This is a genomic window from Flavobacterium omnivorum, from assembly GCF_900099915.1.
GTDB lineage: Bacteria > Bacteroidota > Bacteroidia > Flavobacteriales > Flavobacteriaceae > Flavobacterium > Flavobacterium omnivorum.
The window spans coordinates 1-57,671 of sequence record NZ_FNDB01000017.1 but is presented as its reverse complement, the minus strand read 5'-3'; the positions used below and the strand labels follow the sequence as shown (position 1 = coordinate 57,671).

The window sequence follows — 57,671 nt, the reverse complement described above, 5'->3', positions numbered from 1 at the left end:
AACTTATGCGGAATTGCCCCATAAATTCGAAGCCGGAACACCAAATATTGCTGGGGGAATTGCCCTAGGAACTGCAATTGATTATATGAATGAAGTGGGTTTTGACAACATTCAACAGCAAGAAAAAGAATTACTACACTATGGTACCAAACGTTTGCTAGAAATTGAAGGGTTGAAAATTTTTGGCACTGCCAAAGAAAAAACTTCCGTAATTTCGTTTAACATTGAAGGAATCCATCCTTATGATATTGGTACAATAATTGACAAATTAGGAATAGCGGTACGCACAGGACATCATTGCGCGCAACCTATCATGACTTTCTTTAACATCCCTGGTACGATAAGAGCCTCATTTGCTTTTTATAATACCAAAGAAGAAATTGATCTCATGGTAGCGGCAGTTAAAAAAGCGCAGCTTATGTTGTCTTAAAAACCAAAATTAAAGTCACATGAAAATACTATCTATTTTATTCCTTACTATTTTCTTAAGCAACGGTTGCGATAGTGCTAAGGCTCAAGATATGCAAAACGCCGTAATTGAATACACCGCCAATACCAGAGGTTTTTATCAAAAAATCACCCTGAAAAATCAGACAATCACTGTTTCTAAAGACAGAGATGGAAATGATAAAGCGGCGCCCATAAAAATTAGTGATGCCGATTGGAAAGAAGTTGTGGCTTGTTTCAAAGCGTTAGAATTAGATCGGTTATCCGAACTGAAAGCACCAACTGAAAAGCGTTTTCATGATGGTGCAGCTATTGCCAACTTAACAATCAATTACAAAGACAAAATCTATGATACAACAGGTTTTGATCATGGCTTTCCGCCAAAGGAAATAAAGAAATTCGTTGTTAAGATAAATTCATTTGTTAAACAAGAGTAATACGGAAACAAAATCAGCTAATTATGAAAATTAAAGAGATACAAGAAGAAATTGTTGATGAGTTCTCCATGTTTGACGACTGGATGGAACGGTATGAATACATCATCGAATTAGGAAAAAAACTGCCGCTAATCAAAGAAGAATACAAAACCGAAAATAACATCATCAAAGGCTGCCAATCGAAAGTATGGTTGCAAGGGGAACAAACAGACGATAAAATTGTTTTCACCGCTGATAGTGATGCCATCTTGACCAAAGGAATCATTGCGATATTGATTCGGACTTTCTCCAATCAAAAAGCATCGGATATCCTAGAAGCCGACATGAATTTTATTGATGAAATAGGCTTGAAAGAACACCTATCGCCAACGCGAGCTAACGGATTGGTATCGATGATAAAAAATATTAAAATGTATGCTTTGGCGTTCAATGCACAGAATTGATTCCGAACTAATTCGTTTAACCATATAAGACATTTAAGGTCATATAAGTCAGAATAAAAACGAAAAATTTATGACCAAAACATATTTAAAAGATTTAATTTATCAGGTTAATGGTTGTGCTATAGAAGTCCATAAACATCTTGGTCCCGGTCTTTTAGAAAGTGTTTATCATACCTGTTTAAAAAAAGAATTGACAATTAGAGGTTTAGAATTCGAAACTGAACTTACAATACCTGTTTATTATAAAGGTTTAGAACTTGAAACAGGATTAAGATGTGACTTATTGGTTGAAAAAAGTTTAGTAGTTGAACTTAAAGCAGTCGAAAAAGTTTTACCAATACATGAAGCCCAAATTTTAACCTATATGAACCTTTTGGAAATTCCTATAGGATTAATGATAAATTTCAATGTAACACATATTTTTAAAGAAGGACAAAAAACATATGTCAACGAAAGATATAGATATCTGGAAGAATAAAAAATAAACATAGCATACTCTTGATACGATTTAATCAAGCTAAATAATAAAAAAGTACAAATATAATATTCAAAACAAAAACCTTAAATGACCTTCAATGTCTTATATGGTTAAAACATTCAAACAATGGAACAAGAGATAGACACCACAGAATTAGGAGAATCAATCGTAAAAATATTAAAGACTATTTACGATCCGGAGATTCCTGTAGATATATATGAATTAGGATTGATTTACGACGTGATGGTAAATACGGATTATGAAGTAAAAATCCTAATGACACTTACCTCTCCAAACTGCCCAGTTGCAGAAAGTTTACCACGAGAGGTCGAAGACAAAGTAAAGTCGATTGAGCATGTAAAAGATGCTGAAGTAGAAATCACTTTTGATCCGCCATGGAGCAAAGATTTAATGAGCGAGGAAGCAAAATTAGAATTGGGAATGCTTTAAAATGGCGCGGACTCAACCCAAATCTTTAAACGATCAAAAAATTGGATTAAAATCTTCTTTTGATTCGCTTTTTTTTATACCCCGCTTTTTCAAAGAAATTTGGCGTACTAACAAAACGCTATTCTTGACATCAGCTTTTTGCAGGCTAGTTGCAGCTTTGTTGCCGGTTGCAATTTTATGGGTTGGAAAACTCATTTTTGATGCCATCATCCAAATTACAACACATGGCGAAAAGGATTATTCTACGCTATGGCGTTCTGTAGCAATAGAGTTTATACTCGTCGTGTTATCTGATTTGGTAGGTCGGGCAATTTCACTTACCGATGGAATTCTTGGAGATCAGTACAATATCAATAGTTCGATTAAAATTATCAAAAAGACTAATGAAATCGATATTAGTCTGCTGGAAAATTCTGAATTTTACGACAAGCTAGATCGAGCAAGAACGCAAACGGCAGGTCGTGTCGATTTAATGTCGAATGTTTTAGGTCAAGCGCAAACTACTATTTCTATCTTTTCGCTTGTAATAGGATTGATTTATTTTGAACCTTATTTAATTGTCTTATTAATTTTAAGCATTTTTCCGTCTTTTATTAACGAAGTACGTTTCAGTCAACAACAATATTCGCTGGCTAGAAGCTGGACTTCCGAAAGAAGGGAATTGGATTACCTTAGATTCATTGGCGCTAATGATAAAACGGCAAAGGAAATTAAGCTTTTTGGATTAACTAGCTTTCTGGTCGAAAGATTTGAAACCCTTGCAACGCGCTATTTTAAATTAAATAAATCGCTCGTTGTAAAACGTTCCAGTTATGGGTTTTTATTTAATGTTTTAGGATCAATTAGTTATTATGCAGCATATGTTTTTATAATTTACAGAGTTCTTTCGGGCGGAATTACACTTGGTGAATTAACTTTTTTATCCGGGAGTTTCAATCGTTTAATGACTAGTCTGCGAGATTTTTTTTCGAAATTTACTCGAATATCCGAAAGCTCTTTATATCTGAAAGATTATTTTGATTTTCTTGACATTCCGTCCGAATATAAAAATGAAAAGGAGGTTCCGTTGCCAGAAAAAATCAAAACCGGATTTGAATTTAAAAACGTCTATTTTGCTTATCCGGAATCTGATAATCAAATAGTAAAAGACATTAGTTTTGTTATAAAAGCTGGAGAAAAAATGGCATTCGTTGGGCAGAATGGTGCTGGAAAAACAACACTTACTAAATTACTGCTTCGGTTTTACGAGCCAACATCAGGTGAAATTTTACTTGATGGCATCAATATAAATCGATATAACAAGGCCAATTACCAGGAATATTTTGGAGTCCTTTTTCAGGATTTTTTCAAGTATGAATTTTCAGTGAAAGAAAATATCGCCATCGGAAAAATTGATGAAATTAATGATTACGAACGAATACAAAAAGCGGCTGAATTGAGTTTGGCCAACGAAGTTGTCTCTGAATTAAAGTATGGCTACGAACAACAACTGGGAAAACGATTTGCCAAAGGTCAGGAACTATCCGGAGGACAATGGCAAAAAATCGCATTGGCACGGGCTTACATGAAAAACGCTGAGGTTATGATTCTGGACGAGCCCACATCGGCGCTGGACGCCAAGGCTGAAAGTGAAGTTTTTGAACGGTTTATAGGATTAATAAAAGATAAAACCAGTGTAATAATTTCTCATAGATTTAGCACTGTGAGACAGGCAGACCGCATTTTAGTCTTACAAGAAGGTAAGATCTTAGAATCCGGAACGCATAATGAGTTAATGGAAAACAATAAATTATATGCCCAACTGTTTACACTACAGGCTGAAGGCTATCAATAAAAAATGGTATGGAAGATGAAATTATAAATAAAGTTGCCAATAGTATTTTGGTGGTTTTTGATCTTGAAGATTATTATCCTATAGGTACTCGGACACAAATTGATATGGCGCAATGGCTTTTAGAAGGTTTTTTATTGAAAGAAAAAGACTTTAGAGAGGAATTGAAAAATCACGATTGGTCACAATATCAAGATCAATATGTCGCTATTCATTGCAGTACCAATGCAATTGTTCCAGCTTGGGCTTCTATTTTGGTTGCCATTCAACTAGCGCCATTTGCGAAGAAAATCATCAATGGAACTTTGGAAGATTTAGACGCTTCTCTTTATGAAGAGTTACTGTCTAAAATAGACTATTCGGTTTACGAAAACAAGCCAGTAATCATAAAAGGATGCTCCAGAAAACCGGTTCCAATGCGGGCTTATGTATTAGCAGCGCATTACTTGCAACCTTTTGCCCGAAGTATTATGTATGGTGAGGCCTGCTCAGCTGTGCCGTTGTACAAAGCTTCAAAGAAAGGTTAATTTATTGTAATTTTTTTTTACTTTTATTGTAGCACTAAAAATATAAAGTCATGAAAAAAATAGCTATTTCTTTCGTATTTATTTTCGCCACACTTTCTGTTACCGCCCAAGAAACAGCAACAGACACGATAAAGTATTGGACTAAAAAAGGAAATATCTCACTGCTTTTTAATCAATCGGCTTATAATAAGCAATGGCTCGGTGGCGGAACTTCCAATATTGCGGGGAATTTTGGACTGAATTATGACTTCAATTATAAAAAAGAAGATATCGTTTGGGATAACAAATTTATTTTAGCATACGGTTTAACCAAAATAAAAGGAGACGAAAAAACCGCAAAAACGGACGATCGTCTGGAACTGAATTCTCTTTGGGGAAAGAAAGCCAAAGGGCAATGGTACTATTCGATGTTTTTTAATTTCAAGACTCAAATGGACACTGGTTTAGACAAAAATGACGATAAAATATCCCATTTTTTCTCTCCGGCTTATTTCCAGTTGGGACCAGGAATGCTGTGGAAAAAGAGTGATAATTTAAGTGTCAATTTTTCTCCAGCGACTGCAAAACTGATTGTTGTTCATCCGCATTTTACTGAATTTGGACCTTCGTTTGGAGTATTGCAAGGTAACTCTACTCGATTTGAATTTGGAGCCAGTATTACAGCATACTATAAATTCAATATCATGACGAATGTGTCTGTAGAAAACCGACTGAATTTATATTCCAATTATTTAGATAATCCTCAAAACGTAGATGTTGATTACCAAATGAATGTCATCATGAAAATCAATAAATACTTGTCGGCTAACGTAGCTTTACAAGCTATTTATGATGACAATTCGATTCAAGCCGTTCAGGTTAGAGAAGTATTTGGATTAGGCGTTAATTATGGTTTTTAAGAAAATACATTTTTATAAAAACAGACCTTTAGAAAATTTCTAAAGGTCTGTTTTTTATACCGTTGCCACTCGTACTCTGGTGCTCGTTTGCAACGAGTACCTACTTACTTATGTAAACTAAATAAAGCGTTTGCAACGCGGCCAATCTAAACAGATTACCAAAAAGGATCCACATTTACATTACAAAAAACAGTATTGTCTTCTTCATAATTTCTATAACTACTGTTTACATAATCTCTTTCATTAAAAACAATTTCGGCTTCAACAGGATTATAATGTATGTAGTTTACACGCTGTTCTATTTTTTCTAAAGTATCCAATATAACGGGATGAAAACCATCTTGCCACACCTTATAATTTTTAGCCCTTCCTGATTTTTGAGCTTCAAAACTAAATTTCCGTAACAGCCATTCTCGCCTGCTCTCAGGATGTTCTTTTATGGCTTCTATCAGTTTTTTTGATGTGAATTTTTTGAAATCCCGAATAACATTTTGCAGCTCACCGTCAAATGCTGTTACAATTAAATGAATATGACTAGTCATGTATACATAAGCATGCACACTCAATCCTTTTTCCTTGATACAATAATTTAAGGATTCATCTAAAATAGTACAATAATTAGGTCGTACCAATAAATCTACCCAGTCTACAACTGTTATAGTAATAAAAGTTGGCACTGTACTATCGATAACTTTATATTTCTCAGACATGTTTTTTGAAAATATTGATTTTAAGAAACGCTACTATAAAACAGTCGTATAGTTATTTAAAGCTACTCCGCTTTTAGCGATCCGCGTTGCAAACGCTGTAATTTGTTTCATAATTTAAGTAGGTACTCGTTGCAAACGAGCACCAGAGAACGTGGACAAACGAGCGCTAGTGGGTTCATCTATAATAGTACAATAATTATGTCGTACAAATAAATCTACCCAGTCTACAACTGTTATAGTAATAAAAGTAGGCACTGTACTATCGATAACTTTGTAATTCTCAGACATTCTTTTCAAATATTGATTTTAAGAAACTCTACTATAAAACAGTCGTATAGTTATTTAAAGCTACTCCGGTTTTAGCGATCCGCGTTGCAAACGCTATAATTTGTTTCTTAATTTAAGTAGGTACTCGTCGCAGACGAGCACCAGAGAACGAGGACAAACGAGCGCTAGTGGGGTTACAATTATCGCTAACGTTATGCCACTTTGAGATGGCTGGAAGTTCGTAACCGCTCAGTTTTCGGATTAACGAAAACTTAATGCGAAACGATAATTCCACTAAATTACAGCTAGCTCAAAATGGCGGTTATCTGTAGTCATTCGTCAATTTTTCTTATTCCATTTCTGTAATGTTGTATAAATTTTTCTATATTTTTTTTATCCATGCAATAGTCATGAACATTATACACAAATTGATTGAGACTATCATTTTCAATTTCGTTTTGATAGTACTTAATTTTCTTCAGACCGTTTGGAATCGTAGTTGCTACTTGTGTAAAATCATTATTCTGATAAGACACGTTTTCTGGATTAAGTTCAGAAAGGGGAATTATCCATTTTTGTAAACTTTGGTTATAGTTTTCGCCAATATAGATTATTAATGATTTAGATTTTTCGTCAAAATAAGCTTTCTCATCAACTTCTATTTGATTAGAACCTTCTGAACAATTATTTATACTTTCTACAACGAAAGAAATACCACTTGAGCTTTTGCACGATACAATAAAAAACGTCAAAAAGATTACTAAATTTGATTTCATCGAGTTTTTATGATTACAGATAACTTATATATAGGCGCTACTACATAGCGTATTACTTTCAAATATACAGTTTAATAATTATCTTACAAATCATCAAATAGACTTTTTATTTGTAAATTATCGTCATCGCTAAACCACATGAAGGATGGCAGCGGAAATCCTCCCGATTTTTCTTCGGGAGATTATAGCGAACAGCCTGACGCAGCTGTAACGCAGAGGAAGCTGGGGCATGCCCAAAAAAAATCCCTTTTGAAAATATCAAAAGGGATTGTGTATTTTATGTTTACGAGAAAATTATTCGTTTTCTTCTTCGTCTTTGTCTTCTTTTTCCACCGCGTCTTTATAATCCGGATATAAAAACTTATTGTACGGAAAACGGGTGATGTGAATTTGTCTTACGGCTTCGTAAACGCGTTCTCTGAATTCCTCGAAATTTTCTTTCTCGGTAGCCGAAATGAACAACGCATTTTGCTCTCCTACTCGACTCATCCAAGTCGCTTTCCATTCTTCCAGCGTGTAATGTCTTGGCGTTTTTTCGGTCATTAAATCATCCTCATCAATAGTCAAATGCTTGTACGCATCGATTTTGTTGAATACCATAATAACGGGTTTGTCATTTGCCTTGATGTCCAATAACGTTTGGTTTACGGATGCAATATGATCTTCAAATTCCGGATGCGAAATATCAACTACGTGCAATAACAAATCCGCTTCGCGAACCTCATCCAGCGTACTTTTGAAAGAATCAACCAGTTGTGTTGGCAATTTTCTGATAAAACCTACGGTATCCGAAAGCAAGAAAGGCAGGTTTTTGATCACTACTTTTCGAACGGTGGTGTCCAAAGTTGCAAAAAGTTTGTTCTCTACAAAAACGTCACTTTTCCCAACGGCATTCATCAAAGTCGATTTCCCCACATTAGTATACCCAACTAAAGCCACACGAACCATAGAACCGCGATTGCCTCTTTGCGTTCCCATTTGTTTGTCGATTGCTTTGATTTTATCTTTCAATAAAGCGATTCTATCTCGTACAATACGTCTGTCGGTTTCAATCTCTGTCTCTCCAGGTCCACGCATTCCAATTCCCCCTTTTTGACGCTCCAAGTGTGTCCACAATCCCGATAATCGAGGCAACATATAGATACATTGTGCTAATTCTACCTGCGTTCTTGCATACGAAGTTTCGGCACGTTGCGCAAAAATATCAAGGATAAGGTGCGTTCTATCCAGAATTTTACATTCTGTAATGATTTTAGATATATTTTTTTGCTGTGAAGGCGATAATTCATCATCAAATACCAAAGTCGAGATATCATTTTCTTTTACAAAAAGATGAATCTCTTCAATTTTTCCAGTTCCTACAAAAGTCTTAGGATTAGGACGTTCCATTTTTTGCGAAAAACGTTTCACCACTTGGCCTCCTGCGGTAAAAGTCAAAAACTCCAATTCGTCAAGATATTCGCGTAGTTTCTCTTCACTTTGGTTTTGAGTTACAATACCAACTATAGCCGTTTTCTCGAAATTTATTACTTCTTTTTCTAACATGTCTTTGAATAAGTTACAAATTTAATGATTTGTAAGGGACTTATTGAGTTCTGGGTTTATAAAAAAATCATAACGTGTGAATAATGATAGTATTTTGGTCGAGCCAAAAATTAGACTGAAGAAATATTTTTCCACAATTTAATCTTTACTTTTAAAAAAATTAGTCAATATTCGGATAATTAGTGGCTAAAAGTTTATCGAAAAGAAATTAGCGAATTTGCGGTTATTTTAAAAACTCTTGCTTTTGCAAACCTTACTTTTGAAGTTCCATTGGATTTTTAATTATTTTTACAGCAATTTAATACCATTTGAATGAATCGCTTTTTGACAGTACTTATTGCATTTTTGTCTCCTATTTTTCTTTTTGCCCAAAAAAATTCTGAACAATTATTACAGGAATTGGATCAAACAGTTGCTGATTACCAATTGTATTCGGATAAAAAAGAGATTCAAATCAATAAATACAAAGAGCTACTGCCATCTGCTTTTACCGATATTCAAAAATATGATATCTATGGTAAATTATATGCGGAGTATAAATCGTATCAATCGGATTCCGCCTTGATTTATGCTCGAAAGAGTTTTCAAATAGCCGAAAAACTAAATGATAATGAAAAGCTAAATCATGCTCGATTAAATTTGGCTTCCATCATGGGAACATTAGGAATGTACAAGGAAGCAACGGATATTCTTAATCGAATCAACATCAATACTTCACCCGAAATAAAAGGCTATTATTTCACCGTAAATAGCGTCGTTTATGGTTATATGTCTGATTATGCGGCTTCACTTCCGGAAAAAAAGAACTATATTGTTTTAACAAAAAAGTACCGTGATTCTTCTTTAAATTATTACAAACCGCAATCAAGTGCTTACATTATGGCAAAGTCCAGTACGTTTCTTGATGCTGGAAAACACAAAGAAACATTGACTTTATTACTGAACTATTTCCCAAATATTGCTCACAACAGTGATGATCGAGCGGTTATTGCCTACATTATTTCGCAGGCCTATCGCCAAAAAAAAGACTTTAATCAGGAGAAAAAATGGTTGACTATTTCGGCCATTTCCGATTTGCAATTGGCCAAAAAAGAATACATTTCGTTGCGTTCGTTGGCTTTTCTAATGTATGAAAACGGAGATATTGATCGCGCTTACAAATACATAAAACGCTCTCTTGAAGATGCTCTTTTTTGTAATGCGCGCTTACGAACTTATGAAATATCGAAGATGCTGCCCATTATCAACGAGGCGTATCAAAAACAAAATGAAACCAATCGATTTCAGTTGGTACTGTTTTTAATAAGTGCGAGTATATTATCCGTGTTCCTGTTGGCGGTGCTTTTTTTACTTTTTAAGCAAATGAAAAAATTGTCCAAAGCAAAGCAGGATTTAAGTTTGGCCAACAGCAAGCTTTCGGAGTTGAATACTGAACTAAATATTTTCAATGAAAAATTGAATGAAACCAATTATACGCTGACCGAAGCCAATCTTTTGAAAGAAATATACATTGGTCGTTACATGGATCAGTGTTCAGACTACATCGGAAAATTAGACGAATACCGCCGAAAATTGAATGTAATGGCAACAACGGGAAAAATGAATGACCTGATTAGTGCCGTAAAATCGAAACAATTTGTCGAAAATGAATTTGCTGCATTTCTCACCAATTTCGACAAGACGTTCCTGCAACTCTTTCCTAATTTCATAGCAGAATTCAGCGCTTTGTTGATTGATGACGAAGCGATCCAATTGAAAGAAGGCGAATTACTGAATACGGAACTACGGATTTTTGCACTCATTCGTTTGGGCATCAAGGACAGTGCAAAAATTTCAATATTTCTTCGGTATTCAGTATCCACAATTTACAATTACCGTTCCCAACTCAAAAACAAAGCAGCAGGTCCACGAGAAGATTTTGAAGCTAACGTAATGCGGATTGGAACCAATCTAAAATAGAAAAATGCTGTTTTTCTAGCAGGTCTTTGGGATTAAAACAATCTTGGGAACCTTATTTTTACTATCAATCCACCACTTTTTTTAAATACCAAATTTACATAATAAACCGTTATTCAGTATCTTGCATTTAAAAAAGAGAAATACAATCTACTTTTTTATGATGACAAAAATATGTAGTGTGTAAAGCGTTTACTTTTACCTTTTCGAAATATGGAAAACTATGGATTTTTTAATAAATCGATCTCGTGAAAATCATGTTAATCACAATCTATTACTAAACCTGAAAAATTAATTTATCAAATTCTATTTAAAAAATGAAGCAATTTCTTTTCACAGCCCTAATGTGGCTCGCGTTTTTTAGCCCTGCACAATCGCAGCAGTTAAAATCACCAAATGGAAAATTTCTAATGGAATTCTCCTTACAAAATGACGGAACTCCAAGTTACAGTTTGAACTACAAAAATAAAGCAGTTGTAAAACCAAGTAAATTGGGTCTTGAGTTGAAAAATGACAAAAAATCGTTGCTAAATGACTTTACTGTTATTGACTCGAAGGCGTCAACTTTTGATGAAAACTGGAAACCAGTTTGGGGAGAAGTAGCCTCCATTCGCAATCATTATAACGAATTGGCAGTAACCTTAAATCAAAAAGAAACCGACAGACAAATTGTGATTCGTTTCCGTTTGTTTGACGATGGTCTAGGATTTCGTTATGAATTCCCTTCGCAAAAAAACCTTACGTATTTTGTAATCAAAGAAGAAAGAACACAGTTTGCCATGACAGCCGATCATACCGCGTTTTGGATTCCTGGTGATTATGATACCCAGGAATATGATTATACAACTTCAAAATTATCAGAAATTAGAGGATTGGCTGAAAAAGCAAAAACGGCTAATGTATCACAAACTTCTTTTTCTTTGACAGGAGTTCAAACTTCGCTAATGCTAAAAACGGCGGACGGTTTGTATATCAATTTACACGAAGCGGCATTAATTGATTATTCTTGTATGCATTTGAATCTGGATGATAAAACTATGGTTTTCGAATCTTGGTTGACACCAGATGCAAAAGGGGACAAAGGATATATGCAGGCGCCAAATCATTCGCCTTGGCGTACCATAATTGTTAGTGATGATTCCAGAGAAATTTTAGCTTCAAAAATGACGTTGAACTTGAACGACCCTAACAAAATTGAAGATACATCATGGATAAAACCCGTTAAATACGTAGGTGTTTGGTGGGAAATGATTACCGGAAAAAGTTCTTGGGCGTACACGGATGAATTTCCTACGGTACAACTTGGCGTTACTGATTTTTCAAAAGCAAAACCTAATGGAAAACATGGTGCCAATAACGCCAATGTGAAAAAATACATTGATTTTGCAGCGAAACATGGTTTTGATGCGGTTTTAGTCGAAGGCTGGAATGAAGGTTGGGAAGATTGGTTTGGACATTCCAAGGATTATGTTTTTGATTTTCTGACTCCATATCCGGATTTTGATGTTAAAGGATTGCATGAATATGCCAAATCAAAAGGTATTAAAATGATGATGCACCATGAAACTTCGGGTTCTGTGCGTAACTACGAGCGTCACATGGATAAGGCCTACCAGTTCATGAAAGACAATGGATATGATGCCGTAAAAAGTGGTTATGTAGGTTCTATCATTGAAAACGGTGGGAATCATTACAACCAATTTATGAATAACCACTATCAATTCGCAATAGAAAAAGCAGCTGATTATAAAATTATGGTGAATGCGCACGAGGCGGTTCGTCCAACAGGAATTGCAAGAACATACCCTAACTTAATAGGTAATGAAGCGGCAAGAGGAACAGAATATCAATCTTTTGGAGGTTCTAAACCAAATCACGTGACGGTTTTGCCATTTACACGTTTAGTGGGCGGACCGATGGATTATACGCCTGGAATTTTTGAAATGGATTTGAGTAAAATGAATAAGGACAACAATTCCCATGTAAATAGCACAATTGCAAATCAACTGGCATTGTATGTAACGATGTACAGCCCACTGCAAATGGCAGCTGATACTCCAGAAAATTATGACCGTTTTCCAGATGCTTTTCAGTTCATTAAAGATGTAGCAGTAGATTGGTCGGACAGTAAATACTTGGAAGCAGAACCTGGTCAATATGTTACCGTTGCACGTAAAGCAAAAGGGACGAACAATTGGTTCGTTGGTAATGTTAATGGAGAAACTTCTCGTACCTCAACAATCAAATTTGATTTCTTAGAAAAAGGAAAAAAATATGAGGCAACGATTTATGCTGATGCTAAAGACGCACATTATAAAACCAATCCGCAAGCGTATACGATTCGAAAAATGACGATAACCAACAAATCAAAACTAGCACAACTTAGTGCTCCAGGTGGCGGTTATGCGATTAGCATTATTGAAATCAAAAAGTAATAAATCACAAAAGGCTGTTCAAATTGAACAGCCTTTTGTGATTTTATAATAGCGTAGAACTAATTTACTTTAATCAGTTTTACATCAAAAACAAGAACAGATCCTCCTGGAATCGGTCCGCTTCCATTGCTTCCATACCCTAAATGAGAAGGAATCAAAAGAACTCCGTTTCCACCTTCTTTAAAATACGGAATACCTTCTGTCCATCCTTTTATCACTTGGTTTAAACCAAATGAAATTCCTGAAGCATTGCTTTGGTCAAAAGTATTTCCATTAGTAAAATACCCTTTGTACGCTACCGTTACATTAGATGAAGCTGTTGGTTGAGTTCCAGTTCCCGCTTCATTAATCACATAGTACAAACCTGAATCGGTTTTTATGGCGGTCAAATTATTTTTGGCAATGTAATCCACGATTTCTTTTTCGTTTTGAACCGTGTAATCAACAGGTTTAGATGGTTCGTTATCCGATAAACAAGAAACAAATAATAAAGAAACAAGTGCTAATAAAGTAGATTTCATGATGTGTGTTTTTTTAAGAAGGGCAAATATAGTGATTTCAACTCTTGTCTTTTATAAAAATTATTTATCCCCAAAAACCTGAACATCATCTAATTGGAAAGCACCATCCAAAGCCAAATTTTTCCCCGATCCAGTGTACCTAAAAGCGATATTAATTTTGCCTTTAAACGAAGATAAATCAATGGCGCCACTTCCTATAAATTGATACCAAGGTGTGGCCTGATTGGGTAATTTTATAACTAAAGGAGTCCATGTGGCAGAGGTCACATTCAACCCATCAAAATTAGTTGAAACGTAAACGTCTAACGCATTTAATGGAGAGTCTACATCTAAATGATGCTGAGCGGTTCTAAAAGTTAATTCTTCTTTCGTGTGAACGTCCATGTCTATTTTGGGCGAAATCAACCAAGCTACATTCGAAACAACTTTAGTTCCTGTGATGTTAAATTCGGCATAGCCGTTACCTGAATATACTGTTCCTTTCCAGAAAAGTGTTCCTTTTTGAACCAAATTAGCCCAAGCAGGTAAACTCAATTTCGATTTATCTATTACTGTCTCAAAATCTTCGGAGAAAAAAGGGACTGCTCGCTTTCCGGTCATCACCACATCTTTTTCGGATCTGGGAAGTAATTGATAGTCCGTTCCGTATTTAGTCAAAATTCCTCTTACTTTACCGCTGCCACCGGGCACTACTTTGGTGGCGAAATCAGAAAAACTGCTGGTTCTAAAATAAACTTGATTCCCTAATTTATCTAGCAAACCCCAATTGGTCGCACCGCCTACATTATTGGTTTCCTCAAAATACCTACGACCTATTGCAGCCGCTGAAAACTGAACGTCAGACAGCTCGACTAAAGTATTCAAATTGGAATCATTTAATGCTTCTGACATTGATAAGGACCGCACTAAAACTTCCTCTTTTACATTGGTACAAGACGCATTCAATACCTTTTTATAATCATTTTGCGAAAGTCGCCCCACGCCACCTTCATTGTAGGAATTTACAAAAATGCTTCCAATACGCATTCCACCAAAGGAAATATCGGTGTATTGGTCTTTCAACTTGATGTATACTTTATTGCCCAATCTATAATCAATATACAAGTTGGTTGCGTCCACGGGAACGCTAAATCCTACAGCCGGCTTTGTGGCTGTTGCCAAAGTTTGAAAGGAAATCGACTTAAAAAAATTCCCAGCTTCATCACTGGAAACTACATACGCCTCGATAATATCATCGTATTTGTGTTGTGTGACAATAGCATTTGCAGTGGCGTGAACTTCACCCACTGCTTTATTGGGCACTAAATCTGGTTGTGTACATAGGAGTTTGGGTGCTGGAATATCATCAGTCACACAATTGCTGAAGGTGAATGGCATTAGTAATACTATAAAGATGCTGTAAAATGTTGATTTCATATACTTTAATTTAAAGATTGATATACAGATTCACAAAATACGTTCGGCCGTATCCGTAGAAGTATTTGGGACCAAAAGAAGGCGTACCGCTAGAAACATCCTGGTTTCTTTCTCTGAAATTTGCATTTCGAGCTTGCTCGTAACCGCCTGTTTTATAAGTAACATCGAGCAGATTATTGATGCTGGCAAAAACTCCAACATTCTTCCCATAGATTCTCCACGATTTTCCGCCCACAACATTAAGCAACAAGGTGGGGTCAAATTTTTCTTGTTGAAGCAGTTGTGCTGCTCGTTCCTCTGTCGCCTCCGGAAAGTTAAAACCACTGGCAGGATTTTTATAAAATATTTCGGTTCTGGAAATGGGCGAAATATCGATGTAACTATTGGTCAGGTAATTGATGTTAGCGCTAATCCACCAATACTTAGGGTCTCGGTATTCCACTCCTACGGAATAGGCTCTTTGCGGCATTCCAGCTTGCTTGTACTTTTTGAGTGCCGCGGTTCCAAAATCAAAAACCGGACTCGTATTGTCCACTGAAGCTTGCGCATCATTAATCAACGTCACTTTTGGATTACTGTCATACGTATATTCGCCAAATGCAGCTGAAAAAGTGGTTTTAAACGTTTGACTTAGTTGGTATTCCAAACTGAATTCTGCTCCGATATTCTTTTTATTCAATTGCGTTAAAGTCTGACTTACAAAAGCATCGGTATTCAAATAACCTGCGCCATCATCAAAAATTCCTTCGGCGTAATAAAAGGAAATCTGAGTGGCATTTTTAAGTAAAGCATAATAGGCGGTTAATCGGGCTTTCAATTTTGGAGATCGGTACACATAACTAGCATCCAAACTACTATTATTTTCGCTTTCGAGCCCGTCAACAATTGAATTATTTACTCTTGAATTTGCAAAAGTATTGCGTAATGACGGTGCTTTCGTCAAATGAGCTGCATTGAAAGTTACCAATTGTTTACCCGAAATTTTTAGATTCAATCCGGCTTTGAAGCCAAAGTTTTCAAATGTCACTTTCTCACTTTTCCCGAAGGAATTGCTGGGATAGATACCGTTTTTATACAAACCTTCTCTTTGATAGCTACTCTTTGAAAAATTTTGAGCCAAATAAAAATCTACCTTACTGTAGGTAAACTTAAACTGGGTAAAAGCATCTAAAGTATTGGCATAAAAATTATACTTGTATCCATATGTATCACCAACCACTACTTGGCGGTCTGGATTATTTAAATCAGATTGAGACTGATTTCCGCCATAAAATGCATCAATATCTTCAAAATAAGAGCCGCCTAGCAAGTCTAAAAGCTGCTGAGAATGCTGTGATTGTACTTTTTTAAAAGACGCTCCTGCATTGAGAGCGATATGTTCCGATAAGTACACACTTAAATTTGTGGTGGCCACCGCCGTTTCATCTTCAACTTGATCTTCATACAAAACGTACTTGCTTTTTGTAGGTTCGTAGCCTGTAATTATGCCATTGGAATCAAAAACAGGATTTTGATTGGCCTCATACAATGCCTTCCAGTCAATTTGTGGATGGGCTAGAAATGCAGCTTTGCTTTTCTCTGCATTTTCATAATCCGGAGTAAATGCTCCCGAAAATTCTCCGTTATCCGGTGCATAAAGCGAGCTGTAATAACTGGGCATCTTTCTGTAATACGTAGGATCCGGACTATTAGCATTTTGATAATCGATGTTGCTGTTGGCAATTGTTCCAAATTGATACATCAGACTCGAATTCAAATTGGCTTTATCGTTGATTTTAAAATAATGATTCAACATTATCGTAGGTTCCTCTATCGTTTTTATACGGGCATTTCTCTTTTCACCATCCTGAAAACCCCAATAGGAATTGTATTTTACATTGGTCAATTGTGTTACTTCGGCTGTGTTTGGTGAGTTTTTAGCTCTGGAATTGGGTGTGTACAGTGCGGTTAGATTCAAGGAATGTTGTTCGCTTACTTTTTTTTCGAGACTTATAAAAACAGAATTCGCATCATAATTAGTTCCTTCAAAATAACCTTCTTTCGCCCAGCGCTTTCCTGCTGAGATTACAAAAGCCCATCCTCTTGCGTTCATCCCGGAAGCATGTGTTGCCATAGTACGCCAACTGTAATTGGTATTGGTACCTGAAAATGAGATTCGGGAACCCGGCCTGTAAATAGAAGCTCGTGTATTGATTTCCTGCGTTCCTAAAATGCCACCAAAGGTATAATCCGATGGCGCAGTTCCCAAAGTGAATTCCTGATTGCGAAGCGCATCATTCAATCCGCCCCATTCGCCCCATTGTGGTCTTCCGTCATAAATTTTGTTCATGGAAACGCCATTAATCATCATTGTGGAATGTTCGCTGTCTAATCCCCGCACTCTAAAACGAGCTTGTCCCCAGTTGAAAGCAGCGGCTTGCAAGAAAGCATCCCGGGACGATTGCAGAAGACCAGAAGTACTTTCGGAACTGCTGTTATCCTCGCCAAAGTCACTTTCGATAAGTGTGATAATACTACTTTGTTGCTCAATAGATTGGTCTTCTTCGAGCGCAATCGTTCCTAAATCGAGCCTTTTCCCAGCAGTGATTTCGATAGGATACAGGCCGTCTTGAAATCCTTGACTGTGCACTAGTAACAAGATATTTCCTGCAGGAACAGCATCAAAACTAAAATTACCATCGGCTTTTGTGAGTTGCATTAATGACGAATTTTGAATACTCACAACTACAAATCCCAATGGATTTTGGGTTTTGGAATCCACTACTTTTCCAAAAATTCCAGTGTTATTTTGTGCATTAATACCTCCAAGTTGAAAGACAAGAAAGAAAACAATGTAAAATTTATTCATGTATTCAACAGATGAGGGGTTATATTTAGTAAAATTGACAGTAATAAAAACTTTGCTTTCCTTCTCTTATGCAAGAAGTTCAACCCTTAAGTGCATCCTTAAAGATTGAACTAAAAGCATAAAGAAGGGTATCCAATAAAGGATAGCAACTTTAAATAACTAAAAGTGAATTTTGGAAAAGTGGTATAAACCCTAAATAAGATGCTGCTGCAAAAAGTGGTATTTACTATTCAGCATTCAATTGTACTAACGCATGAAAGAATTCTAATGTTAAATATAAACAAAAAATACTAACCTATTGATTTTCAAGTAAATTATTTTTACGACAGAACTTTTAGCACCTATTTTTGGAAAAAGTTCTTAGCAAAACAAACGAACTGTATAGCCGCGATGGTAGCAAGTATCCTTTTTTATAAACGCTTGGAGAATTGAACTTCTTGAAAACAACACAAAATGCGTTTAAAAAAAGATACTGCGAACAGCGGGACATCACGATCTTATAAAAAATACTGTTGCTGCTCCTGAAAAAAATATTACGCTATTGCTTTGATACGTGATACCATGATGGCAATAAATATCCCAAAAACGCCAATAAAGGCAAACGAAAAACGCAAACTCGACAGCTCCGCAATATATCCAATAATAGGTGGCCCCATCAAAAAACCTAGAAAACTAACGCTGGAAACGGTCGTTAGCGCCACACTAGGAGAAACATTTGGATTTTTTCCAGCCACACTGTATACGGTGGGTACAATTGTAGAAACACCCAACCCAACCAACATAAAACCGATGGTTGCGGGAATGACAAACGGGAAAAATACGGCGGTAAATAGTCCTGCCGAAATCATAATTCCACTGATTTGCAAGACCGTTTTTCGACCAAATTTACCAATCAGACCGTCTCCTAAGAAGCGTCCGCCTGCCATCATAATCATAAAAGAAGTGTAACCCAAAATCACTAATGGTCCTGGGGCTTTGATGACGTCCTTGAAATAAACGCCACTCCAATCAAACATGACTCCTTCACTTGCCATGCAACAAAACCCAATTACGCCCAACCAAAGCAGCGCACTATCTGGTTTTGAGAATAACTTTTTCTTTTCGGTTTGCTTGATTTCTTTGGCTTTGATTAAAAATTTGTAGTTGAAAGCCATCATCAAAAATACGATTCCGGCCACAATGAGAAAGTGTTTATAAGGCGAGAGTTCAAAAGCTAACATGCCCAATCCCACGAGTGCTCCCATAAATCCGGCAAAACTCCACATCCCATGAAAGGAGGACATGATAGTTTTTTTGAACAGTACTTCAGTATAAACACCTTGCGTGTTGACGGCAATATTAGATAGATTCCCAAAGATTCCAAAGACGAATAAGCCTAATGACAGTTGCCAAGCCGCTGCAGCCAAACCTAAATTTGTCATGCTAAAAACGTACAATAAAAGAGAAAATATCAAGATGCGGTGGCTGCCAAAACGGGTTACCAATTTCCCAGAAAAAGGCATAATTACTAATTGTCCTAATGGTAAAGCGAATAAAATACTTCCTAAATCGCCTTCGCTTAAATGCAAGGTCGTTTTAATATCTGGGATTCGGCTGGCCCAAGTGGCAAAACACAAACCCATCCCAAAATAAAACATCGAAACCGCCCAACGGATTCGGTTCAAATAGGAAATCTTCGCATCCTTATATGATTTCTTTAACTTGGCTTTTGTTCGTAACCTTCCTAAAAAGTTTAAATCTATCAAAGTGATTTATTTTAGCATTTAAAGCGTCAAAATTACAAAAAGCAATCGTTGTTTGTGTCAAAGCAACACATTTAAGGAAAAATACAACGTTATTGTTTATAAAAAGTAAATACCGCGAATTCGCTAATTTTTAAAAAAGTATAGAAATTAGCGAATTCGCGGTATATTTTATAGGTCAATTACCATTTTCTGAGCACTGCTTTGGATTGCAGCTTCAATAATTTGCATTACATGCCCACCATCTTGAGCCGATACTGGTTCTATAGCGTCATTTATTATCGAATGATAAACCCCATCAAAAAAATCATAATAATTCCCTTGAAGTGTGGGGATAATTTCCTGAACAATTTCTCCATTAATTTCAGTGTGCAACAATCCTCGTTTTTCGATGGACTCCGTTCCCCACATTTCTAAATTTGGTTTATTTCCTAATTTCAATTCGTCTTCCTGTACATCACCACGTGGTTTTAGGAACGAACCCTTCTTGCCATGAATGACATAAGCCGGAATTGCTTCGCGTACAAAAAAACCGGCTTTTAAACGCACTCGAAAACTAGAATAATACAGTAGAATATCTATATAATCATCCACTAACGAATGCTCTCTGGTAATCCGAATATCAGCAAAAACCGATTGCGGTAAACCAAACAAACACAGTGCCTGATCAATTAAATGTGGTCCTAAGTCTTTCAGAATTCCGGCTCCAGAATTTACAGTTTCTTTGTGTTGCTTTGGACTCAAAAGCGGATTGTAGCGATCAAAATGAAATTCGGCTTCCACGATTTCACCTAATACTTTATCCGAAATAATTTTTTGTACTGTTTTAAAATCGCTGTCCCATCTTCTGTTTTGGAACACGGCTAGTTTTACTCCTTTTTCTTTGGCGATAGCCGCTAATTCCTGAGCTTGTGCCACGGTGGTCGTAAATGCTTTTTCGACAATGGCGTGTTTTCCAGCCAAAAGGACTTGTTTTGCATATTCATAATGCGTTTCCACCGGCGTATTTATAATGACTAAATCAACATCATCTTCTAACAATTCTTCTATTGACTCATAGCTTTTCACCTCTGGAAAATCGTGATGAATCAGCTTTTTACTGCGTTCCCAAGCACCAAGAAGCTCAAAGCCTGGATGAAATGCGAGGAATGGAGCGTGAAATACTTTGCCAGACATTCCGTAAGAGAGTAAAGCTGTTTTTATTTTTTGCATTGTTGTATATTTTATACGATTTATTCTGAAAATTGTCATTCCGACGAAGGAGGAATCTACGTTATGTGAGTTACTTGATGAGATTCCTCCTTCGTGTGAATGACAAAAATGATACGTTTATTATTTATTTTTTAGCTCTTTCGTATTGCTTAGGCCAAGCGATTTCTGCTTTTAAATCATGGGCGAATGTCAAACCGAGATATGGATTTCTAAGAGATTCTCTGGCGAATAACACTAAATCTGCTTTTCCTGATGCAATGATTTCTTCCGCTTGAACAGCATCGGTAATAAGACCAACTGCGCCTGTTAGGATTTCGACCTCTTTTTTAATGCTTTTGGCGAAAGGGACTTGGTAATTTGGTCCTAACGGAATTTGTTGATGTGAAACCGCTCCACCCGAGGAAACGTCAATCAAGTCCACCCCTTTTTCTTTTAAAATTTTCGAAAGCTGTATAGACTCGTCGATATTCCAACCACCTTCTGCCCAGTCTGTAGCCGAAATTCTAACCAATAAAGGCAGATTAGCTGGCCATTCTGATTGAACTGCTGCTACAACATCAAGTGTCAAACGGATTCGGTTTTCAAAACATCCACCATATTCATCGGTTCTACAATTAGACAATGGCGATAAAAACTGATGCATCAAATACCCGTGCGCCGCATGAATTTCCATCACCTGAAACCCAGCTTGCACCGCTCTTTTAGTAGCTGACTTAAAATCAGTAATTACTTTTTGAATACCTAATTTATCTAACGCAATTGGCTTTTCTTCGTCTTCGTGATACGCCACAGCACTTGGAGCCACGGTATCCCAACCCCCTTGCGCAATGGGTACTTTCCTACCACCGTTCCATGGTGATGCTGCGCTGGCTTTTCGGCCGGCATGCGCCAATTGGATTCCGGGAACCGAGTTTTGACTGACAATAAATTGATTAATCTGCTGCATTTTTTCGATTTGTTCCTCTTTCCAAAGACCTAAATCTTCTGGTGAAATCCGGCCTTCGGGAGAAACTGACGTGGCTTCTTGAATAATTAATCCTGCGCCACCAGTGGCACGACTACCTAAATGTACGAGATGCCAGTCATTGGCAAAGCCATCTTGGGCCGAATATTGGCACATTGGTGAAATAGCAATTCTATTTTTGAGGGTAATGCTTTGTATTTGAAGAGGAGAAAATAATTTTGAAGACATACAAGTGATTTTAAAGTGACCGAAACGAGAAATATTCGTTTCAAAAAGTAAAGTTACGGGACAGCGGCCAAAAGAGGGATTGAATTTCCAATAATTAACAAACATTTAAACCGGTATGGAACAATAATTGCAAAATAAACAAATAGAAAACCTTACTTTTGTCAGTTATAAAAGAACTTAAATTAAACAATGGACATATTTATAAAGCTTTCTCAATTTTTATTGAGCTTATCATTACTGATTATACTTCACGAATTAGGACATTTCATTCCTGCTAAACTGTTTAAAACCAGAGTCGAAAAATTCTACTTATTTTTTGACGTTAAATATTCCCTTATCAAAAAGAAAATTGGCGAAACCGAATACGGAATTGGTTGGTTGCCTCTTGGTGGTTACGTGAAGATATCTGGAATGATTGACGAAAGTATGGACAAGGAACAAATGGCTTTGCCCCCGCAACCTTGGGAATTTCGATCTAAGCCAGCTTACCAAAGATTAATTATCATGTTAGGTGGCGTAACGGTCAATTTTATCTTGGCTTTCATTATATATATCGGAATGGCATTTGCGTATGGCGATACTTTTATTGCTAATGAAGATTTAAAAGATGGCTTGCTGGTAGAAAACAAGGCGATGCAAAACGTAGGTTTCCAAACTGGAGATCATATTGTTTCTGTAGATGGTGAGAAAATTGTCAAATTTGATAATGATCTGACGATGAAAGTGATCATGGCAAAAGAAGTTCTTATAATAAGAAATGGAGCGGAACAAGCGATTAAAATGCCAATTGATTTTGTAGATCAATTATCAAAATTCGAAAAAGGAACCTTACTGGACATCAGAAGGCCGTTTGTCATTGGTTCGAATAATGACGAATCTACCAATAAAGAATTACAAGCCAAAGACGTTGTAGTTACCCTTAATGGTCAAGCTGCAAAATACATGGACCAGGCAAAAACCATATTAGAAAACAATAAAGGAAAAACCATTCCTGCAACGGTATTGCGCGATCAAAAAGAAGAACAAATACAAGTTACGGTAAACAACGATGGGATGTTAGGAGTTAACCTTGCCGGATTAAGTATTGCTTCCATGGAAAAATTAGGCTACTACAAAGTAAGTAAACAAGAATTCGGTTTCTTAGAATCGATTCCAGTAGGAATCACAAAAGGAAAAGATCAATTAATAGGATACGGCAAGCAGTTAAAAATGATTTTCAGTCCAAGCACTGGCGCTTACAAACAAGTAGGTGGTTTTAAAGCCATATTTGATATTTTTCCTAATACATGGAGTTGGGAAGTATTCTGGAATATCACGGCTTTATTATCAATTATGCTTGGGGTAATGAACTTATTGCCTATTCCAGCACTCGACGGAGGTCATGTGATGTTTTTATTATATGAAATTATCAGCGGTAGAAAACCAAGTGATAAATTCCTAGAGAACGCACAAATGGTTGGTTTCGTATTACTTATAACACTATTACTATTTGCTAACGGAAACGACATTTACAAGGCAATTGTAGGGAAGTAAAAAAAATTAAAAAAAATTTGATTTTTATTTGCACAAACCAAATGATAGCCTATCTTTGCACCGCTTTAGAGATGTAACGAAGGTTAGTTTTTATCGCTCAGTTTCCTTCTTAGCTCAGTTGGTTAGAGCATCTGACTGTTAATCAGAGGGTCCTTGGTTCGAGCCCAAGAGAGGGAGCTTTTTAAAAAGACTTTACAGCAATGTAAGGTCTTTTTTGTTTTAAGGCTTTAGTGAAAGCAGGGCTTCACGATGGTTTAGTAGAGAAAGGAGAATTTTTGACTTCTGCCAACTTGCCAACTTATTTTGCAAAAAAAGGCAACATATTAGGCATCATCTCTTTTTCTAAAAGGCATCACTTTTTTTATCGTAACCAATTGCATGTCTGACTAAAACAAAAAGTTATGACAACAGACAATTTCAAAATTCTATTTATTGAAGGAAAGAATAGAAAAAACAAGAAGAATCAATCTCCATTATTTTGCCGACTAACCCTAAATGGGAACAGAAAACAGCTCAGCACAGGTATTAATATTGAGTCCGAGCATTGGGATACCAAAAACCAAGTAATTCTAAAATCCCACAAATCTGCAATTCTATACAACTCTCAATTGGATAAGATAAAATCAAAGATCAATAGCATCTACATGATTTTAAGATTACAGGAAAGCCCTTTTTCTGTTGAGGACATTCACGATAAATACTTAGGAAAAGAACTAAAGAAAAGTGAATTTATTCTATCCTATTACAAACAGTATCTCTCCAAAATCGAAAAACTAGTAGGACTAGAAATCAAAGACAATACCTATAACAAGTTCGTTTATGTAGGCAATCATTTAGAGGCTTTCCTAAAATGGAAATATAAAAAAACAGATTGCCCCCTAAAAGAACTAAGTCTACAGTTTCTAAGTGATTTTGACTACTATTTAAAAACAGAAAAGAAGCAAGAACAAATTACTATCAACAAAACCATTCAAAGGCTAAGAACGCCAATAAAACAGGCTATTTCAGAAGGCTATTTGGATAGAGATCCATTTATACTTCACAAGTCTAAAACAGTCCGTAAAACGGTTATATTCCTTACTACAGAAGAACTCAAAACCCTTGAAGAAGCAGTATTGCAACAAAAAAGATTAAGCACAATTCAAGACTTATTCATATTCTGTTGTTATACAGGACTAGCCTATAATGAAATGGCAAATCTTGAAAAGAAGAACATCCAAATAGGTTTTGACAACATTAACTGGATTCAGATGAAGAGAGAGAAAACACAGCGTCAAATCTCAATTCCAATTCTACCAAAGGCTCAAGAAATTATTGAGAAATACTCAACTGATAGTAACCGCATATTCCCATCAATAAGCAATCAAAAATTCAATTCATATTTAAAAGAGATTGCAGATGTAACTGGAATTGAAAAACGTCTTACGCACCACATTGCTAGGAAAACATTTGCCTCTACAGTTTTACTTTATAATGATGTTCCAATGGAAATAGTATCAGAACTTCTAGGACATTCAAACATGGTTATTACACAGGAAAGTTACGGTAAGGTAGTGCAGAAGAAAGTTAGTGAGGCAATAAAAAACCTTGCTGTAAAATTAAAATAAGATATTATCCTGATTTAGCACGAGTTATTGTTGGTCAGGATATTTTCTATTAAAAAAACTATCTATTCATTTGAAAAGTTCTATCACATCAACTTCTAAAGCTTTGGAAACTATTTCAAGGGTTGAAAGAGTTGCATTAGCCCTTCCCGTTTCTAATCTGGACATATTACTCTTCTCAAAGTTACACTTCGCAGCCAAATCTTGTTGAGATATATTTTTCTCAATTCTGATTTCCTGAATACGCTTGCCAACCTTTATTTGTAAAGAATTTCTTAAATCTTAATTATCTTTTATGATAAGTCAAAATTTGTTCTATATTTGATTAATGTGGTTATCCTAAAAGATAACCGTGTTTTATTTTTATTGAATGTGGAAAACCGTAAAGAAACATTTTTAAAAGCATATAGCTTTACGCCAAATTAAAGGTTTCATTTATTTGCCTAATTTTTCATTCAATTTGATAAAAAGTGTTAAAAAAAGTGTTAAAAAAAGTGTTAATATTGAGTTTAATAGAATTACCCCAAATAGAAAAATAAGATTAAACATTTTGACTATGAAAACAATACTGCATTTAATCTTTTTTATTTTAATATCAAATGTGATTTATAGCCAATCCTACCTAGGAAAAATCACAAAACAGGTAAACTTCAGAGAAGGATCCAATTCAAATGATAATATCATCAGCTCTTTAAAATCCCAAACACAAATCTTTATTATTTCTCTTGAAACAGAAAATGATTACTATAATATCATAGATATAGCAACTGACAAAGAAGGATATGTGCATAAATCATATGTAAAAGTTGGCAAAGTGGTTAACAAAAGTAATGGCAGTTTCATTTCAGCTTCAGGAAATTCAGCAAGCTATGATGCTGAGGCCACAATATTTAACAATACCAGTATTACGATGACTTTAAAATTAAATTCCGAAGTATATCGGTTTTCACCAAAAGAAATTAAAAACATTACATTAAATCCTGGTGATTATGATTTTAGAGCCTCTGCGCCTGGTGTTGTGCCAAATGTTGGTGTAAAGAATTTTGAAAATAATCGCACATATACTTGGCAGTTTTATATAGTAACAAGTAGAAGATAATATGGCAAAAATACAATATACCAGCTACAATTTTAACATACCATCTGCTTTGGCAGAAATGGATTATAAAACCTTGAAAGAACTTCTAAATGCGAATCCCAAATTAAATATAAACCCCACTTCAAGTTTTATTGAAACATTTAATACCGAATTAAAGTTTCTTGGGATTGGAATTATGTGTGGCGCAGTAGCTTCTTTTGACATTGCAGAATGGATTAATTGGGTCTTTGGAATTCCCGCTTTTATTATTGGAAGTACTTTTATCTTTAATTTACTACCAACATTTTTCTCATACTTTGGTTATCTATCTGAAAAGTCGAGCTATTATTCTAAATTAAAAAAAGACATTATTAAGTCGCAAACATATATTGATTTTAATAACCTTAGAGAGAAAAGAAGATGGAATTAGTTTTAAATAACCCATATAGAATAATTGGAATATTAGTTGGTACTTCAACAAAGGAAGAACATACAAAGACGCAAAAACTAAAAATGTATATTGATGCAGGAGCAGATGTTCCCGAAGATTTTAGCTTTCCTTTGATTGGCTCCTTAAATCGAAGTATTGACAGAGTTAATGATGCCAGTTCAAAATTAAATTTGGATAATGATCGTGTTAATGCTGCTTTATTCTGGTTTTATAAAGGTAATGAAGTAACTGATGAAATTGCTTTTGATTTTATAAAAGAAAATAACCATCAAAATGCCATAGAAACTTGGAAAAAACGAATTGGGACCTCAGAAATCAACCTTAGTAACAGTTCTGCATATCATAACCTCTCAGTACTATTGTTTTGTAATTCTTTTAATGGGGCGAACATTAATTCAATCTTATTTGAACAAGGCCTTGATTTAAAATTAAAATTTTTGGAAAGCGACTATATTAAAGATTTTAAAACTTTGGCAGCAGATGTTACTTTTAAAACAACCAAAAAAGAACTTCAGATTCAATTTTTGAATCAAGTGAAATCGGAAATAGATAATCACGATGGGATTTCTTCTGATAAATTCATTGAAATACTAAGTAAACAAGATTTTACTGCTAAGACAGATTACTTGAATGAATTTATTCAGAAACCTATTGAAGAAATTGAGAAAAAAATTGAAGAAACAAGAAAGAAACAAAAAGAAAATAATGCTAAAGCAGGCGATTTTGGGGAAAAGTTATATAATTACACCAAAAAAGATTTAGCATTAATTAAATCTATATTAGGAACGTCAAGCATTAAATTTATTTCCATATCTGACAAAGTAGCAAATGAAATTTTGCAATGCAGTATTACAATGTTCAATCATTTCTATGAAACGGAAACTGAAGTTGGTGAAATAGCTTTAGATCTCAATAAAAAAGCAATATCTATTGTGCTTGGGAGTGTTGTAAAAGAAAGAATTAATGAAAGTACACCATTAGTTGAAGAATATATAAATGGTAGAGCTGATAGAGAAAAATTTAAAAAAATATCATTTGATTTTAAAAGACTGGAAGATATTATTGAAGCTAATGAAACTAAAAGTGATACTATCTTAAACGGATCAATACTTTTATCCACGACTAAACCACATTTAGACAAAATTAAATCAATTTTAGGAAGTTCGGATAAATTATATTTAGGACTAAGTTCCCGCATTGCTTCCAATGCACAAGCAATGTGCGTTTCAGAAATGAACAAACTTCAAGACCGATTAAATAGTTCCTATGATAATGCTACCAAAAAAGCCATAATTAGTCAGTTAAAAACTAAAGTTAATGAAGCTTGGAATGTTTCTTTAATAATTGGAAATATGGATTTGAATCAAAATTTTAGAAATCAATATAACAATAATAAAACAGCGTTGTCAAGTATAAAATCTCAATTGGCAAATACGGGTGGTAGTAGCGGTTGTTATATTGCAACTATGGCTTATGGTGATTATGAACATCCACAAGTATTGATCTTGAGACAATTCAGAGATGATGTTTTAGATAAATCTGCATTTGGTAGATGGTTCATTAAAACTTATTACCACTATTCACCAAAACTGGTTGAAAAACTAAAAGAAAAAAAGGAAATTAATAATGCTATACGCATAATTCTAAATCAATTTATAAAACTTATTAAATAATGAAAAAACTAACCATTGTATTACTTCTGTTTTCTATTCTTGGAACTTTTGCTCAAAGTATAACTAAAGAAGAATTTGAAAAAAAGATTATTCCTTTAAACGAAAAAATTCGCATTCTTCAATCTGAAAACAACAAACTCAAAAGTGATATTGTAAAAATCAATTCAAAAGTTTCGAATGCTTTTACAAATATTGATAATTTACAAAAGCAATCCGACTCAATCAGTAATTCAATAGTACAAACTAAAAGCAATTTGATTTCTAAAATTGAAACTTCTGAATCAAAATCAAACCAAAAAATATCGGCAGTTGGTATATCTTTAAACAAAAATTCGTTCTACGGGATAATTGCAGTATTAATAGCGATTCTACTATCGGCTCTTTTTTTCTGGCTTATTAACAAACGTCAGAAAATTGACAAGTTAAATCTAGTTGACCAATTAAACAACACAAAATCTTCTATTGAAGAAAGTTTAGTCAAAGAGTTTGGAAAACAAACAGAGTTAATGGAAACACAATTACATTTAATTGAGCAACAAAAAACAACTGTTCAGAACTCTCCAAATCTAGAACCTGACCACTCTTTAGCCCTTAAACTATCTAGCCAGATAAATGTAATGGAAAACAATTTAAATAGAATGGATCAAAGTGTTAAAGGAATAAAAAATTTAAGAAATTCTATTTCAAATCTTAAAGACAACCTTTCGGCCAATGGTTATGAAATGCCCGTACTATTAGGTAAGCAATTTCATCAAGGTATGAAGGTAATAGTAACCAGTTCCATTCCAGATGAAAACCTTGAAAAGGATTCAGAAATCATCACTAAAGTTCTAATCCCACAAGTAAATTACAATGATAAAATGATTCAAACAGCACAGATAGAAGTTTCTGTTGGCTATTAATAACAAAAAATAATTAACAAAAATGAGAAATAAAATTGATTACGGCATTGACCTAGGAACAACAAATTCTGCAATTGCAAGAATGGAGAATGGAATTCCTACTATTAAAAAGTCTGGCACTTTAAAAGATACTTTTCCATCTTGTATTAACTTTAATAAAAAGCAAGATGTTATCGTAGGAGATGCTGCCTATAATACTATGAAAAATGATAACGCAAGAGCTTTGAAAACTTTTGAAAATGGCCAAACTAATACATTTTTCGAGTTCAAGAGAACAATGGGAACTACTCATACCTATGAAAGCTCTAATATGGGAAAAAGTTTTTCGTCAGAAGAATTATCTGCTGAAATATTAAAAACACTAAAATCAGTTATAAAAGATGAAAATATTTCATCCATTGTAATAACCGTTCCCGCAAAATTTCTTAATCCCCAAAATGAGGCGACAATAAAAGCAGCTAAACTACTAGGCTTTAAACACATAGAGCTTTTACAAGAACCTGTAGCTGCTGCTACTGCTTATGGTTTAGATTCAAAAAGCAAAGATGGATTTTGGTTAGTATTTGATTTTGGAGGTGGGACATTTGATGCTGCATTAATAAAAGCAGAAGAAGGTATTTTATCCGTTAAAGATACAGGTGGGGATGCCTGGCTTGGAGGTAAAAATTTAGATGAAGCAATTGTTGATCAAATCATTATTCCAAACTTGCAACAAAATTTTGCGATAGAAAGTGTTTTGAAAGACACAGATAAAAAAGAAATTCTAAGAAATGCTGTAAAATTTTATGCAGAAGAAGCTAAAATCCAATTATCTTTTAAGGATTCACACAATGTTTTATCAAATTTAGGAGACCTTCCTTTTGAGGATGATAATGGGGATGAACCTGAAATCGATGTCTTAGTTACTCAAAAGGATATGGAAAATGTTTTGGGCCCTATTTTCCAAAAAGCAATTGATATTACAAAAGATTTATTAAAAAGGAATAATTTAAAAGGTTCAGATCTTGGAGCATTAATTCTTGTTGGTGGCCCTACCTATTCGCCAATTTTGAGAAGAATGCTAAAAGAACAAATAACTGACAAAGTAGACACTACTGTTGATCCAATGACTGTTGTAGCTAAAGGCGCTGCATTATTTGCATCCACCATTTCAGTTTCAGAAGAAGTAAAAGAAGGAACAAGAGATAAAACTAAACTTCAATTAGATCTTAAATATGAAGCCACTTCAGTTGAAGTAGATGTAATGATAAATTTGAAAGTATTAAAAGAAAAAACAACAGGAACTTTTCCTGAAAAAATATTTGCAGATATAATTAGATCTGACGAAGCCTGGTCAAGTGGAAAAAAGCTCATAAGTGAAAAAGCTTCTTTAATAGATTTAGTTTTAGCAGAAGGTAGGTCAAATTCATTCGAAATTCAAGTTTATGATGAACAAGGTAACAAATTAGAATGTCAACCAAACCAATTTAGCATACTTCAAGGAATTGGTGGGTTGGAAGGTATGCAAGTACTACCCTATCATATTGGAATTGGAAGACACTATCGGTCAGAAAAAAAAGATTTATTTTTTCCAATTAAAGGATTAGAAAAAACTAAAAGGGTCCCAGCTATAGGGGTGGAAAATGGTCTAAAAACAAGAAGTGCAATTAGACCAGGAATGATTAGTGACATTATACGAATTCCTATATATCAAGGGGATTATGATGCGGAAGGAACAAATCCATTATTAAATAATTTAATAAATGAAGTTGTCATCACTGGAGAAAATTTACCTGCTTTTCTGCCAGAAGGTAGTGATGTTGATATAACCATAAAAGTAGATAAATCACAGATAATGCAGTTCAGTGCTTATTTCCCTTTATTAAACTACACCGAAGAACTTGAACTTGAAATAAAACCAACAGAATCTCCTGAAAAAGAATTTTTAGCTCAAGCAATTACAAATGCAAAAAAAACTGCTAGTAAAGTAAGTGCAAATGAAATAAAGGATGTGTTAGTAAATTTAGAGGAGCAATTAGAAAGAGAAGGCGGAAGTCCTGACGGTAGAATGAAAATCCAAAATGATTTGCGAAAAGAATTGTTGAAATTGGACAGTGCTGAAAAAGAAACCGAATGGCCAAAAGTGCAACAAGAATTAAAAGACTCTTTTTACGAATTTGAAAACTTAATTAAGAAAATAAAAGAAAACAGCGACGGGGAAGATTTAAATTTAAATCAGTTAGAAAATCATATAAAGGAATATAAATCAACTATTGAGCAAATTATTAAAGATAAAAATATAAAAACGGCAAAAGAACTTACTGATGAAATTGATTCTTTAGATACTGAAATAAGAAATGAGGTATCAGGTGGTGCTATGGACGTTAATAAAATTAAATACCACGATAGAGAATTTAACACACTAAAATGGAAGGATAAAACTAAAGCTAGACAATTAATAAATCAAGGACTTCAATTAATAGCAGATGGAAGAACCAAAGACCTAAGACCTATTTTACACCAAATATGGGATTTGAGAATTGATGCTGAAGGTCCAACAGAAACTCCAGAATAGTAATACAAATAGTATGGATATTTTAAAGCAAAGTATATTACCAAAGAATTTTTCTGTAAATGGAAAGTATAATGTATTGTTTTTCATTAAGAAAGGTAATAATGCGGAAACGTATAGAGTAAAAGGAAATGATGGTAAACTTTATTTATTAAAACTCTTTAATTATGCTAAACTGCAACGTTCTGCATTTGATGTTGAAAATAACTTATTTGAAATAGAATTTATAAAATCATTTAAACATCCAAATATTGTTGCATACAAAGACGATGGAGAATTAATTTATGAAGGTAAGAAATTTAGCTTCTTGGTGCTTAATTTCATTGCAGGGGAAACATTGTCTGACCGCATATCTAGAGATCCCATTTCTACTATCTATGATGTGAAGCAAATTATTACAGGAATTTTAAATGGATTAAATTATTTACACAATTTACCTGAGCCAATAATTCATAATGAAATTACGACTCAAAATATAATGCTTGACTTATCACAAGAAATTCCTCAACCCATAATAATTGATTTTGGATTTGCTCGCTCATTTCATCAATCTACAAAAACTTTTGACAAAGAAGGATTAAATTTGAACTATGTCGCTTCTGAATGTTTCAACAATCTGTATTCTCCGCAATCAGATCTATTTTCAGTTGGAGCTGTAATGTATCATATGCTTTTTGGTATGGCGCCTTGGTTTAAAGATATTTCAAAGTATAAGGCAGACAGAGTAAAAATGGAAGAAGTTATAGTAGAAGAACGTAAGAAACCTCTAAAACTTCCAAATATTGAAAGTGATATAGTCGACTTTGATGAATCTATCCTAAAAATCATTAAAAAAGCATTGCAACAAGATCCAGAAAATCGTTTTCAATCAGCCAATGAGTTTATTCAGGCTATTAATGGCGAAATAGAAATAAAAGAAAGTTCTGAAAAAAAATTAAATAAGGAAGTAGAAAAGTCTAAATCAACATTAGTTAAAAAGGGTAAGGGTTTTAGTGCAATTGCGGGAATGTCAAATCTAAAACAGCAATTGCAAAACGATGTGATCAATGTTATTGAAAACCCTGAGGAATATAAAAAACATAATTTAGGATTACCCAACGGAATGCTGTTGTATGGCCCTCCTGGTTGTGGTAAAACTTTTTTTGCGGAACGATTTGCTGAAGAAGCAGGTTACAATTTTATAAAAGTTGTTTCCTCAGACCTTGCAAGTATTTACGTTCACGGCTCTCAAGAAAAAATTGGAAAACTATTTAAGGAAGCAAGAGAACAAGCTCCAACAATTTTATATTTTGACGAATTAGATGCAATGGTTCCCAGCCGAGAAATTGTAAACAATCAAAGCCAAAGCGGAGAAGTTAACGAGTTTCTTTCTCAGTTAGATAATATTGGGGAATCAGGTGTATTTGTTATAGGTTCTACTAATAAGCCTAATACTATTGATAAAGCAGCTTTAAGAGCTGGTCGTTTAGAAAAGTGGTTCTATATTCCTCCTCCTGATTTTGAAGCTAGAAAAGCAATGTTTGAATTGTATTTAAAAGATAGACCACTTGATTTTGGTATTGATTACACAATATTGTCAAATCTTACAGAAAACTATGTTTCAAGTGATATTAAACTTTTAATTGACGAGGCATCACGTAAAACAATTAGGGATAAATCAAAACGTATTTCGATGGAAATAATGACATTTATTATCAATAATCAAAAACCCACAGTAGAACTTTCCGAATTGAAAAAATATGAGGCGATAAGACGAAAAATTGAAGAGAAAGTTGGAGAAGATAATTCTGATGCAAGAACAAAAATTGGTTTTTAAATAAATATTAATCGAAATGAAAACAAATTAATATTAGATTTTAAAGCGACAAAAAGCGGCAAAATCAGAGTTTGTTTTTGATAGAAACAGGATTGTCAGTTGGAAAAATTATTAAAACATTAGTGCAACCCAATAAAAAAATAAAAATGGAAACGATAACATTTGACAAATTACTTTTAAAAACAGCATTCTGCTGTATGGCTTCTGACGGTAAAATAGTTCCAAAAGAAGTTAAAAAAATCAAAGAATTGTGTGCGGAATCATCTTTATTTATTGATTTTGATTTCGGTAAAGAAATCAATATTCTCAGAACAAAAATAAACGAACGCGGTACAGAATTTATTAAATATTATTTTGATTTATTAAACAATACTGAATTATCAGAAGACGAAGAATTAAGTATAATCGACTTTGCAATAAAAACTATTAATGCTGATGAAGTTATTGAATATTCCGAAATAAAATTTTTCAAGGCAATGCGTAAGTGCCTTAATATTACTGATGAAATCATTTTATCTATATATCCTGATTTAGAATTTTATTTAGAAGAAGATATTCATACAGGAAGTAAATTAGATAAATTAATAAATAACTATTTAGGTTCCGTTGAATTACCTCAGTTTGAACATATCAAATTAGATATTTAAGAAAATGAATAACTCTTTTATTAAGATAGGTTTAGCAATATTATTGTTGTTGTGCCTTATTAATATGCCATATGGTTATTACCAATTTGTTCGATTTATTTCGATGTGTGGCTTTGCATATTTGGCTTATTCTTCCAATGAAGTCAACAAGAAGAACGAAGCATTTGTTTATATAGGATTAGCAATTTTATTTCAACCATTTTTTAAAATTGCTTTAGGTAGAACAATCTGGAATGTTGTTGATTTGATAGTTGGAATTGGTTTAATCATATCTTTAGTTTTAAATCGTAAGCAAAAAACAAACTGATTTACATACAGTAGTAATAGAAACATCTAAATATCTTTTTTACATCAATTTATAGCACAAGATTATGGGACAAATATTAAATGCTAACTGTAGAAATTGCAATTTTGAAACAGATTTTAATTATGGTGGAGGACGGTTTAATTATCATGAAAACTGCCCTGTTCCTGCTATAAACAAAGAAACTGGATACTTTGAAAATGTAAACTACATTACAGAGAAAAATAATCCACTCTATCTATTTTATACTGATAAGCAATTAAAGGGTGACAATGGCAACAATAATGTCTACCAAAATTTTACTTTAGAACTAAATCAAACCAATAATTTATGCCCAAATTGTAAGCAGTATTCTTTTGACTTTGCAATTAACATGTTCTATTAGTCAAGAACTACTAAATTACCATTAAATTAATCCAAGAGCAACTATAACGGTTGCTCTTTTGCTTTAATAAGCTCAAAATCTTCACAAAATTTTTTTTCCAAATTTTTTTTCAAAGCATGTGTAACTTAAGTAAGAGTCATACCCCGACTTCCATTATGTTTTGGGAATATACGCGCCCTAAAACACGTTGGAATTAGATTCATCACTCCACCTTGTTCAAACTTTGCGGGTTTCCCGATATTGTCTAATCTTATAAATTATTAAAACTATGGTTACAATTGTAGATTACAAGTCTATTGAAAAAGAAGACGGAGAAAGCTTCTTAGTATTGGTATTACAAGGCGGAATTGAACCTGTTAAAAGCCAAGCAACTGGAAAGGTCTATTTTACAGCTAGAACTGCAAATGTTCCAGCAACATTTGATGAAATAACTTGTAGAAGTCTAGTTGGTTCTCAATTTGAAGGAATTATTAGAAAAGTTAAAAGTGAGCCTTATCAATACACGATTAAGGAAACTGGCGAGATTGTTAAACTAGATTATCGTTATGAGTATGTAATAGATACTGACGAAATAATCAAAGATCAAGTCATTGAAGAAGAGTTTGTCGCTTAAACATTATTGAAAAACACAGATAAAGGTCTCCCTAATACGGAGACTTTTTTTGTTTAACACAATGTGGATTCACAAGCCTACCTATTAAAAACATTTAAATTTTAAAATTATGAAATTATGAAATTACAAAAGGCAGAACGCCATCAAGTTAAATTACGCATCGGACTTTCAGGACCTAGTGGATTTGGTAAAACCTATTCCGCATTATTATTAGCCTACGGGATAACAAACGATTGGAACAAAATTGCGTTGATCGATACAGAAAACAAATCCGCAAGTCTTTATTCCCATCTAGGAGATTTTAACGTGCTATCACTCGAAGAACCATTCAGCCCAGAACGCTATATAAAGGCTATTAAGCTATGTGAGGAATCAGACATAGAAATTATCATTATTGATTCTATCAGTCATGAGTGGCAAGGAAAATCAGGTTGTTTGGAGATTCACGAACAATTAGGCGGAAGATTCCAAGATTGGGCAAAAGTGACTCCTCGTCATAATTCTTTTATAGATGCAATCATTCAATCAAAGTGTCACGTTATCACAACTACGAGAAGCAAGGTTGATTACAGTCTCGATAAGGATAGTAATGGTAAAACGAAAGTGATGAAATTGGGTGTAAAGGAAATTACGCGCGAAGGTTACCTCTATGAATTGACAACTCATTTTGAGCTTTTAAATGATAATCATCTCGTGTCAGCATCTAAAGATAGAACTGGCTTGTTTATGGGAAAACCTGAATTTATAATCAACTCATCGACTGGTAAAAAACTGATCGACTGATGCAATCAAGGCATATCGATTGATAGAATAAAAGAAGAAATCAATGCATGTGAAACACCTGATGCATTAAAACAAGTTTATGGGAAATACCCAAATCTAAGTACAGAGCTATATCCTGTAGTGATGGCTAGAAAAGAAGTGCTTGATAATCTTTCAGCACAATTAATCTACGAAGAAGAAATTATTCAAAACTTAAATCCTCAAGAAAATGAATTTAGTATTAAATAATCAGGAACATCAAATTATTGATGAAACGGAAGTAATTGTATTTCCTAAACGTAATTTTATTGAAGGAAATTCCACGGAAGTTTCGTTGAATCATCTAAAAAATGAATGTACCGTTCCCGTTTGGGGAAAGGACAATGAAATTACAATAAGTCACAGTCAATTTATCGAAAGCACTAAAGAAGTTGTGGAAGACATATTGAGTTACAAAGGCATTTTAAAGCCCGATATAAGGGTTTCTCACGTCTTGAAAGGCAGAATTCCAACAGCCATTGGAAAGCCTGCAAAAGACCTCCTAGAGCATGAAAAAACCATTTATTACGAGCGAATGGCATTCATTATTGAAGTGCCTGAAATTAGTGAAGTTATCAATGGAAACAAACTCAATCTAACCATTGGCGGAGTTAGAAGTTACAACCAAGAAAATCTCTTCAGTAAAAAATCTATGGAGAAATTTAAGGTGTTTGTAGGATTTCAAAATACTGTTTGTACTAACCTTTGTATTTCTACCGATGGACTCAAAGAAGATCTTCGTGTCAGTTCAATTATGGAATTAAAATCCAAGATTTATGAACTGATTAATAATTACAAAAAAAAAGAGCATTTGATTAATATGGAACGAATGTTTAGGTACTCCTTAACTGAAATTCAATTTGCACACCTTATCGGTAAGATGAAACTATTTCCTTATTTAAGTAAAGAAGAGAAACAGAACCTATTCCCGTTAGCTATGAACGATACTCAACTGAATATTGTTATCAGAGATTATCATATCGATAAACACTTTTCTAAATCAGAGAATAATACAATTAGCTTTTGGAATCTGTACAACCTGTTCACTGAAGCCAACAAGAGTACCTACATTGATAGTAATCTCGAAAGGAGTTCGAATGTTTATGCATATGTGAACTACCTATTAAATGCCATTGAAAAGGAGGAATCAAACTATTTCATACATTAATATAATATAGCATTTTTTGTGATAATTGGTAACAAGCTTACCCTCTAAAATACAATAATATATTCCATAAAAATGACAAAAAAAGAGTTGGCAGAGCTATTAATGTATAGTTCTCCACGAGAAATCTATGTAATTACGTATTATAATGTACTAAAACGGTTGTTTTGTCCTTTTCGAGTAAGAGTTTTACAAGAAATTGGAGCGTTAAAGAAAGGGCAAATTGTTTTAGTGCAAGAAATAAAGGTTACGTACGAGTTAAAAACGGTGTATATCATCGATAATCAAGCATTTTACTATCATCATTTTGATATTATCATGTAAAAAGCAAAGCTGTTATGCTGTATTTTGTATAAAAACCACTTTTGAGACTTTTGAGACGGTTTCAGCTTTATCAAAAAACCCCTGAAAACGTATTAGCTAATGTCAATTTACAACCACAAGTATAAATTTTGTGGTTGTTAAATTGAATTTTAAGAGTAAAATGGGTTTGAAAACAGGAATAAATTGGGTCCGAATAAAATATTTATGCTATTACCGTATATAGTCAGAACGCAGAAAACGTACTGTTTTGTTGATTTTAGGGTGTCAAATAGCGTACCTTTGTATTGTTAAAAAATGATGGTTCTCATCATTCTAATGCTCCTACAACTTCATTGGAGCTGAAAAATTCCCTTAAAAACATTTAAAACGATTGTTCAATTTTAAAAATCAACGCCTATGTAATAACCTCAAAAAATACATATTTCCAATTTCAATACTCGATTAAAAATCGAACAGTATTGAATCTCCCTGTTCAATAAAATAGTATTGAATACAGCACGGTTATCTTCTCTACCTAGTGGAAGAACGACAGATGAAATGAGAATGAAGAGAATATAAAAAAATCAATATTATGATTGAACAATACTTAAACGAAAGATACTCTTTCAAATTTAATGAAATCTTAAATAGGACATATTACAAGGATAAGGAGGCCAAAGAAAAGTTTCTATTATTAAAAGATTACAAACTTAATTCCATAAAAAGAGAATTAAATAATAATTCTATACCCGCAACTAAATCAGATTTGAAATGTTTATTGGAATCTGATTATGTAACTAATCAAAATCCTTTTAAGGACTATTTCAAAAACCTACCTAAATGGGATACGAAAAAAGATTATATATTAGAATTATGCAAAACAGTTAAAACTACCAACGATGAAGATTTTTATTGGGCATTTAAAAAATGGTTAGTTGCAACAGTAGCTTGCTCAATAGAGGATGATACCACCAATCAAACCGTTTTAATTTTTACTGGTAAACAAGGAATTGGAAAAACTTCATGGTTTCAAAAATTAATGCCAAATAATCTGAAAGATTATTTTTATAGTGGAGTAATCAATCCTGCCAATAAAGACACCACGTTATTGATGTCTGAGAAATTTATCATAAACCTCGATGAGTTAGCTGCTTTCAACAAAAAACAAATAGAAGCTTTTAAAGAAATGATTACAAAAAGCACTATTACTGAAAGAAGAGCATATGCACATTTTACCGAAGATTATATCCGTAGAGCTTCTTTTGTCGGAAGTTCTAATCACAATGAAATTTTAATGGATGTAACTGGAAATAGAAGATTTCTGTGTTTTGAAGCTACAGAAATTGACTATCAACATCAAATAAATCTGGATTTAGTTTATAGCCAAGCTATTCATTTACTAAAAAGCAAAGATTTTAAATACCATTTTGATAAAGAAGATGTATTACCATTAGAAGAAAACAATAAAATGTTCATTCAGTCATCCGAAGAAGTTGGTTGGATTGAAGAATTATTTACTATTCCTAGTGATACTGACAAGGTGGAATATATGAATGCAACAGAAATTGCAGATTATATAAAATCAAAAAAAGGAACCTATTTAAAAATTGATGTCCAGCAGATAGGAAAAATAATGACTTCAAAAGATTTTCCAAGAAAGAAGATAAAAGGAAGTTGGAAGTATATGATAATTAAAAATAATGGGTAGGAAGGGCATGGAGGGTAGGTATATTTCAACTCTTTTTAGTCCATTATTCAATAACATTGGTCATGCTAACTATGCGACTTTTATTTGCATAAGGTTTGAAATTGTTTTTGAAAAATATGCTTACCCACCCGCCTTTTCTATTGTAAAATCATACTTAACATGAAAAAAATAGAAAATAATCAAGGTATTATTTACAAGGTAATTAATACAGAAACCAATGAAATATACATTGGCGCAACAAGAAACTCAATAGATGAAAGAAAAAATGATCATATACAAAAATCAGATAATGGTAAAGGGTATAAATTTCACAATGCAATTAGTACATATGGAGCAGACTCCTTTCAGTGGATTCAAATTGATACTGCTGCAAATAATGACGAGTTAGCATCTAAAGAAATAAGATATATTTCGGAATATGATTCTGTTGAAAATGGGTACAACTCTGACCAAGGTGGGGGAATAAAGAAAACCGTTTATAAATACAATTTAGACGGGTCATTAAATTCAACATTTGAAGATTTGACTTCTGCCTCAGAAACAATATCCGTAAGAAAGCAAGATATAAGTAGAGCTTGCTGGAATGTAAATCACGCTTTAGCTGGTTACCTTTGGTCGTATAAATTTAAAGAGAAATTTATTCCAGATTCCGATAATAGGAAAAAAGAAGTTATACAATATTGTTTAGATGGTAAACTTTTAGCACGATATATATCAGCCTCTGAGGCATCAAGGAAGACAGGTGTATCTAAGACTTGTATTACCCGATGTTGTAGAGGTGAAAGCAAAAAAAGTGGAGGGTTTCTTTGGAGATACTCTTAAAACTAAAGACGGTGTAAAAACCGTCTTTTTTTGTTTTATATCGTTAGTTTTATTTGAAATGATAGATAATAATGTAATAAATAAAATTTACTTCAGATAAAGATTACTATTTTTGAGTTCTAAACAAGTCTTTCAGTAAATGGCATTATATCAAAAATCAGTTCTTAATAAACATCTTAAACAATTAGAACAACCTAAAGTAAGTAAGGCTTATAAAAAATATGTCAAATATTTTCTAAACCCAACAATTCAGGATAACATTCGTAATTCTAAAGAAGAAGAGTACCAAGGTATTTTTCTAACAGAATTATTTGTCAACGTATTGGATTACACTTTAAAACCAAATGTCGACTTTAATCTGGTTGCTGAATATAAAAATCAAAGCAATTCTCGTAAGGCTGATGGTGCAATACTAAGTAATAATGTGGCTATTGGTGTGATTGAGTTGAAAGGAACTAAAACAAAAGACTTAGAAAGCATACGCCAACAAGCTTTTGATTATAAAGCCAATCAAAAAGAATGTGTCTATGTAATTACTTCAAATTATGAAAAATTACGTTTTTACATTAATGATGCTACAGAGTTTGAAGAATTTAATTTGTTTGAACTAACTGAAGAACGTTTTGAACTTTTGTATTTGTGTTTGCAAAAGGACAATATTTTAAATAATATTCCATTAAAGACGAAGGAAGCATCTATTGCTGTAGAAGAGCAAATAACGAAGCAATTCTATAAAGATTACTCTATTTTTAAAAGAGAATTATTTAGAGATTTAGTCAAGCGTAATGCAAAACGATTAAAAAGTACTTTAAGTCCCACTGATGTTGAGATTGATGAAGATTCTAAAGCAGATCAATCCAGTCTAGATAAAAACCTTAAGCTAGCTTTATTTAAAAAATCACAAAAATTAATAGACCGTTTCCTGTTTGTTTTCTTTGCCGAAGACAGAGGATTATTACCGCCTAATAGTACGATACAAATACTTAATAAGTGGAAATCTGATGTCGATTTTGGTGATGAAAGACCGCTTTACGACATGTTTAAACAGTATTTTAGATTCTTAGATACTGGAAGACAAGGAACAACAAATAGAGCTGAAATTTACGCTTATAATGGTGGTTTATTTAAAGAAGATTCTCTTTTAGATAAGCTGGAAATTGACAATGAATTATTATTCAAACACACGCAAATATTAGCTTCTTATGACTTTGAAAGTCAGGTAGATGTTAATATTTTAGGACACATTTTTGAAAACTCACTTAACGAAATTGAAAGCGTAAATGCTGAAATTGAAGGAGGTGATTTTGACAAACAAAAAAGCAAACGTAAAAAAGACGGGGTTTTTTATACCCCAAAATACATTACCAAATATATTGTAGAAAATACCATTGGTAAACTGTGTGAGGAAAAGAAAATCGAATTAGGGTTTAAAGAAGAGGAATACTTTAAAGGTCGTAAAAACAGGCAACAAGCCACTATTGTAAAATTAGTAGAAATACTAGATACTTATAGAGATTGGTTGTTACAACTCACCATTTGTGACCCAGCATGTGGTAGTGGTGCTTTCTTAAACCAAGCTCTAGACTTCTTAATAAAAGAACACAATTATATCGATGAACTAAAAGCCAAAATATTAGGAGGTGGTTTAGTCTTTAGCGATATTGAAAATACCATTTTAGAAAAAAACATTTATGGTGTTGACCTTAATGAGGAAAGTGTAGAAATTGCCAAACTATCCTTATGGTTACGTACCGCACAGCCACGCCGTAAATTAAACTCCCTGAATAATAATATTAAATGTGGTAACAGTTTAATTGATAGTAAAACCGTTGCAGGCGATAAAGCCTTTAACTGGCAAGAACAATTTCCTGCCGTATTTGCAAAAGGAGGCTTTGATGTCATAATCGGTAATCCGCCTTATGTAAATGTAGAATTGATTCCATTACAAGAAAAAGAATTTTATAAAAAGAAATATGAGGCTTTTTACAAACGAAGTGACTTATTTGTTTTATTCATTGACTTAGCAATAAGTAAATTGACAATAAATGGTATGGTTTCTTTGATTATTCCTTCAGTAGTACTTAATAATTTATCATATAAATTAATTAGAGACAAGTTATTAAACAATAAATGGTTGTCCGAAATATGCTATACAGGCGGTAAGGTGTTTGCAGACGCAACTGTTGACACGGTAATACTGACGATTAACAAAAAGGAAATAAAAGAGATAAAATTAGTTGATGCAATTAATTTCAATAATCATATTGTTCAAACAGTAGATACTTCTTATTTTAAGAAATATCAGAATGCAATTAGTATTGGTTCAAATGGAAATGATGATTTATACGAAAAATTGTTTAATACAAAATTTGTAAAAGTTGAGGACTATTTTAATGTATTTCAAGGTATTGTTACAGGAAATAACACATCTTATATATTTGAAAACGATGAAGATGTTAAAAAAGCAAATATAGATGAAGAATTGTTAAAACCAATAGTTTTGGGAAGAGATATAGGAAAATGGGTTATAAGAGATGATTCAAAAAAAATTCTTTATTTAAATAACGAGATTGATATTCAAAACTATTCTTTAACAAAAAAATGGTTATTACCTTTTAAAAATAAATTAGAAAAACGAAGAGAATGTCTCAGTGGTGTTATTCCCTGGTATTCACTACAATGGCCTAGATATAAGTCTGAATTAGATAAAGTTCCTAAAATATTATTGCAAAGAACTAGAAATGAAAGTTTAAAAACTAGATTGGTTGCAACCATTGATGAAGATGGTGTTTATGGTATGGAAAGTATAATTTTTTTAACTCCCTTATCTAATGAAATAAGTGTATATTATTTTTTAGCAATCTTAAATTCAAAGTTACTAAACTATCTATTCGCTACTAAGTTTTTAAATTTATCAGTTAAAGGAGATTATCTTAAACAAATTAGGTTTCCTAAATCTGATAATGTTGAGATTCTGGATAAATTTTCAACCATTATGATTAAATCATATAAAGAATTAAGTGTTTTAAACACAAAATTCACAAAATACCTACAATCACAATTTGCTACAGAAAAATTAACTAAAAAGTTAGAAAATTGGTATGAATTAGATTTTGGAGATTTTATAAAAGAAATAAATAAAGCTATTAAAGTAACTAATAAAGAACGTGTTAAAAACGAACTTCAAGCTATTAGGGAATTAACCAAACTAGACGAAATGGACTGGATGGATGTTTTTGAAACTAAAAAAGCAGAAGCCCAAGCCTTAAAACAACAAATAGGTACCACTGATAGAGAAATTGATGCAATGGTTTATGAGTTATATGGATTGACTGAAGAGGAAATAGCAATTGTTGAAAACAATTAGGGTAGAACTTAAAAGAAAAAAACAGATGAACATAAATCAAAAACAAGGCGTTCTCGATACTTTAGAAGCATTAAATAACATAGATATTGATCAACTATTGTTAAATGCTTACCCTACTGAAACTGATTTTAGTAAAATAAGCTTCAATAAATATGTTGCGACTGAATTTCTATTTTTACTTAACAAAATGATTTCTCAATTAGAAAATGAAATAGAAAATGGTTTAGGATTTTTATTGCCATTTTCTGAAAATTTCGCAAATGATTTTGGTGCGGTTAATCTTCACCCTGATTTGATAAGCATACAAAATTATTTGAATGCTAGTGATTTTAATTCAGTAGAGCCTCTATTAGACAAATTAATTCACTATCAAATAAAAAACGGGTTTTGGAATAAATCGGAAGTAAAATCACATCCAGTTGATTTAGAGGAAATAAAAAAGCAAAAGACTTTAATTAGGCTCAATCAAAAGGCATTAAATAAGAATTTGTCTACTTATATTAGTTTAGAAACAGATTTAAAAACGTTAATTTCAGATTTCGACATTCTAATTAAAGCAAAAAAAATAGAATTAAATCAAATTACAAATTTACTCACGATTGCAAATTTAGAACAGACAGAAATTAGTAAGATTGTTTCTAATATCAAAAATAAGGATACGGAAATAGATGGAATAGTTCGAAATGTTAAAGATAAAGTTATCACCGTTTCTGAAAGTATCATAGAATATGATGCAGACTACACAGTAATTAAAAAAGATAATTTAACTCTTAAGCTTCAATTAGAGAATGTAATTGCCAAAACATTAGAGGATTTAAAAAAATCAAAAGAAGGGATTGAATTTGTTGAAAGTAACCGTGAAGAAATTATTCGCTTGACAGGAATGGCTGCAGACGGTACATTGGGCTCAAAATTTGATCAAAGACAAGTAAAATTAGAAAAAGACTTAACTTTTTGGAAATGGGCAGTACCAATAATTTCATTAATAACTTTAATTTGGATAGTAGTAGTATTTACTTGTTTATCCCCACATTTTGAAAATCAATGGCTTAATATTTTGATCAATATTATAAAAACTTCGCCAGCATTTGTATTATTAGGTTTTGTTTTTTCACAATACAAAAAAGAACGGAATCTTCAAGAAGAGTATGCTTTTAAGTCAGCGGTAGCAATGACACTAACTGCATATTCTGAAATGCTTTCGAATGCTGATAATGAGAATAATAATTCTCGTCAATTAATGCTTTTAAAATCTATAGAACTGGTGTATAACCAGCCCAAAATTCATCCAGATAAAAATCAAACATTGTTTAGTTTCAATACAAAAGATTTAAAAGAAACAGTTAGTTCATTAAGCGATACATTGAAAAACATTAAGAATAATTAACGTAATTAGATTTAGTTTTACAATTTAGAACGCAATTGTTAAAGTGAGACTTAATAAAAACCATAAATAAACTCATCCTAGTAATATAATTAATCTTTTTTATAATTTGGAAGCTCAAGCATTAAAATACAACGAACAAGATAATGACTGGGCAAAAGATGTTCAGGATAATGCTGTCCATATATCCCGAGCCAAAAGCGGAGCGCAGGGATACTATTGTATGGGATGTGGTAAGGAGATGCAAGCGGTAAAAAGACAAAATTTAAAGTACAAATCATATTATAGACATCATGGCAAAGATGTTGATAGAAGTAAAGTAGAGTGTGTTCATGCTAGTAGAGTGTACAGAGAAAAACTAGCCTACTTCTATTTTCAGAGAACCAAGACAATATCAGTTCCAGATGTCTACAAATATCCACCAAAAGGCGTTGAGGGGTACCCAATGTTATTACAAGAAAAGGAAACTGTAATTGCTCATAAAGTAGAAAAGGAAGTAACCTTCTATGAAGATGAAAATGGAGTGATACATCGAGGTAAAAATAATAATGTTGATAATCGCTTTTTATGGGTAAGACCAGATGCTGTGTTTTTTGATGAATTCGACAAACCAATTCTTTTTATAGAATTTGTAATAACCCACAAGCCAGACATAGAAAAATTAAACAAGTTACAGAGGTTAGGAATCAATACCGTTCAAATAATTATTCCGAAACTACCAGAAGAAGAACTAGAAAAAACAATTAGTAAAGTATCAAAAGTAAAGTGGGCATATAATGAAATCGAATCCAACACCGAGTATATACGAATTCCCACTGGAGACTCAGAAGGAATACCATATATTGATGAAGAGCAAAGAAAGCTTTTTGAAGAATCTTACAAGTGTAGAACAGCGCAAATTAATAACCTCATACGCTCGATTAACAGAAATTTGGCATCGCAACAATACAAAGATACTGAACGACTCTTTGAACAGGAAATACAGCGAATTGAGAAAGCTTCAAGAGAGCATCAATCAAAACTGGACGATATACAAGCAGGAATTGAAAGCGAAGTACAAGGAGAGCTTGAATCAAGAAGAGAAAAACTTGCAGAAAGAAGAAGAAAACTTGCAGAAAGAGATTCAGACTTGGAAAGTAGATATTTTAAACGAAGAAAAGAACTTAGAGAAGAACAAGCAGATACTGACAGGGAAATTAAGCTTAGATACCGTATTGGAGAATCTGAAGAAGACATTAGAAGAGAGTTTGGAACTCAAGAAGCAGATATTGATTACGAGCAAAGAGTCGTTAGCAAGCAAGAGGAATATCTTGACAACGATACGCGACAAGAATCAGGATTTGAGAACAATTTTGAAGGAAGAAAAGCTGAACTTGGAAAAGAATTTGGAGAACTTGAAAGAAACGAACAAGATAATTTTGGACGACTTAGAGAAGAATTGGAGTCAAAAATGGAAGGATATAGAGAACTCCAAGCCGCAGTTGAGGATGAAATACGAAGCGAATTTGAAGGGAGATACCAACAAATTATTGAAAGAGTTAACAATAGAAATGTACAGTCAGACGACGAATTGTCCGAAAGAATTAAAGCCATACTTGAAATACGGGGATTACTCGACAATTACGACATTTTACAAAAAACTGGAGAAAGATACCGAGAAAGATTATCAATTATTAAAAGCGGAACTTGGAAAGAATGGAATTAATGAGGAATGGTTTGAGAGAAACTTTAATAAATAGTATTAATGGAAAATTACAATAATACAAAATGGACAAAATGGGAAAATAGAAACAAAATAGAAGGTATTAAGTATCCTGGGATTTATTCCATTGCGGTTTCAATTGAAAACATAGAAGGTTTGGAGTTTGAAATGATAGAAGATATTGAATATATCGGGATGACTAATTCAAATGGAGGTCTAAAAAGTCGAATGAGTCAATTTGATTCTACAATAAAACGAATAAGGCTTCATCATGGCGGAGCGCATAGATTTATTGGAAAGTATTGGAACTATGAAGATGTTAAAGATCGATTATATGTTTCAGTTTGTTCATTTGAATGTGGTAATAATAAGTCCAATATAGAAGATTTAATTGCTATGGGAGAAGTAGCGAAGGCAGAATATATCTTTTGGGTTGACTATCTTAAGAAGCACGGAAGATACCCAATATTTAACGATAAAAAAATCAGTCCTAAACCAGAATTTATTGTTTGGTAAATTTTAAATAAAAAGAGTTCCTATTTTTTAGTATTCTAATAAAATGAAAGTATTACTGTTTTAAAAGGCAAGCTATACCAACACAATAAAAAATAATGAATGAATAATAAATTATCAAGGAAGAACATTATTACATTTGTATAAAAACATTTAAATTAATTATTAATAGGCATCAAATTGGCCATCATAATAAAAGTAAAACAACGTCAAGTCTTGATTTAACTGCTAATCTGTCCCGAGGGGCGAGCCCAAGAGAGGGAGCTTTTTAAAAAGACTTTACAACAATGTAAGGTCTTTTTTGTTTTAAAGCGTTAGTGAAAACAATATAATTATTAGGAAGTTATAAAACCAACTTTACACATTCATGGTTATAAGAAATAAAAAAGAGGATTCAAAACAGTACATTTTGAATCCTCTTTTTTATTTCTTTCAGACTACTTTAGATAACTACGGAATCAATCGATCCACTCGAAGCTGTTCAAACAGATCATAAAAGGAATCTTCCGTTCTTTGAAAAACAGGAAAACCAAGTTTGCGACTTTTAGACATATCCGTCATCACTTCTATCGGTCGTCCCAAGTCAAGATCCGTATGCCATGGAGAAGCCAATTTATCTAAATCAGACTCTTCAAGCGCATATTGTGTAGCAATTTTTTTCCAAACCGGAGCTTCATTTTTCATTTGTTCTTCAAGAGTATGAATCGTACCATCAAAACCTATTGCTTCAATTCCGAACGATTCCGCTAATTTTTTCCAAAGCCATTTCCAACGAAAAAAGTCGCCATTTACTACATTGAATGCTTCGTTACGGGCCGCTTCAGTGGTCGAAGCCCATATTAAATGTTCCGCTAGAACTCTGGCATCCGTAACATCCGAAAGTCCATTCCACTGTGCTGCTGAACCCGGCCACTGAAATGGTTTTCCTGTTTCTTTACAAATACTAGCAAATACAGCGAGCGTAGTCCCCAAATTCATTAAGTTACCTACCGCTTTTCCTATTATCGTATGCGGTCGGTGGATGCTCCATGTAAAATTATCTCGCGCTGCAGCAGCATAAACTTCATCTTCTTGCGCATAATAAAAATTTTCTAAGTCAAGGCGGGGTTGCTCTTCCCTAAGTGGTGTTTCGGGCAAAAATCCTTCTTTGGCGTAAGCCTCAAACGGCCCAAGATAATGTTTCAGTCCGGTGACTAGCGCTACGTGTTGCACCGATTTTTTAGGAGACAATGCCTCGAGAAGATTTCTGATCATCAAGCTATTGACCCGAATATTTTCGGCTTCTGTATCTTGACGCATCCAAGTTGTAATGTAAATGTGAGTGGGAGAAATGTCTTTTAAAGCTGTTTTTAAATTCTCCAAATCCAAAAGATCTGCAGCAACTGGCTGAAGATTTGCTATATTTTTCTGTGGATTTCTGGCTAAACCATAAGTAACCCAGCCTCTGTCAATAAGCTTTGTTGCGACATTATTACCCGTAATTCCGGTAGCTCCAACTACTAATGCTATATTTTCCATATTTTTCTATTAAGATATTACAGAACAAATTTCGAAAATAATACACAGATTATAAAGGACTTACCGCACAAATAATTTGTGACCTATATCACGTTAATGCGACAAGCGACTCAACGTTTCTCTTGAAATCCCCAGATAAGAGGCTATTAAAGTTTTAGGAATACGGTGTATCAAATCCGGATATAGCTGAATAAATTGCATGTATCTTTCTTCTGAATTCTTGCTCATCAGTGATAAAATTCGGTTTTGAAGTGCAATATTTCCGGCTGTCATTTTTTGCAAAAAGAAGAATTCCATTTTCTGTAATTCGGCACACAATTTTTCTCTGTTTTCAAGAGTGATATAAAAGGTTTGTGCATCTTCTAAGCAGTCAATATTAAGTGTGGCATTTTGTTTATTGTAAAAACCTTGATTATCAGTAATCCACCAATCTTTCATGGCAAATTGCAGAATATGTTTTTTACCTGACTTATCAATGTAAAAAGATTTCAATAAGCCTTTTACAACAAAGTGAACGTAAGGCACAGGATTTTCCTGCTGAATAATATATTGGTGCTTTTTATAGTTCCCCACTAAAAAATGAGACAGTACAAATTGAAATTCATCGTCTGATAATGAAACAATTTTTCCAATTTGTTGCCTTAAAACTGCTTCCATAATTCCTTTTATTATTATCTGATAAAAATACAAATTAAAAGAACGATTAAAAACCTTTACAATCGCAAACATAAAAACTAATAAGTTTCGTCAATTTATGATCAAATTAAAAACTAAATTATTGGCTATTTTAATTTAATAAAAATTCGAATCCTGCGCATTCAGTAACATCCATTTTTTATCACTGTTGAGTTTAAAGGTGCCAATATGTTCCTTGTTCCATTCATTAGGTCCTATCAATGAAAGAAAATTTACGCCTTGTGCATCTCTGTATAAATGATAGATTTCACCAATAACGGGTTCAAATGAAAATTTAGCGCTATACACTAATTCATTCCATTCGTATTCCTCCATCAATTTTTCATATTGAAGCTTGAGTTCATTAAACTTATTGCCAAGCTCTTTATTTACATTATCAATACCTCTACTTTTCCAGGAAACAACATCACCAACACTAATTACCGGAGCTCCAACTCCAGTTGCGTAAGGCAAAACATTAGCGTTATATCCCGCTTCGACTGTGTATACAACATTATCTGGTTTTTTATTTTCCATTTACTTTTTATTTTAAGATAATTAATCACAAGTAATTAATACCTATTTGTTTCATCTATATTTTCTTGAGAACGAATTCAAAATATTTATCCGTTCAATACTATTCTTTGGTTTCCAAATTTTTGATCTAAGCAAGAGCCTACTTACAAATTTTATATAACTGTTTTTTTTGTTTAAATATTTTATCGCAAAGTTAAACAAAAAATACAAATCATCAACACATTATGATTCTTGGTAGGCAATAATTCATTTAGTTTTTGCATCATATTGAAACAATCAAAAAATAATTTTTCAATGTGTCGAAACAACACATTTATTTTTTACATTTGGAAGACTCTAACAAGCTATTATACTGACAAATAAACCATCATGAAACCAAAAATTCTTCTTCTCCCTTCTCTCCTATTAGTAGTTTTCTCCTTGAAGGCGCAAACCAAATGGACCGAAACCATTAAAGACTCTCACACGATTATTCAAAATAAAGGAGGTCAAACATTAGGCTATTCACCAAAATCAGGAATTAAAATCATACAAGTTGATGGTTTTGCTTTTAAAGATTTAAATAAAAATAACAAGTTAGATATTTATGAAGATTGGAGAAAACCGGTAGCAGAACGCGCCAAAGATCTTGCCGCAAAAATGACGGTGGATCAAATGGCCGGATTAATGTTATATAGTAGGCATCAAGCGATTCCTGCAGCCGAAGCAGGAATGTTTACGGGCACATATAACGGGAAACCATTTTCTAAAAGTGGCGTAAAATCATCTGATTTGTCTGACCAGCAAGTTGCATTTTTAACCAAAGATAATTTACGTCATGTGTTGATGACTTCTGTTGAAAGTCCAACGGTTGCTGCCACTTGGAACAACAACATACAAGCTTTAGTCGAAGGTATTGGAATGGGAATTCCGTCTAACAACAGTTCTGATCCACGAAATGGAGCTAATAAAGATGCCGAATACAATGCTGGTTCCGGTGGCGCTATCTCACAATGGCCGGAAGAATTAGGATTAGCCGCTACATTTGATGCCGCTATCACGGAACAATTTGGCGCAATTGCTGCCAAAGAATATAGAGCGATGGGAATCACCACAGCACTATCGCCACAGATCGATTTGGCAACAGAACCAAGATGGAATCGTTTTGTGGGTACTTTTGGAGAAGACCCAAAACTGGCGACAGCTATGGCAAGAGCTTATGTCGATGGATTCCAAACATCACCAAAATCGATTAAATCTTATGAGGGATGGGGAAATCAAAGCGTTAACGCGATGGTTAAGCACTGGCCAAGTGGAGGTCCGGAAGAAGGAGGTCGAGATGGACATTTTGCATATGGGAAATTTGCAGTATATCCGGGAAATAATTTTAAAACCCATTTAAAACCTTTCACAGAGGGAGCTTTTCGGTTAAGAAGATCTACTAAAAAAGCCTCCGCAGTAATGCCTTATTATACAATTTCGTATGGTCAAGATAAAAAATACGATGAAAATGTAGGTAACGGATTCAGTAAATACATCATTACAGATTTATTAAGAAACCAATACGGATATGATGGAGTCGTTTGTACGGATTGGTTGATTACCGCAGATGAAGGACCTAAACCAGATATTTTTTCGGGAAAATCTTGGGGTGTTGAAAAATTAAGTGTAGCCGCAAGACATTATAAAGTTTTGATGGCAGGAGTAGATCAATTTGGTGGAAACAATGACATTAATCCAGTACTTGAAGCGTACCAGATGGGTATAAAAGAAAACAGCGAATCATTTATGCGTAAGCGTTTTGAGCAATCAGCAGTTCGTTTGCTTTTAAATATTTTCAGAGTGGGATTATTCGAAAATTCCTATTTAGATCCTAACGAGACCAAAGCTATTGTGGGAAAACCGGAATTTATGAAAGCAGGATATGACGCGCAATTGAAGTCGGTTGTGATGATTAAAAACCAAAATAAAACCTTGCCAATAGCAAAAGGTAAGACGGTTTATATCCCAAAAAGAGTTACTCCGGCAGGAATCAACTTTTTTGGACAACCATCACCAGAAAAAATTGAATATCCGGTTAATTTAGAATTGATTAAAAAATATTACACCGTAACGGAAGATCCCAATAAAGCAGATTTTGCGATTGTATTTATCAAAAGCCCGATAAGTGGCGGGTACAGCAGAGCCGATAGAGAAGCCGGTGGAAATGGATATGTGCCCATAAGTTTGCAATTAAAAGACTATACCGCAGTCGATGCCAGAGCGCAAAGTATTGCTGCAGGAGATCCTGTGATTGACCCATCGATTACCAACCGTTCGTATTTAAATAAAACGTCAAAATCAAATTCATATCCGGATTTAAATACCATTCTGGAAACGAAGAAAGCCATGAAAGGAAAGCCGGTTTTAGTATCTGTGAATATTTCTAATCCAATGGTTTTTGGAGAATTCGAAAAAGAGGTTGATGCCATCGTGGGAGAATTTGGCGTTCAATTAGAAGCTTTATTGGATATTGTTTCGGGTAAAACAGAACCTTCCGGATTGTTGCCTTTACAAATGCCGTTGAATATGACTACCGTTGAAAAACAATTAGAAGACGTTCCTCACGACATGATACCTTATAAAGATGCTGCTGGAAATGTTTATGATTTTGGTTTTGGATTGAACTGGAAAGGGATAATCAAAGATGCCAGAACTACAAAATACAGCATAAAAAAATAACCAAATTATCGTTAAACCACCTGATTCTTTTAGGTGGTTTTTTTATGTCAATTTTTAAATTTTAATTTCAAATATAACTCTAAAAAGAAGGATTCAACCCTTTCCTTTTGTTAATTCTAAGCAAAATTATACACTGAATTGAATATTTAAATCCTCTTTTACTACCTTTAAAAAAGATTTACGTCTTTCAAAGACTCAAAAACCAAACTCATGAAAAAAATTACATTAGTTTCACTTTCAGTAATATCCTTTCTTTCTTTCAGTTGTGATGCGCAGGTAAAATCTAATGACATTGCTCTTAAAGACGAAGTAAAAAACTACACGCTTGAAACCGTAGCTTCAGATATTGCAATTCCGTGGGGAATGACTTGGCTACCTGACGGCACGATGTTAGTTACCGAAAAAAGCGGCGTTTTATATCACGTCAAAAACGGAGCAAAAACCGAAATAAAAAATGTTCCCAAAGTATATACTCGCGGACAAGGCGGATTACTAGATATCGTGCTGCATCCTAATTATGCTAAAAATGGCTGGATTTACATGACGTTTGCTTCAGATGAAGGAGAAGGAACCGGTGGTCACACAAAACTCATTCGAGCAAAATTATTGGACGGAAGTCTGACACAAATCGAATCTCTTTACAAAGCCACTCCGAATACTACAAAAGGGCAGCATTTTGGTTCCCGAATTGTATTTGACAACGACGGATATTTGTATTTCTCCATTGGAGAACGTGGGGAGCATTTTGTAAATCCGCAAGATATTAAACGCGATGGCGGAAAAATATACCGATTAAATGATGATGGAACAATTCCTAAAGACAATCCGTTTGTAGGTCAAACCGGTGCAAAGGAAGCGATTTACACCTACGGGAATCGCAATCCGCAAGGAATGGCAAAAAATCCCGTAACAGGTAAAATTTGGGCACATGAACATGGTCCTCAAGGGGGTGATGAAATCAACATAATAAAAAAAGGAGCAAATTACGGATGGCCTGTTGTTACTTATGGTATCGATTATGACGGAACAACCATCAGCAAACAAAACGAAAAACCAGGCATTGAAAAACCCATTTACTATTGGCTACCTTCTATCGCACCAAGCGGAATGACCTTTGTGACCGGTGATAAATATCCAGACTGGAAAGGACATTTATTAGTAGGTTCTTTAAAATTCCAATATCTTGAATTACTGAAGTTGAAAGAAAACGAAGTTATCGGCAGACAAAAAATCGCAACCGATATTGGTCGTGTGCGTAATGTAGCACAAGGTCCGGATGGCTATATTTATATGGGCGTGGAAGGAAAAGGAATTGTAAAAATTATACCGAATTAAATGATGTTGACAACAAAATTATTTTTAGGATTTGGAGTATTTGTATTGGGAAGCCTCTCTTTCGAAAACCCATTTTCTCAAGACAACTATATTGACTTGAATACCGAAACCGCTGTTGTTTCAAAACTTCAGTCACCAGGAAAAGAAATTTATGCCGATTTTTGCATGCAATGTCATGGTGCAAACGGCAAGGGAGACACTAAGAACTTCCCTCCTCTTGACGGTTCTGACTGGTTGAAAACCAAAAGGAATCAAAGTATTGCTGCGGTGAAATTTGGCCAAAGTGGCCCAATAATGGTCAACACTAAAAAGTACAATAGCAGCATGCCAGCGATGGGACTTACAGATCAAGAAGTGGCTGATGTGATGAACTACATCATGACTTCTTGGAGTAATAAACAAACCAAAGTCGTTACCGAAAAAGAAGTAGCGGCCATCAAAAAATAATTTTATACTTGGGATTGGAATTTAAAAAACATACGATACTGAAAGTCCACCATAATAATTGACTGGATTTCCAGGATAAAAATAGCGTGGAGCAGCAGTGCCAAAACCAACTGCGTTAGGTAAAATGTTGGCTGCATATTTGGTATCAAAAGCGTTATTGATTCCGGCATTCAACTCTGTTTTCAGGATTTTAAGAATCATGAAAACATAGGTCGTTTTTATATCAAGTAACGAATACCGCTCACTGTATTTTGTATTGGAATCATTTAATGGGATTTTGCTCATCGTTCGCAAAGAAGTGTTCAAACTCAATCCATTTTTTGTATTTACATCTACTCCAATATTAAATTGCATTTCGGGAACGCCTGTTAATTGATTTCCTGAATAGTCCGCGTCACCATCTATAAATTCTTTGAATTTAAAATTATTAACTGCTCCAGATAAATAAGGCGTGAATTGAAGTTGCGTCTTTTCTAAGAGTTTATAATTAAATAAGAATTCAACACCCGAATGCGAACTACTTCCGGCATTAATTCCCACAAATTGATCCTCAGCGGTACGTCTTGCTACCAATAAATTTTTAATTTGTGTGGTGTAAAAAGTTACTTCGGTATAGACTTTATTTTTAAGCCAATTTCCTTTGAAACCCAATTCATAATTCCAACCCACTTCGGGTTTTAGATCTGTGTTTATTTGACCTTCGGGCGTCAAGGTTTCCGCGACTGATGGAACCGAAAATCCATTGCTGATGGAAGCGAAAACATTCTTACCGTTACTTACTTTATAAGACAAACCAACTCTTGGTGACCACACATTTCCAAAAGTAAATGGCATTTTTTGATCGCTAGAATTATTTTCGAAAACATTTTGTAATGAATAGGAAGTGGTATTCATTGCCAATCCGCTTTCCAAATGTAATTTTTGAGAGAGCCAAAGTTCCATTTGTAAAAAATAGTTGTTGTACTTCCTGTTTTGTTTGATGGCGCTGAACGCATCACCTTGAAGACTTCCCTGACCCGGTTGCGATTGGTATAAATTGCGATACAGCGTGAAGTCATATTGTTCTATAAGCAACTCCGTACCCAAACTCACTTCAAAGGGAAAAGCAAATAAGTAATCTTTATAATTCACATTGGAACGAATCCCAACCGAACTTGTTCTATCCTCCAAAATATCAAAAGGTCTGGGTTCGTAAGCGTCTTTAAAATTTGAAAAAAGACTGGTTTGTATAGACCATTTTTCAGAAAACCGATGATCGTATCCCAATCCAAGCAGGAATTTATCGTACGACTCAAAACCTTGTGCAGCAGCCCAAGTGGTAGCCGCTATTTCTGGATTATTTCTCAAATCATTCTCATTAATAGAACTCGGAATAAAGGCTTTCAAGCGGGTGAAAGTTCCTAAAAATGACAATTCCCCTTTGGCACTTAGTCGCTGCTTTCCATGCAAGTTGAATGTCTTTCGTTTATAAGAACTGTTGGCTCTAAAACCGTCACTTTCCAAATCCGTAAAACTGGTAAATAAATTCGTTTTAGAATCGCTATATCCTGCTGCAAGTCGTTGCTGCAATACGCCAAAACTTCCAAAAGCAACCGATGCTTTCCCAAACGATTCCAGCAAAGGAGTTTCCATAGAGAACAATTGAATCACGCCTCCCAAACCAGAACCAAAACTGGTGGAATTGGGTCCTTTTATAATTTCAATTTTTTCAATAGCAGCCAAATCAAGATCATCAATTGTAGTATCACCTTCGCCAGAAGTCAACGGAATTCCATCAAAATAGGCTTTTATTTTAGTGGTGCCAAATTGCGATCGCGCACCAATACCACGAATCGTTATTCTATTGGTGTTCAAAGCACCTTGTTGCATGGTCACACCGGGAATTTTATTCAAAACGGGAGTCAGTATAATTCCGTCACTTTTAGCAATGTCGGCAGCGGTAATCACTGCAACAGATGAAGCAGTATTTTGAAGCACATTTTTGATTGGCGAACCCTTCAAATTAATTTCTGACAGGGCAATCGTATCTTTTTGTGTTTGGCCAAAAACAGCAGTAACACTAACTAAAAAAAGCAAGAAAGAAAGGGAATTTTTAAACAATTGTAAATGTATTTATAGGATTAAAAATAGTGCTAGGTTAGTTCGCTAGGGGTATTCATTTTAAGAGACTCCTTCCTGAACGATTCGAATAATTCGCAGCGACGAATACCAAAAATTTAAAAAAACTATATAACTTTATTATTGCACTTGAAAAGCAAAATAAAATCAAATTACCGATATAACCAAGAATGCCTTACCATTGATAAAGTTAACCCGTTTGGTGCAAGTAACAAAAACGGCAGTTCGAGTGTTTTTTTTGCAATGAACTGGAACAAAAAATGAATCGAGAATCGTTTTTACTACTAATTTTTCTTGTTCTCGATACGATTTTCTTCCAAAGGCTCTGGGAGCAAATCACTCGAACTGACCAAAAATCACATTAAAAACTAATTACAACCAACGGGTTAAAGTTAGTTTTTTCTTTCCACTTCCAAAAAACAATTTCAAAAATTGCAACTAAAAACAAAATAGTGTTTCTACCTCAACTATTATTAAAATTTTATTTATTTTAGTACTATCAAAGACCCTATAATTTTGAAAAGAATTAAAATAGGTAAAGGTCTTGTTAAACCGTAAATTATCATTGTTGTCCGATAAAAAAGAAGCCAAATTAATGGCTTCTTAAAATAATCGTAATTTAGAGTTGCAAAATTCAAATAACGATGGGTAAAAATAAGTATTTTTCGACTAAGTCTGTTTTCGGACAGCTGATTTCTTTAATAGATGATTCAATGGTTCAGAAAGCTGTTGAGAAATATGATTCAGACAGATATGTGAAAAGTTTTAAAAGTCAAGATCATTTATTTAGTCTGGTTTTTTGCTGTTTAGAAAAATGCAATTCATTGCGCGAAGTTGCTCAAGGAATGCTTGGTTTGTCAGGTAAAGAGGAAACTGTTAGAATTAAT

Annotated in this window: 50 protein-coding genes and 1 tRNA gene (1 of these 51 running past the window's edge); 36 read left to right on the top strand and 15 right to left on the bottom strand. The window is 33.8% G+C overall.

The annotated features are described in order from the left end of the window. The 8 genes from BLS90_RS13680 to BLS90_RS13645 form a co-directional block, all read left to right on the top strand. Positions 1–430, top strand: the 3' end of a protein-coding gene (locus BLS90_RS13680) for an aminotransferase class V-fold PLP-dependent enzyme (RefSeq protein ID WP_091258602.1). The gene continues 785 nt to the left of window position 1, outside the view; only the last 430 of its 1,215 coding nucleotides appear in the window; its start codon lies off the left edge, out of view; its stop codon occupies positions 428–430. 19 nt (positions 431–449) lie between these two features. After that, positions 450–884, top strand: coding sequence for a hypothetical protein (locus BLS90_RS13675; RefSeq protein ID WP_091258600.1), 435 nt, complete (start codon positions 450–452; stop codon positions 882–884). A 23-nt stretch (positions 885–907) separates the two neighbouring features. Continuing rightward, positions 908–1,327, top strand: coding sequence for a SufE family protein (locus tag BLS90_RS13670; protein WP_091258598.1), 420 nt, complete (start codon positions 908–910; stop codon positions 1,325–1,327). A 70-nt stretch (positions 1,328–1,397) separates the two neighbouring features. Then, on the top strand, positions 1,398–1,805 hold the full coding sequence (locus BLS90_RS13665) for a GxxExxY protein (protein ID WP_091258596.1): 408 nt from the start codon (positions 1,398–1,400) through the stop codon (positions 1,803–1,805). Between the two features lie 126 nt (positions 1,806–1,931). Further along, entirely contained in the window at positions 1,932–2,255 is a 324-nt protein-coding gene (locus tag BLS90_RS13660; protein ID WP_091258593.1) for an SUF system Fe-S cluster assembly protein, read from the top strand. A gap of 1 nt (position 2,256) precedes the next feature. Further along, positions 2,257–4,089 (top strand): ABC transporter ATP-binding protein, encoded by a 1,833-nt coding sequence (locus tag BLS90_RS13655; protein WP_091258591.1) that lies wholly within the window; start codon positions 2,257–2,259, stop codon positions 4,087–4,089. 8 nt (positions 4,090–4,097) lie between these two features. After that, on the top strand, positions 4,098–4,613 hold the full coding sequence (locus BLS90_RS13650; protein ID WP_091258589.1) for a DUF2480 family protein: 516 nt from the start codon (positions 4,098–4,100) through the stop codon (positions 4,611–4,613). A 50-nt stretch (positions 4,614–4,663) separates the two neighbouring features. Further along, positions 4,664–5,512 (top strand): DUF3078 domain-containing protein, encoded by an 849-nt coding sequence (locus BLS90_RS13645; RefSeq protein ID WP_091258587.1) that lies wholly within the window; start codon positions 4,664–4,666, stop codon positions 5,510–5,512. A gap of 155 nt (positions 5,513–5,667) precedes the next feature. Here BLS90_RS13645 and BLS90_RS13640 read toward each other — a convergent pair whose 3' ends face one another. From BLS90_RS13640 to hflX, 4 genes are all read right to left on the bottom strand, one after another. Beyond that, positions 5,668–6,222: an REP-associated tyrosine transposase gene (locus tag BLS90_RS13640; protein WP_091258586.1), complete on the bottom strand. Its 555-nt coding sequence runs from the start codon at positions 6,220–6,222 to the stop codon at positions 5,668–5,670. Between the two features lie 114 nt (positions 6,223–6,336). Then, entirely contained in the window at positions 6,337–6,510 is a 174-nt protein-coding gene (locus tag BLS90_RS16925; RefSeq protein WP_175455489.1) for a hypothetical protein, read from the bottom strand. 311 nt (positions 6,511–6,821) lie between these two features. Beyond that, positions 6,822–7,265, bottom strand: a complete 444-nt coding sequence (locus BLS90_RS13635) for a hypothetical protein (RefSeq protein WP_091258585.1) — start codon at positions 7,263–7,265, stop codon at positions 6,822–6,824. A gap of 294 nt (positions 7,266–7,559) precedes the next feature. Beyond that, the gene (hflX, locus tag BLS90_RS13630) at positions 7,560–8,810 is read right to left on the bottom strand and encodes a GTPase HflX (RefSeq protein WP_091258583.1); all 1,251 of its coding nucleotides are present in this window, start codon (positions 8,808–8,810) and stop codon (positions 7,560–7,562) included. Between the two features lie 312 nt (positions 8,811–9,122). Here hflX and BLS90_RS13625 point away from each other — a divergent pair, with 312 nt between their 5' ends. Then, on the top strand, positions 9,123–10,769 hold the full coding sequence (locus BLS90_RS13625; RefSeq protein WP_091258581.1) for a DUF6377 domain-containing protein: 1,647 nt from the start codon (positions 9,123–9,125) through the stop codon (positions 10,767–10,769). A gap of 314 nt (positions 10,770–11,083) precedes the next feature. Beyond that, a complete protein-coding gene (locus tag BLS90_RS13620; RefSeq protein WP_091258579.1) occupies positions 11,084–13,201 on the top strand; it encodes a glycoside hydrolase family 97 protein in 2,118 nt (705 codons plus the stop codon). A 59-nt stretch (positions 13,202–13,260) separates the two neighbouring features. Here the strand turns inward: BLS90_RS13620 and BLS90_RS13615 are convergent, their stop codons facing one another. From BLS90_RS13615 to BLS90_RS13590, 6 genes are all read right to left on the bottom strand, one after another. Continuing rightward, a complete protein-coding gene (locus tag BLS90_RS13615) occupies positions 13,261–13,722 on the bottom strand; it encodes an FKBP-type peptidyl-prolyl cis-trans isomerase (RefSeq protein ID WP_091258576.1) in 462 nt (153 codons plus the stop codon). Between the two features lie 60 nt (positions 13,723–13,782). Next, a complete protein-coding gene (locus BLS90_RS13610; RefSeq protein ID WP_091258575.1) occupies positions 13,783–15,138 on the bottom strand; it encodes a DUF5689 domain-containing protein in 1,356 nt (451 codons plus the stop codon). Between the two features lie 10 nt (positions 15,139–15,148). After that, the gene (locus tag BLS90_RS13605; protein WP_091258574.1) at positions 15,149–17,986 is read right to left on the bottom strand and encodes a carboxypeptidase-like regulatory domain-containing protein; all 2,838 of its coding nucleotides are present in this window, start codon (positions 17,984–17,986) and stop codon (positions 15,149–15,151) included. A 533-nt stretch (positions 17,987–18,519) separates the two neighbouring features. Then, positions 18,520–19,731: an MFS transporter gene (locus BLS90_RS13600; protein WP_091258573.1), complete on the bottom strand. Its 1,212-nt coding sequence runs from the start codon at positions 19,729–19,731 to the stop codon at positions 18,520–18,522. A 168-nt stretch (positions 19,732–19,899) separates the two neighbouring features. Next, on the bottom strand, positions 19,900–20,940 hold the full coding sequence (locus tag BLS90_RS13595) for a Gfo/Idh/MocA family oxidoreductase (RefSeq protein WP_091258572.1): 1,041 nt from the start codon (positions 20,938–20,940) through the stop codon (positions 19,900–19,902). 124 nt (positions 20,941–21,064) lie between these two features. After that, positions 21,065–22,132, bottom strand: a complete 1,068-nt coding sequence (locus tag BLS90_RS13590) for an NADH:flavin oxidoreductase/NADH oxidase (protein ID WP_091258653.1) — start codon at positions 22,130–22,132, stop codon at positions 21,065–21,067. A 189-nt stretch (positions 22,133–22,321) separates the two neighbouring features. On the opposite strand from BLS90_RS13590, the gene rseP reads away from it, so the two are divergent. The 3 genes from rseP (at position 22,322) to BLS90_RS13575 (ending at position 25,272) form a co-directional block, all read left to right on the top strand. Continuing rightward, the gene (rseP, locus tag BLS90_RS13585) at positions 22,322–23,665 is read left to right on the top strand and encodes an RIP metalloprotease RseP (protein WP_091258571.1); all 1,344 of its coding nucleotides are present in this window, start codon (positions 22,322–22,324) and stop codon (positions 23,663–23,665) included. A 103-nt stretch (positions 23,666–23,768) separates the two neighbouring features. Continuing rightward, positions 23,769–23,842, top strand: a tRNA-Asn gene (locus BLS90_RS13580). 224 nt (positions 23,843–24,066) lie between these two features. Continuing rightward, complete coding sequence (locus tag BLS90_RS13575; protein ID WP_091258570.1) at positions 24,067–25,272, top strand: site-specific integrase; 1,206 nt, start codon at positions 24,067–24,069, stop codon at positions 25,270–25,272. Positions 25,273–25,338: 66 nt separating this feature from the next. Here BLS90_RS13575 and BLS90_RS13570 read toward each other — a convergent pair whose 3' ends face one another. Continuing rightward, a complete protein-coding gene (locus BLS90_RS13570) occupies positions 25,339–25,512 on the bottom strand; it encodes a helix-turn-helix domain-containing protein (RefSeq protein WP_262488580.1) in 174 nt (57 codons plus the stop codon). Between the two features lie 313 nt (positions 25,513–25,825). On the opposite strand from BLS90_RS13570, the gene BLS90_RS13565 reads away from it, so the two are divergent. The 19 genes from BLS90_RS13565 to BLS90_RS13475 all read left to right on the top strand — a co-directional run bounded on the left by BLS90_RS13565 (position 25,826) and on the right by BLS90_RS13475 (position 47,457). Continuing rightward, positions 25,826–26,368, top strand: coding sequence for an SH3 domain-containing protein (locus BLS90_RS13565; protein WP_139171432.1), 543 nt, complete (start codon positions 25,826–25,828; stop codon positions 26,366–26,368). Position 26,369: 1 nt separating this feature from the next. Continuing rightward, a complete protein-coding gene (locus tag BLS90_RS13560; protein ID WP_091258564.1) occupies positions 26,370–26,777 on the top strand; it encodes a hypothetical protein in 408 nt (135 codons plus the stop codon). Beyond that, entirely contained in the window at positions 26,768–28,471 is a 1,704-nt protein-coding gene (locus BLS90_RS13555; protein ID WP_091258562.1) for a CFI-box-CTERM domain-containing protein, read from the top strand. The genes BLS90_RS13560 and BLS90_RS13555 overlap by 10 nt, the downstream gene beginning before the upstream one ends. Next, a complete protein-coding gene (locus BLS90_RS13550) occupies positions 28,471–29,373 on the top strand; it encodes a restriction endonuclease subunit S domain-containing protein (RefSeq protein ID WP_091258561.1) in 903 nt (300 codons plus the stop codon). The genes BLS90_RS13555 and BLS90_RS13550 overlap by 1 nt, the downstream gene beginning before the upstream one ends. Before the next feature lie 22 nt (positions 29,374–29,395). Next, positions 29,396–31,927 carry an Hsp70 family protein gene (locus tag BLS90_RS13545; RefSeq protein ID WP_091258558.1) on the top strand — a complete coding sequence of 844 codons (2,532 nt, stop codon included), beginning with the start codon at positions 29,396–29,398 and terminating at the stop codon, positions 31,925–31,927. Positions 31,928–31,940: 13 nt separating this feature from the next. Next, positions 31,941–33,740: a protein kinase domain-containing protein gene (locus BLS90_RS13540; protein ID WP_091258650.1), complete on the top strand. Its 1,800-nt coding sequence runs from the start codon at positions 31,941–31,943 to the stop codon at positions 33,738–33,740. A 77-nt stretch (positions 33,741–33,817) separates the two neighbouring features. Beyond that, complete coding sequence (locus BLS90_RS13535; RefSeq protein ID WP_220083880.1) at positions 33,818–34,387, top strand: tellurite resistance TerB family protein; 570 nt, start codon at positions 33,818–33,820, stop codon at positions 34,385–34,387. 4 nt (positions 34,388–34,391) lie between these two features. Next, complete coding sequence (locus tag BLS90_RS17160) at positions 34,392–34,694, top strand: DUF6804 family protein (protein WP_091258556.1); 303 nt, start codon at positions 34,392–34,394, stop codon at positions 34,692–34,694. A gap of 64 nt (positions 34,695–34,758) precedes the next feature. After that, positions 34,759–35,076: a hypothetical protein gene (locus BLS90_RS13525; RefSeq protein ID WP_091258554.1), complete on the top strand. Its 318-nt coding sequence runs from the start codon at positions 34,759–34,761 to the stop codon at positions 35,074–35,076. A gap of 268 nt (positions 35,077–35,344) precedes the next feature. Beyond that, positions 35,345–35,689 carry a hypothetical protein gene (locus BLS90_RS13520; protein WP_091258552.1) on the top strand — a complete coding sequence of 115 codons (345 nt, stop codon included), beginning with the start codon at positions 35,345–35,347 and terminating at the stop codon, positions 35,687–35,689. A gap of 117 nt (positions 35,690–35,806) precedes the next feature. After that, positions 35,807–36,472 (top strand): AAA family ATPase, encoded by a 666-nt coding sequence (locus BLS90_RS13515; protein ID WP_245705115.1) that lies wholly within the window; start codon positions 35,807–35,809, stop codon positions 36,470–36,472. 208 nt (positions 36,473–36,680) lie between these two features. After that, entirely contained in the window at positions 36,681–37,658 is a 978-nt protein-coding gene (locus BLS90_RS13510; RefSeq protein WP_091258550.1) for a DUF3871 family protein, read from the top strand. Positions 37,659–37,730: 72 nt separating this feature from the next. Further along, positions 37,731–37,979, top strand: coding sequence for a hypothetical protein (locus BLS90_RS13505; protein ID WP_175455488.1), 249 nt, complete (start codon positions 37,731–37,733; stop codon positions 37,977–37,979). A 571-nt stretch (positions 37,980–38,550) separates the two neighbouring features. Continuing rightward, the gene (locus BLS90_RS13500) at positions 38,551–39,666 is read left to right on the top strand and encodes a VapE domain-containing protein (RefSeq protein WP_091258548.1); all 1,116 of its coding nucleotides are present in this window, start codon (positions 38,551–38,553) and stop codon (positions 39,664–39,666) included. Between the two features lie 159 nt (positions 39,667–39,825). Continuing rightward, a complete protein-coding gene (locus BLS90_RS13495) occupies positions 39,826–40,488 on the top strand; it encodes a GIY-YIG nuclease family protein (protein ID WP_091258547.1) in 663 nt (220 codons plus the stop codon). Positions 40,489–40,627: 139 nt separating this feature from the next. After that, positions 40,628–43,855 (top strand): Eco57I restriction-modification methylase domain-containing protein, encoded by a 3,228-nt coding sequence (locus tag BLS90_RS13490; RefSeq protein WP_091258545.1) that lies wholly within the window; start codon positions 40,628–40,630, stop codon positions 43,853–43,855. A 25-nt stretch (positions 43,856–43,880) separates the two neighbouring features. Further along, entirely contained in the window at positions 43,881–45,242 is a 1,362-nt protein-coding gene (locus tag BLS90_RS13485) for a hypothetical protein (RefSeq protein ID WP_139171431.1), read from the top strand. Between the two features lie 106 nt (positions 45,243–45,348). Next, positions 45,349–46,944: a hypothetical protein gene (locus BLS90_RS13480; RefSeq protein WP_091258541.1), complete on the top strand. Its 1,596-nt coding sequence runs from the start codon at positions 45,349–45,351 to the stop codon at positions 46,942–46,944. Positions 46,945–46,983: 39 nt separating this feature from the next. Further along, positions 46,984–47,457 (top strand): hypothetical protein, encoded by a 474-nt coding sequence (locus tag BLS90_RS13475; protein WP_091258539.1) that lies wholly within the window; start codon positions 46,984–46,986, stop codon positions 47,455–47,457. A 447-nt stretch (positions 47,458–47,904) separates the two neighbouring features. Here BLS90_RS13475 and BLS90_RS13470 read toward each other — a convergent pair whose 3' ends face one another. The 3 genes from BLS90_RS13470 to BLS90_RS13460 form a co-directional block, all read right to left on the bottom strand. Further along, a complete protein-coding gene (locus tag BLS90_RS13470) occupies positions 47,905–48,972 on the bottom strand; it encodes an SDR family oxidoreductase (RefSeq protein ID WP_091258537.1) in 1,068 nt (355 codons plus the stop codon). Between the two features lie 93 nt (positions 48,973–49,065). After that, positions 49,066–49,629: a Crp/Fnr family transcriptional regulator gene (locus tag BLS90_RS13465; protein ID WP_091258645.1), complete on the bottom strand. Its 564-nt coding sequence runs from the start codon at positions 49,627–49,629 to the stop codon at positions 49,066–49,068. Between the two features lie 135 nt (positions 49,630–49,764). Then, a complete protein-coding gene (locus BLS90_RS13460; protein WP_091258535.1) occupies positions 49,765–50,184 on the bottom strand; it encodes a DUF2452 domain-containing protein in 420 nt (139 codons plus the stop codon). A gap of 369 nt (positions 50,185–50,553) precedes the next feature. Between BLS90_RS13460 and BLS90_RS13455 the strand changes: the two genes are divergently transcribed. From BLS90_RS13455 to BLS90_RS13445, 3 genes are all read left to right on the top strand, one after another. After that, entirely contained in the window at positions 50,554–52,884 is a 2,331-nt protein-coding gene (locus BLS90_RS13455) for a glycoside hydrolase family 3 protein (protein WP_091258533.1), read from the top strand. Positions 52,885–53,094: 210 nt separating this feature from the next. Next, positions 53,095–54,219: a PQQ-dependent sugar dehydrogenase gene (locus BLS90_RS13450; RefSeq protein ID WP_091258531.1), complete on the top strand. Its 1,125-nt coding sequence runs from the start codon at positions 53,095–53,097 to the stop codon at positions 54,217–54,219. Then, positions 54,220–54,666 carry a c-type cytochrome gene (locus tag BLS90_RS13445; protein WP_245705114.1) on the top strand — a complete coding sequence of 149 codons (447 nt, stop codon included), beginning with the start codon at positions 54,220–54,222 and terminating at the stop codon, positions 54,664–54,666. Between the two features lie 21 nt (positions 54,667–54,687). On the opposite strand, the gene BLS90_RS13440 is transcribed toward BLS90_RS13445, so the two are convergent. Next, positions 54,688–56,766: a TonB-dependent receptor family protein gene (locus tag BLS90_RS13440; RefSeq protein ID WP_091258529.1), complete on the bottom strand. Its 2,079-nt coding sequence runs from the start codon at positions 56,764–56,766 to the stop codon at positions 54,688–54,690. A 662-nt stretch (positions 56,767–57,428) separates the two neighbouring features. Between BLS90_RS13440 and BLS90_RS13435 the strand changes: the two genes are divergently transcribed. Beyond that, positions 57,429–57,671: DUF4372 domain-containing protein (locus BLS90_RS13435; RefSeq protein WP_139171430.1), on the top strand; the 243-nt coding region annotated here is incomplete at its 3' end.

What these genes read in the sequence shown, in the direction of transcription:
- BLS90_RS13675 (WP_091258600.1), top strand. Translation starts at nt 450, where the DNA reads ATGAAAATACTATCTATTTTATTCCTTACTATTTTCTTAAGCAACGGT.
- BLS90_RS13670 (WP_091258598.1), top strand. Translation starts at nt 908, where the DNA reads ATGAAAATTAAAGAGATACAAGAAGAAATTGTTGATGAGTTCTCCATG.
- BLS90_RS13665 (WP_091258596.1), top strand. Translation starts at nt 1,398, where the DNA reads ATGACCAAAACATATTTAAAAGATTTAATTTATCAGGTTAATGGTTGT.
- BLS90_RS13660 (WP_091258593.1), top strand. Translation starts at nt 1,932, where the DNA reads ATGGAACAAGAGATAGACACCACAGAATTAGGAGAATCAATCGTAAAA.
- BLS90_RS13655 (WP_091258591.1), top strand. Translation starts at nt 2,257, where the DNA reads ATGGCGCGGACTCAACCCAAATCTTTAAACGATCAAAAAATTGGATTA.
- BLS90_RS13650 (WP_091258589.1), top strand. Translation starts at nt 4,098, where the DNA reads ATGGAAGATGAAATTATAAATAAAGTTGCCAATAGTATTTTGGTGGTT.
- BLS90_RS13645 (WP_091258587.1), top strand. Translation starts at nt 4,664, where the DNA reads ATGAAAAAAATAGCTATTTCTTTCGTATTTATTTTCGCCACACTTTCT.
- BLS90_RS13640 (WP_091258586.1), bottom strand. Translation starts at nt 6,222, where the DNA reads ATGTCTGAGAAATATAAAGTTATCGATAGTACAGTGCCAACTTTTATT.
- BLS90_RS16925 (WP_175455489.1), bottom strand. Translation starts at nt 6,510, where the DNA reads ATGTCTGAGAATTACAAAGTTATCGATAGTACAGTGCCTACTTTTATT.
- BLS90_RS13635 (WP_091258585.1), bottom strand. Translation starts at nt 7,265, where the DNA reads ATGAAATCAAATTTAGTAATCTTTTTGACGTTTTTTATTGTATCGTGC.
- hflX (WP_091258583.1), bottom strand. Translation starts at nt 8,810, where the DNA reads ATGTTAGAAAAAGAAGTAATAAATTTCGAGAAAACGGCTATAGTTGGT.
- BLS90_RS13625 (WP_091258581.1), top strand. Translation starts at nt 9,123, where the DNA reads ATGAATCGCTTTTTGACAGTACTTATTGCATTTTTGTCTCCTATTTTT.
- BLS90_RS13620 (WP_091258579.1), top strand. Translation starts at nt 11,084, where the DNA reads ATGAAGCAATTTCTTTTCACAGCCCTAATGTGGCTCGCGTTTTTTAGC.
- BLS90_RS13615 (WP_091258576.1), bottom strand. Translation starts at nt 13,722, where the DNA reads ATGAAATCTACTTTATTAGCACTTGTTTCTTTATTATTTGTTTCTTGT.
- BLS90_RS13610 (WP_091258575.1), bottom strand. Translation starts at nt 15,138, where the DNA reads ATGAAATCAACATTTTACAGCATCTTTATAGTATTACTAATGCCATTC.
- BLS90_RS13605 (WP_091258574.1), bottom strand. Translation starts at nt 17,986, where the DNA reads ATGAATAAATTTTACATTGTTTTCTTTCTTGTCTTTCAACTTGGAGGT.
- BLS90_RS13595 (WP_091258572.1), bottom strand. Translation starts at nt 20,940, where the DNA reads ATGCAAAAAATAAAAACAGCTTTACTCTCTTACGGAATGTCTGGCAAA.
- BLS90_RS13590 (WP_091258653.1), bottom strand. Translation starts at nt 22,132, where the DNA reads ATGTCTTCAAAATTATTTTCTCCTCTTCAAATACAAAGCATTACCCTC.
- rseP (WP_091258571.1), top strand. Translation starts at nt 22,322, where the DNA reads ATGGACATATTTATAAAGCTTTCTCAATTTTTATTGAGCTTATCATTA.
- BLS90_RS13575 (WP_091258570.1), top strand. Translation starts at nt 24,067, where the DNA reads ATGACAACAGACAATTTCAAAATTCTATTTATTGAAGGAAAGAATAGA.
- BLS90_RS13565 (WP_139171432.1), top strand. Translation starts at nt 25,826, where the DNA reads ATGAAAACAATACTGCATTTAATCTTTTTTATTTTAATATCAAATGTG.
- BLS90_RS13560 (WP_091258564.1), top strand. Translation starts at nt 26,370, where the DNA reads ATGGCAAAAATACAATATACCAGCTACAATTTTAACATACCATCTGCT.
- BLS90_RS13555 (WP_091258562.1), top strand. Translation starts at nt 26,768, where the DNA reads ATGGAATTAGTTTTAAATAACCCATATAGAATAATTGGAATATTAGTT.
- BLS90_RS13550 (WP_091258561.1), top strand. Translation starts at nt 28,471, where the DNA reads ATGAAAAAACTAACCATTGTATTACTTCTGTTTTCTATTCTTGGAACT.
- BLS90_RS13545 (WP_091258558.1), top strand. Translation starts at nt 29,396, where the DNA reads ATGAGAAATAAAATTGATTACGGCATTGACCTAGGAACAACAAATTCT.
- BLS90_RS13540 (WP_091258650.1), top strand. Translation starts at nt 31,941, where the DNA reads ATGGATATTTTAAAGCAAAGTATATTACCAAAGAATTTTTCTGTAAAT.
- BLS90_RS17160 (WP_091258556.1), top strand. Translation starts at nt 34,392, where the DNA reads ATGAATAACTCTTTTATTAAGATAGGTTTAGCAATATTATTGTTGTTG.
- BLS90_RS13525 (WP_091258554.1), top strand. Translation starts at nt 34,759, where the DNA reads ATGGGACAAATATTAAATGCTAACTGTAGAAATTGCAATTTTGAAACA.
- BLS90_RS13520 (WP_091258552.1), top strand. Translation starts at nt 35,345, where the DNA reads ATGGTTACAATTGTAGATTACAAGTCTATTGAAAAAGAAGACGGAGAA.
- BLS90_RS13515 (WP_245705115.1), top strand. Translation starts at nt 35,807, where the DNA reads ATGAAATTACAAAAGGCAGAACGCCATCAAGTTAAATTACGCATCGGA.
- BLS90_RS13510 (WP_091258550.1), top strand. Translation starts at nt 36,681, where the DNA reads ATGAATTTAGTATTAAATAATCAGGAACATCAAATTATTGATGAAACG.
- BLS90_RS13505 (WP_175455488.1), top strand. Translation starts at nt 37,731, where the DNA reads ATGACAAAAAAAGAGTTGGCAGAGCTATTAATGTATAGTTCTCCACGA.
- BLS90_RS13500 (WP_091258548.1), top strand. Translation starts at nt 38,551, where the DNA reads ATGATTGAACAATACTTAAACGAAAGATACTCTTTCAAATTTAATGAA.
- BLS90_RS13495 (WP_091258547.1), top strand. Translation starts at nt 39,826, where the DNA reads ATGAAAAAAATAGAAAATAATCAAGGTATTATTTACAAGGTAATTAAT.
- BLS90_RS13490 (WP_091258545.1), top strand. Translation starts at nt 40,628, where the DNA reads ATGGCATTATATCAAAAATCAGTTCTTAATAAACATCTTAAACAATTA.
- BLS90_RS13485 (WP_139171431.1), top strand. Translation starts at nt 43,881, where the DNA reads ATGAACATAAATCAAAAACAAGGCGTTCTCGATACTTTAGAAGCATTA.
- BLS90_RS13475 (WP_091258539.1), top strand. Translation starts at nt 46,984, where the DNA reads ATGGAAAATTACAATAATACAAAATGGACAAAATGGGAAAATAGAAAC.
- BLS90_RS13470 (WP_091258537.1), bottom strand. Translation starts at nt 48,972, where the DNA reads ATGGAAAATATAGCATTAGTAGTTGGAGCTACCGGAATTACGGGTAAT.
- BLS90_RS13465 (WP_091258645.1), bottom strand. Translation starts at nt 49,629, where the DNA reads ATGGAAGCAGTTTTAAGGCAACAAATTGGAAAAATTGTTTCATTATCA.
- BLS90_RS13460 (WP_091258535.1), bottom strand. Translation starts at nt 50,184, where the DNA reads ATGGAAAATAAAAAACCAGATAATGTTGTATACACAGTCGAAGCGGGA.
- BLS90_RS13455 (WP_091258533.1), top strand. Translation starts at nt 50,554, where the DNA reads ATGAAACCAAAAATTCTTCTTCTCCCTTCTCTCCTATTAGTAGTTTTC.
- BLS90_RS13450 (WP_091258531.1), top strand. Translation starts at nt 53,095, where the DNA reads ATGAAAAAAATTACATTAGTTTCACTTTCAGTAATATCCTTTCTTTCT.
- BLS90_RS13445 (WP_245705114.1), top strand. Translation starts at nt 54,220, where the DNA reads ATGATGTTGACAACAAAATTATTTTTAGGATTTGGAGTATTTGTATTG.